48 protein-coding genes and 1 pseudogene (2 of these 49 only partly in view) are annotated in these 56,690 nt (G+C 64.7%); 23 read left to right on the top strand and 26 right to left on the bottom strand.

The genetic code is table 11. The annotated features are described in order from the left end of the window. A protein-coding gene (locus BRAGE_RS0126850) for a glycosyltransferase (RefSeq protein ID WP_027564358.1) crosses the window boundary here: on the top strand, positions 1-1,106 show its 3' portion. 193 nt of this gene lie to the left of the window's left edge; 1,106 of the gene's 1,299 nt are visible here — the last part of the coding sequence; its start codon lies beyond the left edge, outside the window; the stop codon is at positions 1,104-1,106. A gap of 602 nt (positions 1,107-1,708) precedes the next feature. Here BRAGE_RS0126850 and BRAGE_RS0126845 read toward each other — a convergent pair. Further along, on the bottom strand, positions 1,709-2,773 hold the full coding sequence (locus tag BRAGE_RS0126845; protein WP_028146371.1) for an IS110 family transposase: 1,065 nt from the start codon (positions 2,771-2,773) through the stop codon (positions 1,709-1,711). A gap of 172 nt (positions 2,774-2,945) precedes the next feature. Here BRAGE_RS0126845 and BRAGE_RS0126840 point away from each other — a divergent pair, with 172 nt between their 5' ends. The 3 genes and pseudogenes from BRAGE_RS0126840 to BRAGE_RS56920 all read left to right on the top strand — a co-directional run bounded on the left by BRAGE_RS0126840 (position 2,946) and on the right by BRAGE_RS56920 (position 8,192). Further along, the gene (locus BRAGE_RS0126840) at positions 2,946-4,025 is read left to right on the top strand and encodes a calcium:proton antiporter (protein ID WP_092217868.1); all 1,080 of its coding nucleotides are present in this window, start codon (positions 2,946-2,948) and stop codon (positions 4,023-4,025) included. 13 nt (positions 4,026-4,038) lie between these two features. Then, positions 4,039-5,145 (top strand): efflux RND transporter periplasmic adaptor subunit, encoded by a 1,107-nt coding sequence (locus BRAGE_RS0126835; protein ID WP_084334200.1) that lies wholly within the window; start codon positions 4,039-4,041, stop codon positions 5,143-5,145. Between the two features lie 5 nt (positions 5,146-5,150). Further along, positions 5,151-8,192 (top strand): annotated as a pseudogene (locus BRAGE_RS56920) (efflux RND transporter permease subunit). A gap of 137 nt (positions 8,193-8,329) precedes the next feature. On the opposite strand, the gene BRAGE_RS0126825 reads toward BRAGE_RS56920, so the two are convergent. From BRAGE_RS0126825 to BRAGE_RS0126795, 7 genes are all read right to left on the bottom strand, one after another. Continuing rightward, positions 8,330-8,557 carry a YodC family protein gene (locus BRAGE_RS0126825; protein ID WP_027558123.1) on the bottom strand — a complete coding sequence of 76 codons (228 nt, stop codon included), beginning with the start codon at positions 8,555-8,557 and terminating at the stop codon, positions 8,330-8,332. 130 nt (positions 8,558-8,687) lie between these two features. Next, the gene (locus tag BRAGE_RS0126820; protein WP_141262945.1) at positions 8,688-9,749 is read right to left on the bottom strand and encodes a hypothetical protein; all 1,062 of its coding nucleotides are present in this window, start codon (positions 9,747-9,749) and stop codon (positions 8,688-8,690) included. Between the two features lie 298 nt (positions 9,750-10,047). Beyond that, positions 10,048-10,794: an HAD family hydrolase gene (locus tag BRAGE_RS0126815; RefSeq protein ID WP_027558125.1), complete on the bottom strand. Its 747-nt coding sequence runs from the start codon at positions 10,792-10,794 to the stop codon at positions 10,048-10,050. Beyond that, the gene (gene hemF / locus BRAGE_RS0126810) at positions 10,785-11,672 is read right to left on the bottom strand and encodes an oxygen-dependent coproporphyrinogen oxidase (protein WP_027558126.1); all 888 of its coding nucleotides are present in this window, start codon (positions 11,670-11,672) and stop codon (positions 10,785-10,787) included. The genes BRAGE_RS0126815 and hemF overlap by 10 nt, the downstream gene beginning before the upstream one ends. Before the next feature lie 123 nt (positions 11,673-11,795). After that, complete coding sequence (locus tag BRAGE_RS0126805; RefSeq protein ID WP_027558127.1) at positions 11,796-12,161, bottom strand: 6-pyruvoyl trahydropterin synthase family protein; 366 nt, start codon at positions 12,159-12,161, stop codon at positions 11,796-11,798. A gap of 17 nt (positions 12,162-12,178) precedes the next feature. After that, on the bottom strand, positions 12,179-12,811 hold the full coding sequence (queE, locus tag BRAGE_RS0126800; RefSeq protein WP_027558128.1) for a 7-carboxy-7-deazaguanine synthase: 633 nt from the start codon (positions 12,809-12,811) through the stop codon (positions 12,179-12,181). Positions 12,812-12,830: 19 nt separating this feature from the next. Then, entirely contained in the window at positions 12,831-13,289 is a 459-nt protein-coding gene (locus tag BRAGE_RS0126795) for a tRNA (cytidine(34)-2'-O)-methyltransferase (RefSeq protein ID WP_027558129.1), read from the bottom strand. A gap of 279 nt (positions 13,290-13,568) precedes the next feature. On the opposite strand from BRAGE_RS0126795, the gene petA reads away from it, so the two are divergent. From petA to BRAGE_RS0126770, 5 genes are all read left to right on the top strand, one after another. Next, on the top strand, positions 13,569-14,099 hold the full coding sequence (gene petA / locus BRAGE_RS0126790) for a ubiquinol-cytochrome c reductase iron-sulfur subunit (protein ID WP_027558130.1): 531 nt from the start codon (positions 13,569-13,571) through the stop codon (positions 14,097-14,099). Between the two features lie 62 nt (positions 14,100-14,161). Further along, positions 14,162-16,225, top strand: a complete 2,064-nt coding sequence (fbcH, locus tag BRAGE_RS0126785) for a cytochrome b/c1 (RefSeq protein ID WP_027558131.1) — start codon at positions 14,162-14,164, stop codon at positions 16,223-16,225. 213 nt (positions 16,226-16,438) lie between these two features. Beyond that, positions 16,439-17,113, top strand: coding sequence for a dienelactone hydrolase family protein (locus BRAGE_RS0126780; RefSeq protein ID WP_027558132.1), 675 nt, complete (start codon positions 16,439-16,441; stop codon positions 17,111-17,113). A 297-nt stretch (positions 17,114-17,410) separates the two neighbouring features. Then, positions 17,411-19,576 carry an anthranilate synthase component I gene (locus BRAGE_RS0126775; RefSeq protein WP_027558133.1) on the top strand — a complete coding sequence of 722 codons (2,166 nt, stop codon included), beginning with the start codon at positions 17,411-17,413 and terminating at the stop codon, positions 19,574-19,576. A gap of 137 nt (positions 19,577-19,713) precedes the next feature. After that, entirely contained in the window at positions 19,714-20,253 is a 540-nt protein-coding gene (locus tag BRAGE_RS0126770) for an adenine phosphoribosyltransferase (protein WP_027558134.1), read from the top strand. A gap of 19 nt (positions 20,254-20,272) precedes the next feature. Here BRAGE_RS0126770 and BRAGE_RS0126765 read toward each other — a convergent pair whose 3' ends face one another. The 8 genes from BRAGE_RS0126765 to BRAGE_RS0126730 form a co-directional block, all read right to left on the bottom strand. Continuing rightward, a complete protein-coding gene (locus tag BRAGE_RS0126765) occupies positions 20,273-20,941 on the bottom strand; it encodes a hypothetical protein (protein WP_027558135.1) in 669 nt (222 codons plus the stop codon). 62 nt (positions 20,942-21,003) lie between these two features. Next, positions 21,004-21,756, bottom strand: coding sequence for a hypothetical protein (locus BRAGE_RS0126760; RefSeq protein WP_027558136.1), 753 nt, complete (start codon positions 21,754-21,756; stop codon positions 21,004-21,006). 188 nt (positions 21,757-21,944) lie between these two features. Further along, on the bottom strand, positions 21,945-23,150 hold the full coding sequence (locus BRAGE_RS0126755; protein WP_027558137.1) for a M48 family metallopeptidase: 1,206 nt from the start codon (positions 23,148-23,150) through the stop codon (positions 21,945-21,947). Between the two features lie 150 nt (positions 23,151-23,300). Beyond that, on the bottom strand, positions 23,301-23,861 hold the full coding sequence (locus BRAGE_RS0126750; protein ID WP_027558138.1) for a LemA family protein: 561 nt from the start codon (positions 23,859-23,861) through the stop codon (positions 23,301-23,303). A gap of 138 nt (positions 23,862-23,999) precedes the next feature. Further along, positions 24,000-24,977, bottom strand: coding sequence for a small ribosomal subunit Rsm22 family protein (locus tag BRAGE_RS0126745; RefSeq protein ID WP_027558139.1), 978 nt, complete (start codon positions 24,975-24,977; stop codon positions 24,000-24,002). Positions 24,978-25,107: 130 nt separating this feature from the next. Continuing rightward, positions 25,108-28,572: a chromosome segregation protein SMC gene (gene smc, locus BRAGE_RS0126740; protein ID WP_028146370.1), complete on the bottom strand. Its 3,465-nt coding sequence runs from the start codon at positions 28,570-28,572 to the stop codon at positions 25,108-25,110. A 217-nt stretch (positions 28,573-28,789) separates the two neighbouring features. Next, entirely contained in the window at positions 28,790-29,461 is a 672-nt protein-coding gene (locus BRAGE_RS0126735) for a DsbA family protein (protein ID WP_027558141.1), read from the bottom strand. 127 nt (positions 29,462-29,588) lie between these two features. Further along, a complete protein-coding gene (locus BRAGE_RS0126730; RefSeq protein ID WP_027558142.1) occupies positions 29,589-30,086 on the bottom strand; it encodes a DUF721 domain-containing protein in 498 nt (165 codons plus the stop codon). 160 nt (positions 30,087-30,246) lie between these two features. On the opposite strand from BRAGE_RS0126730, the gene mutY reads away from it, so the two are divergent. Continuing rightward, on the top strand, positions 30,247-31,344 hold the full coding sequence (gene mutY, locus BRAGE_RS0126725) for an A/G-specific adenine glycosylase (protein WP_027558143.1): 1,098 nt from the start codon (positions 30,247-30,249) through the stop codon (positions 31,342-31,344). 6 nt (positions 31,345-31,350) lie between these two features. Here mutY and BRAGE_RS0126720 read toward each other — a convergent pair whose 3' ends face one another. After that, positions 31,351-33,096 (bottom strand): sensor domain-containing diguanylate cyclase, encoded by a 1,746-nt coding sequence (locus BRAGE_RS0126720; protein WP_027558144.1) that lies wholly within the window; start codon positions 33,094-33,096, stop codon positions 31,351-31,353. Positions 33,097-33,350: 254 nt separating this feature from the next. Here BRAGE_RS0126720 and BRAGE_RS0126715 point away from each other — a divergent pair, with 254 nt between their 5' ends. Next, complete coding sequence (locus BRAGE_RS0126715) at positions 33,351-33,770, top strand: PaaI family thioesterase (RefSeq protein WP_027558145.1); 420 nt, start codon at positions 33,351-33,353, stop codon at positions 33,768-33,770. A gap of 187 nt (positions 33,771-33,957) precedes the next feature. On the opposite strand, the gene BRAGE_RS0126710 is transcribed toward BRAGE_RS0126715, so the two are convergent. Beyond that, positions 33,958-35,232, bottom strand: a complete 1,275-nt coding sequence (locus BRAGE_RS0126710; protein ID WP_027558146.1) for a flavin-dependent oxidoreductase — start codon at positions 35,230-35,232, stop codon at positions 33,958-33,960. Positions 35,233-35,361: 129 nt separating this feature from the next. Between BRAGE_RS0126710 and BRAGE_RS0126705 the strand changes: the two genes are divergently transcribed. After that, the gene (locus BRAGE_RS0126705; protein ID WP_027558147.1) at positions 35,362-35,982 is read left to right on the top strand and encodes a glutathione S-transferase family protein; all 621 of its coding nucleotides are present in this window, start codon (positions 35,362-35,364) and stop codon (positions 35,980-35,982) included. Between the two features lie 302 nt (positions 35,983-36,284). Here BRAGE_RS0126705 and BRAGE_RS0126700 read toward each other — a convergent pair whose 3' ends face one another. Beyond that, positions 36,285-37,208 (bottom strand): LysR family transcriptional regulator, encoded by a 924-nt coding sequence (locus BRAGE_RS0126700; RefSeq protein ID WP_027558148.1) that lies wholly within the window; start codon positions 37,206-37,208, stop codon positions 36,285-36,287. Between the two features lie 91 nt (positions 37,209-37,299). On the opposite strand from BRAGE_RS0126700, the gene BRAGE_RS0126695 reads away from it, so the two are divergent. The 5 genes from BRAGE_RS0126695 to BRAGE_RS0126675 all read left to right on the top strand — a co-directional run bounded on the left by BRAGE_RS0126695 (position 37,300) and on the right by BRAGE_RS0126675 (position 43,498). Next, positions 37,300-37,743, top strand: a complete 444-nt coding sequence (locus BRAGE_RS0126695; RefSeq protein WP_027558149.1) for a nuclear transport factor 2 family protein — start codon at positions 37,300-37,302, stop codon at positions 37,741-37,743. A 5-nt stretch (positions 37,744-37,748) separates the two neighbouring features. Then, the gene (locus BRAGE_RS49255; protein WP_035730085.1) at positions 37,749-37,964 is read left to right on the top strand and encodes a DUF1127 domain-containing protein; all 216 of its coding nucleotides are present in this window, start codon (positions 37,749-37,751) and stop codon (positions 37,962-37,964) included. 200 nt (positions 37,965-38,164) lie between these two features. Continuing rightward, on the top strand, positions 38,165-38,683 hold the full coding sequence (locus tag BRAGE_RS0126685) for a biliverdin-producing heme oxygenase (protein ID WP_231164293.1): 519 nt from the start codon (positions 38,165-38,167) through the stop codon (positions 38,681-38,683). Then, on the top strand, positions 38,680-41,223 hold the full coding sequence (locus BRAGE_RS0126680; protein ID WP_027558151.1) for an HWE histidine kinase domain-containing protein: 2,544 nt from the start codon (positions 38,680-38,682) through the stop codon (positions 41,221-41,223). The genes BRAGE_RS0126685 and BRAGE_RS0126680 overlap by 4 nt, the downstream gene beginning before the upstream one ends. A gap of 265 nt (positions 41,224-41,488) precedes the next feature. Next, entirely contained in the window at positions 41,489-43,498 is a 2,010-nt protein-coding gene (locus BRAGE_RS0126675; protein WP_027558152.1) for a HAMP domain-containing methyl-accepting chemotaxis protein, read from the top strand. 59 nt (positions 43,499-43,557) lie between these two features. On the opposite strand, the gene BRAGE_RS0126670 is transcribed toward BRAGE_RS0126675, so the two are convergent. From BRAGE_RS0126670 to BRAGE_RS0126660, 3 genes are all read right to left on the bottom strand, one after another. Then, positions 43,558-44,238: a glutathione S-transferase family protein gene (locus BRAGE_RS0126670; protein WP_027558153.1), complete on the bottom strand. Its 681-nt coding sequence runs from the start codon at positions 44,236-44,238 to the stop codon at positions 43,558-43,560. A 115-nt stretch (positions 44,239-44,353) separates the two neighbouring features. Continuing rightward, complete coding sequence (locus BRAGE_RS0126665) at positions 44,354-44,680, bottom strand: hypothetical protein (RefSeq protein WP_027558154.1); 327 nt, start codon at positions 44,678-44,680, stop codon at positions 44,354-44,356. A gap of 190 nt (positions 44,681-44,870) precedes the next feature. Beyond that, a complete protein-coding gene (locus BRAGE_RS0126660) occupies positions 44,871-46,001 on the bottom strand; it encodes a site-specific DNA-methyltransferase (protein ID WP_027558155.1) in 1,131 nt (376 codons plus the stop codon). A 143-nt stretch (positions 46,002-46,144) separates the two neighbouring features. Between BRAGE_RS0126660 and BRAGE_RS54795 the strand changes: the two genes are divergently transcribed. The 3 genes from BRAGE_RS54795 to moaB all read left to right on the top strand — a co-directional run bounded on the left by BRAGE_RS54795 (position 46,145) and on the right by moaB (position 48,082). Further along, on the top strand, positions 46,145-46,285 hold the full coding sequence (locus tag BRAGE_RS54795; RefSeq protein WP_156950876.1) for a hypothetical protein: 141 nt from the start codon (positions 46,145-46,147) through the stop codon (positions 46,283-46,285). Between the two features lie 137 nt (positions 46,286-46,422). Further along, positions 46,423-47,361, top strand: coding sequence for a KPN_02809 family neutral zinc metallopeptidase (gene ypfJ, locus BRAGE_RS0126655; RefSeq protein ID WP_027558156.1), 939 nt, complete (start codon positions 46,423-46,425; stop codon positions 47,359-47,361). Positions 47,362-47,518: 157 nt separating this feature from the next. Further along, entirely contained in the window at positions 47,519-48,082 is a 564-nt protein-coding gene (moaB, locus tag BRAGE_RS0126650) for a molybdenum cofactor biosynthesis protein B (RefSeq protein WP_027558157.1), read from the top strand. 285 nt (positions 48,083-48,367) lie between these two features. Here the strand turns inward: moaB and BRAGE_RS0126645 are convergent, their stop codons facing one another. Both BRAGE_RS0126645 and BRAGE_RS0126640 read right to left on the bottom strand, forming a co-directional pair. Then, the gene (locus BRAGE_RS0126645; protein WP_027558158.1) at positions 48,368-49,297 is read right to left on the bottom strand and encodes a bifunctional helix-turn-helix transcriptional regulator/GNAT family N-acetyltransferase; all 930 of its coding nucleotides are present in this window, start codon (positions 49,295-49,297) and stop codon (positions 48,368-48,370) included. Between the two features lie 63 nt (positions 49,298-49,360). After that, complete coding sequence (locus BRAGE_RS0126640; RefSeq protein WP_027558159.1) at positions 49,361-49,936, bottom strand: glycosyltransferase; 576 nt, start codon at positions 49,934-49,936, stop codon at positions 49,361-49,363. 334 nt (positions 49,937-50,270) lie between these two features. On the opposite strand from BRAGE_RS0126640, the gene BRAGE_RS0126635 reads away from it, so the two are divergent. After that, the gene (locus BRAGE_RS0126635) at positions 50,271-51,110 is read left to right on the top strand and encodes an RMD1 family protein (RefSeq protein ID WP_027558160.1); all 840 of its coding nucleotides are present in this window, start codon (positions 50,271-50,273) and stop codon (positions 51,108-51,110) included. Between the two features lie 132 nt (positions 51,111-51,242). Here the strand turns inward: BRAGE_RS0126635 and BRAGE_RS0126630 are convergent, their stop codons facing one another. Together BRAGE_RS0126630 and BRAGE_RS0126625 are read right to left on the bottom strand one after the other, a co-directional pair. Further along, positions 51,243-52,436, bottom strand: coding sequence for an acetate/propionate family kinase (locus tag BRAGE_RS0126630; protein WP_027558161.1), 1,194 nt, complete (start codon positions 52,434-52,436; stop codon positions 51,243-51,245). Between the two features lie 8 nt (positions 52,437-52,444). Further along, complete coding sequence (locus BRAGE_RS0126625; RefSeq protein ID WP_028146369.1) at positions 52,445-54,859, bottom strand: phosphoketolase family protein; 2,415 nt, start codon at positions 54,857-54,859, stop codon at positions 52,445-52,447. Positions 54,860-55,070: 211 nt separating this feature from the next. Here BRAGE_RS0126625 and BRAGE_RS0126620 point away from each other — a divergent pair, with 211 nt between their 5' ends. Beyond that, complete coding sequence (locus BRAGE_RS0126620; protein WP_027558163.1) at positions 55,071-56,237, top strand: PA0069 family radical SAM protein; 1,167 nt, start codon at positions 55,071-55,073, stop codon at positions 56,235-56,237. A gap of 23 nt (positions 56,238-56,260) precedes the next feature. Next, positions 56,261-56,690, top strand: partial view of a VOC family protein gene (locus tag BRAGE_RS0126615; RefSeq protein ID WP_027558164.1) — the 5' portion only. 26 nt of this gene lie beyond the right edge of the window; 430 of the gene's 456 nt are visible here — the first part of the coding sequence; it begins with the start codon at positions 56,261-56,263; its stop codon lies off the right edge, out of view.

The following is a 56,690-nucleotide window of genomic DNA, read 5'->3' as shown; positions in this document are numbered from 1 at the left end:
ATCCGGTCGATGTCTCGGACATAAACGACTTTTTCCGCCGGGCCATCTTCGATCCGGCCGTGCTCTATGCGGCCGATCTTCGCGATGAGATCGGCCGCGTACCGACGGATGCCGTTCTCGTGCTTGACGTGCTGTTTGGCGGCGCGCTGGGGGCGGAGGCATCCGGCCTGCCGTTCGCTCTGCTGTCGCCTCATGTCAGCCTTCGGCCCCTGCCGGGAGTGCCGCCGGCCACCAGCGGATTGACCCAACCGAAGACGCCGGAACAGCGCGCCGAGGTCGACGTGGCCAATGTCAGGCAGGCCGAAACGATCAATGCATTTCTGCCCGATCTCAATCGCGCACGCGCCGATCTCGGTCTATTTCCGCTGAGAGATGTCTTCGACCTGTTCGATCGCGCCAGCCGGCTGTTGCTTGCGACCAGCCGGGCGTTCGACTTCCAGGCCGACACGCTGCCCGACAATCTCCGCTATGTCGGACCGCTGCTCGATGTCCCGAACTGGTCCAAGTCTCTGGAGACGGAGGCGTGGCGAGCGCCATGGTCGGCCCGGTCGGGTCGTCCTCCCGCGCTGATCGCATGCAGCACCGGCGCGCAAGGTCAGCGCGACATGTTTCAGCGCATTCTCGACGCGATGGAAGCGGTCGAGGTCGATGCCCTAGCAACGGCCGGTCCCAATCTGGACGTCGCCGATCTCAGGGCTCCGAAGAACGTGCATCTGGTCCGGGGCGCTCCTCACGACCTGGTGATGAAGGATGTGTCCGTGGTGATATCGCAAGGCGGCCACGGAACGACCACGCGCTCACTCATCAACGGACTGCCGCAGCTCATTCTGCCGATGGGGCGGGACCAGGCCGCCAACGCCGCGCGCATCGAGGCGAAGGGGGCAGGGCTTCAATTGCCGCCAACCGCCTCCGTAGCGGACATTGCCGCGGCGGTGAACCGATTGATCGCAGAGCCGCGATTCAGGATGGCAGCCGGTCTCCTCGGCGAAGCCATGAAGGCCGATATCGATCGGTCCAGCCTGGTCGAGGAGATGGAGGCGATCGCCGCCACCGGCCGTGCGGCGAGACAGCAACCGAACAGGCTGCCGCTTCGCAAATCTGCCTGACGGTTCGGTGCCGACGGATTTTGTACCCGACACCATTGCTCCGCCAAGCTGACAGACAAGATTGCGATCCGTGTCGGAAAGCCATGAATTTGTGGGCAACAGCAGCCTAGCGGGTCTGCGATCCGGCCCCGGCCCGATTGGCGTTTGCATCCGGATCGCGGATTGAGCCTCGTGCTCGTTGACGTCGGCTTCTGAGCGCAGGCCGGGAGTCGCCTCGTATGGCCGTCATCGGCGGTTCATGACCCAAATGTATGGTCCGGCCGTGCGGTGCAAGAAGATTTCGACGATGCGGTAGATACGGTCTTGCATCAATGTATCCGGCCTCTGCTTGGAGCGGAGTGCTCCGGGCCATCATGGATATCAGCGCGCATGTGATCTGGTTAGCGGACAGGCCTCGACCGGGCCATTTGGGTCACCAGGGTTCGCATGCGTCGGGAAGACCGATTCTCCATCGTCGTGTCATCCTCTCGCAGACCTCGGCAGGTAAGGGTATTGTTACGTCATCGATAGCTCCTCACTTCGCGCTGTTCCTTTGTTCGTGCCTGGCGGTCGTTCCTTCGTCCCGGCCTGCGCGCGCAGACGCGCCGCGCACGGCGCGAGGATCAAGCAGATCCAGACGCCGTCTCCTCCGTCTTGACGCACGTGAAGGCGCGTCCCTTATTGAGGACCGCCCAGGCGATCCGGGCGAGCTTGTTAGCGAGCGCAATCGCCAGCACGTTGTGATGCAATCGTTTCTTGGCGGCTTCGATCCAGGAGTTGAGGCCATAGCGCTCCCAACACCTGACCTTGACCAGCACAACCCACGCGGCTTGCACGAACAGCGCGCGCAGGTAGCGATTGCCGCGCCTTGAGATACTGCCGAGGATCGTGCGGTCGCCGGTCGATATCTGCTTCGGCACCAGTCCTAGCCAGGCGCCGAAGTCGCGGCCTTTCGAGAACACGTCTCCCGTGCCGATCGCGGCCACCATTGCGCTCGAGATGATCGGGCCAATGCCAGGCACCGTCATCAGTCGCTGGCAGGCCTGATCTTGACGGGCCAGTGTTTCGATCTCGTTCGATAGCCCCTCGATACGCTCATCCAGCCGGCGCCAGTCTTCCGCCAGACCCTCGATGATGCGCAACATGCGAGGCGAGAGCACATCGGCGCGTGTCGCCAAGATACCCGGCAACTCGAACCGCAGGGCATGCAGGCCCTGCCGCACGGCGATGCCCCGCTCCAGCAGGAACGCACGGATCTGATTGATGGCGCCGGTACGCTGACCGACCAATCGATCGCGGACGCGGTGCAGCGCCTGAAGGTCGAGCTGATCGGCGGTCTTGGTTGCGACGAACTTCATGGTCGGGCGTTGCACCGCCTCGGCGATGGCTTCCGCATCTCGGAAGTCATTCTTCTGTCCCTTCGAATACGGGCGCACGTATTTCGCCGGCATCAGGCGGGCGTCGTGGCCAAGCATGTGGAGTTTGCGGCTGAGATGATGGGCGCCAACGCAGGCCTCCATACCGATCACGCACGGCGGCAGGTTGGCGAGCCGCGTTTCCAGCTGGCCGCGTGACCACTTCTGCCGCAGCACGATGGCACCGCGGTGATCATGACCCACGATGTGGAACGAGTTCTTGCCGATATCGATGCCGATCACGGCGATCGCTGCGTTGAGTTTCCGAGACATGGCGTGCTCCTTGTCTTGAGCGCCCCTTGCCAGCTTCTCGTGCTGGCAGGGCCGGAGCACGGCCGGACCATCCCATTAGCGGACTTCCGCGCTGCATTGACTTAGATCAAGCGGTTCCAACGATATCGTTCAGCATTATCCTCGGCGGGCAAAGCTGGGCACGAGGGTGCGGATGAGTGCAGCACGGACTAGCTGGTGGACGTGGGCGTGGCCGGTCGCCTCATGGCTCGTACTTCTACTCGCGCTCGTACTCGGTGCCGGCGGATTGGTCTCCGCGCTCGCAGGCATTGCGCTGTTCGGTGCCGTGTTCGCGGCCGTGTACCATGCGGAGGTGATCGCTCACCGTGTCGGCGAGCCGTTCGGGACTCTGGTCCTGGCTCTGGCCGTCACGACAATTGAGACCGCGCTGATCGTTTCGGTGATGATCGCGGCTCCGGCTGAAAAGGCAGGTTTGGCACGCGATACGGTCTTCGCTGCGGTGATGATTGTGTGCAATGGCATTGTCGGCCTGTCCCTGCTCATGGGGGGCGCCCGGCATCGCGAGCAGGGATTTCAGATCCAGGGGGCAAGCGCGGCGCTCGTCGTGCTGGCGGCCCTCACCTTTCTTGCCCTGATCCTTCCCAACTATGCGGCAGCGGAACTCGGGCCGGCCTATACGACGCCGCAACTGGTTTTCGCGGGCTTCGTGTCGTTGGTGTTGTACGGCGCTTTCGTTTTCGTTCAGACAGTGCGGCATCGCGACTTTTTTCTTCCGGTCAAGACCGACGATGAGGAGATACATGAGCATCCGCCGTCTGTGCAGACGACGCTGCTCAGCGCGGGCCTCCTGATGGTCTCTCTGGTCGGCATCGTCGGGCTCGCGAAGGCTCTCACCCCCACGGTTGAATTGACCATCACTCGCCTCGATGTGCCGAAGGCCGTCGTCGGGGTCGTCATTGCAGCGCTTGTGTTGCTGCCCGAGGCCCTGGCGGCATTGAGAGCCGCGCAAATGAATCGGTTGCAAACAAGCCTCAACCTTGCCCTGGGATCGGCCCTGGCGACGATCGGCCTGACCATTCCGGCCGTTGCCGCGGTCTCGATTGTGCTCGGACAGCGCCTGCAGCTCGGTTTGGATTCCAAAGATCAATCCCTGCTGGCCATAACTTTGTTCATCAGCGTGATTACGTTCGGCACCGGCAGAACCACGGTGCTTCAAGGCATCGTCCATTTGATGATTTTCGCCGCGTTCATGTTCTTTGCTGTCGCGCCATGAACGGAGCAGAGCCATGCGTCGACCGTCTTCTCGACTCGTCATCTGCGCTTTCGTCGTCTTTGGTTTGCAGGGCTGTAGCGAGAAGCAGCAGGCCGCCACCGACCAGCCCTTGCGCGGACTTCGCGCCTACAAGGTCTCGACGACAGCCGGGAGCCGTGTTCGCCGCTTTCCCACCGTCCTGCAGCCGGCGGACGTCAGCAGCCTGTCGTTCGAGATCGCTGGCCAACTGAGAGCGGTCACCCTCATCGTCGGCCAGAAGGTGTCTTTGGGCGATGTGTTGGCTGAGATCGATCCCCGCTCACTGCAGACGCAGGTCGAGCAGGCGGGCGCCGGCGTGCAGCAGGCGCAGGCACAGCTCGACAACGCAGAGGCGGATTTCCAGCGCAAGGAGGACCTGCTCAAAAAAGGGGTTACGACCCAGGCCATATTCGACCAATCGCGAGCGGCGCTGCTGACCTCCCGGGCGCAGGTGGACCAAGCGAAGCGGCAGCTTGATCTCGCGAGTCACAATCTCGACCGCAGCAAGCTTCTCGCACCGTTCTCGGGCACGGTCGCGCGCGTGGACACGAAGTCATTCGCGCAGGTTGCGGCCGGACAGCCGATCCTCACTCTGTACAGCGATGACCGCTTCGAGATGTCCTTCCTGGTGCCGGCACCGACCTTTCAGAATCTGAAAGTCGGTCAGCATGTCGGCGTCAAGGTCGCGGACCTGCCCGACGTTTCCGTGACCGGGGAGATCAGAGAGCTCGGATCCAAAGCGGAGCAGGTGTCGGCCTTTCCAGCCGTCGTCCGGCTCGACAACAACGTTACCGGATTGAATGCCGGAATGTCGGTCGAAGTCACGATCGAGGATCCCTTGAGCGGTGGGCCAAGCGGCTTTCTGGTGCCTATCAGCGTGCTGGCGCCGGAGGGCGGCAAGGAACTCAAGGGACCTGCGACGGTGTTTGTCTATGACGGCCAGAGCTCCACGGTGCTCAAGCGCAAGGTCGTCGTCGGAGGCGTTCGCGACAATCGCCTGATCGTCACCGAAGGTCTGAGCGAGGGAGACATCGTTGCGTCTGCCGGCGTCTCCTATCTGTTTGACGGGCAAAAAGTGAAGCTTCTTCCCGTGCAGGAGTAAGCAACGTGAACTTCCTCACGCGATTTAGTCTCGCCCGGTCACGATTCACCATTGCAGTCATGATCGTACTGCTTGCTGCGGGCGTGGCGCTCTACCCGAGTTTTCCCAAGCGTGAAGATCCGGTCGTCGTGATCCGGACCGCGGTGGTATCGGCGCTGTCGCCGGGAATGGCACCGGAGCGCGTTGAAAACCTGATTGCGATTCCGATCGAGCGCAAGATCCGCGAGTTGGCCGAAGTCAAGGATATCAGAACGCTTGCCAGCGAAGGATCGCTCATCATTTACGTCGATCTCAAGGATGAGATTGGCAACGTCAATGCGACCTGGCAACGTCTGCGTGACAAGATGGGCGACGTGAAGGTCGAGCTGCCCGCCGGCGTCGCCGGCCCCTTCGTCAACAGCGACTTCGGTGACGTCGCAATCGCGACGATCGCGATCACCGGCGAGGGCTTTTCACAGCGAGAATTGAAGGACGTCGGGGAAGACTTTCGCAAGAAGCTCTATGATCTGCCCGGGACCGCCAAGATCGACCTTCTCGGCGTTCAGGACGAACGGGTTTGGCTTGAGCTCGATGTGCGCAAACTCGGCTCCGTCGGCGTCCAGGTCAACGCGCTGGTAAAAGATCTGCAGGCGCAGAACGTTGTGGTTCCATCTGGGTCCATGAACGTGGACGGCACCCGACTGCTGTTGGAAACATCCGGCGATTTTCCGAACGTGCGTGCGATCGAGACCATGCTGACCCGCGTGGGCGTGACGGACAGCCTGGTGCGGCTCGCCGATCTTGTGACCGTTCACCGCGGATACGTCTCTCCCAAGACCAAGCCCGTCTATTTCAACGGGCGAGCCGCAGTCGTGCTCAGCGTAATCATGCAGCCTGACCAGGATGTGACGCAACTCGGACGGAGGCTGCGCGCCGAGGCGGAGGCCTATGAGCGACAACTTCCGATCGGGTACGCGATCAGCTTTGCGAGCTTCCAGGCCGATCAGGTCCGCGCTTCCGTCAATTCCGCGCTGTCGAGCGTGGCGCAAACCTTCGTGGTCGTGGCTGCGCTGGTCGTGCTGTTTCTCGGCCTGCGTGCGGGGTTGATCGCGGCGATGATCGTTCCGTTTGCCATCATGTTTGCGCTGATCGGCATGCGTTAGCTCGGCATTGCGCTCGAGCAGGTCTCGATCGCGGCCATCATCATTGCCCTTGGCCTTCTCGTGGACAATGGCGTGGTGATCGTCGAGGATATCGTCAGTCGCATCGGTCGCGGCACGCCGGCCCAGGCTGCGGGTCTTGCCTCCGGAGAGCAATATGCCTTTCCGCTGCTGATATCCTCGGTTACCACGGTCGCGGCCTTCTTGCCCCTGTTTCTGTTGCCGGGATCGTCGGGCGAATACGGTTACTCACTCGCCGCAGTCGTCGCCCTGACGTTGGCCGGTTCTTGGCTCGCCGCCCTCTACATCCTACCGGCACTGACCGTCTGGCTGTTCGGCCGCGTCGAGATCAGCGAAAACCGGCCCGCGTCTCCGTCACCGCTGCAACGGATTTACGGCACGGCCCTGCAGGCCGGGCTCCGGTTCGCTCCTCTCGTGCTGGCTGCGTGCATCGGCCTGATCGTGCTTTCTGTTGCGTTGTTCGGCCGCGTGCCGAGACAGATGTTTCCGCTAAGCGAGCGCAACCAATTTCTGATCTACATGAACATGCCCGATGGCACGGATATTTCCCGCACCGAGACGCAGGCTCTGGCGATTTCCAGATGGCTCGGCGACAAAACGCAAAATCCCGAGGTCGCTAGCAACATCGTCTATATCGGAGACGGCGGTCCGCGCTTCTATCTGACGTTGACCCCTGTGGCGCCCGATCCCGCGTCGGCCTTCTTCCTTGTCGATGCCAACGATTACCCCGGCGCGGTGCGGGCAGCGGATCGTGCCTGGAAGTACCTCTACACCAATCACCCCGAGGGGCGCTTCAAGATCAAGCGTCTTGCAATGGGGGCCGTGGAATCGGGGATCGTCGACGTTGAGATCTCCGGACCCGATGCCGATCGCCTCTTGAAGCTGAGCGAACACGTGCAATCGCTGCTTCGCGCCGTAGCGGGCGTCCGGGAAAATGAGGACGATTGGGGCAACAAGCTCATCAAAGTGGTCGTCGAGATAGATCAGGACCGCGCGCGCCAGCTTGGAATAACCACGGAAGACATCGCCCAGCTCCTCAACACCTATTTCAGCGGCGACGCGGTGTCGACCTATCGCGAAGGCGACAATCTCATTCCGATCGTGCTCCGCGCCGGAGCCTACACGTCGGAAAACCTGGAAGGTCTCACCAGTGCGACCTTTGCGAAGAACGGCGGTCTGATTCCGCTGGCGCAGTTCGCGAGGCTGCGGCCCGAATTCGATCTTGCGCGCATCCGCCGGAAGAATCAGGAGCGAACGATCACGGTGTCTGCGCGGGGTGCATCCATGACGGCTGGTCAGCTTCTCGAGTCCATTCGCCCGGGTCTGCAGACTCTCAACCTTGCAGGCGGCTATCATGTCGCGATCGGAGGTGAGATCGAACAGAGTGCGGAGACAAACCAGAAGCTCGTCGCTGGATTTCCCCTTGCCCTGGGGGTCATGGTGCTTGCGATCATTCTGCAATTCAACTCGTTCCGCCGCACGCTCCTGACGTTCATCACCGTTCCGCTGATCCTGATCGGCATCCCCTATGGCCTGCTGCTGACCGGGCAACCGCTTTCCTTCTTCGGAACGCTCGGCATCATTAGCCTGTCGGGAATCATCATCAATAACGCGATCGTATTGATTGATCAGATCGACATCGAACGAAGGGAGCTGAGTTTACGGGACGCGATCGTTTCGGCCGCCGAAAAGCGGCTACGGCCGATCCTCTTGACTTCGGCGACTACCGTTCTCGGACTGGCGCCGATGGCGATCGCGGGTGGCGCGCTGTGGCAGCCAATGGCGATACTCATGATGTCCGGGCTCGCCATCGCCTCGTTGCTGACATTGTTTTTCGTTCCGGCGGGCTATTTTTTGCTCTTCCGGTTCGGCGGGAGTCACCATTGAAGCCATCGCATTGTCAGTTCTGGCCCATCCGCGCCATCCAGCGATGTCCGCCATTGCAGCGTTATCGGCAGAGAGGCGGACATCAGAGCGCCGGAGCGGAACGCTCCGGCCTGATGAGGATGCGGTCTTAGGCGCGCCTACTCCTCGTCTTCGTCGTCCTCGTCTTCATCCTCATCTTCGTCGTCCTCTTCCTCGTCGGGGTCTTCCTCCACCTGCACGAGCGTGGCCAGCGGCAGCGTCTCGCGGAACAGGTCGCCTTCCATGCCCATCCAGAGGCAGAGCACGTCGTCTTCTTTCACTTCCGCGACGGTCAGCGGCTGGCCGCCGGATTTCAGCATCACGACATCGCCGGCTTTCAAGTCCATGGATTGTCCCTTTCGAGTTGATCGACGCGGCGGCGAAGTTAGCAGGCGGTCATGACAGGGCGATCACCGGCGGCCGGGTTTCAGCCGGTGATGCGGACGCCTCCGCGCCGCCCGAAATTTCGGTGCGATATCAACGCCTGGTGACGATGATCGGCGTCGTTTTGATCGGCGTGCAGGAATCGTTGAAGAAGCCCACCACGGACGTCACGATCGGGACACGGCAGGCAAAGCTGTCCGGACGATAGCTCTCCCGGATGCCGTCCATGTCGAAGGTCGCAAGGTTCATGAAGGCGTTGAGCCGCTTGGCCTGAAGGTCGATCGCCAATTGGATGTTGTCCCGATCGACCGGCGGTGAAGCCTCGCTCGCGGCCGCCTTCGCTTCGGGTCGCGAAGCCCAGTGGCGCACCGGCGCCAATCTCTCGTGCAGATTGCGCAGGCAATAGTGCATCACCAGCACCTGGTGCTTGGCGCTGTACCAATGAATCGTCACGGACTCGTTCGAGCCGGCCTTCTCGCGGTTCTTGGGACAGATATCGACGTAGGAATAGGCCGGGTCCCAATTATGCTTGGCATCGATCGTGCACGCATTCTCGGCAGAGACGCGCGGGGCGGCGACCGTGCTGCCGTTCGCGGGCATGAATTGCGGCAGGTTGTGGTCGCAATCGAAGTCATACGCGCGCAGCAGGGTCTGGTCGAGGGGATCGCTGGTCGGGGCAGATTGTTCCGTCGGATCGCGCCTGAAGTTCGTCGCCCAGTCGATGTACATCTGGGCGTTGCGCGCCATCAACTCGCCGGTTTCGAACAGGGCGAGCTGGGCGTCTTCGTAAACCTTCAGAATCTCCTGGGCGCTCTTGACGGCAAGAGCCTGCTCGCTGGCGTCGGCGCGATCGTCGAGTGCGGTCGCGTAGTCGGAGAACAGCTGCTGTTGCAGCGCCTGTACCTGGGAAAACTTCGTCGAGATGTCGTCGAACGTCTTCGCCGCGGCTTGCATGTTTTCCTTGGCCTGAGCGCTCACCTTGTCCTGATAGGATCCCAGGTACTGAAAGGATCCGACAAAGAGGCTGCTCAGCACCGTCACGACCGAGAGGCCTTTGACGAGGGTGAAACGGCGATCGAACTTGGCGAGCCAACCCAGCGGTTCCTCGGCGGGAGGCTGCTTCTGCGCTGCGTCCTTCTCCTTCTCCTGCTCCATGATCGCCTCCAACTCACTCCACGCCCCATGGCGCAAAAGTAGCGCAATCGCGGATTGCGAACTGTGAGGTATTTCACTTCAAGTGGGGCAGGGGCGCTGTCGGATGTCGGGAGGCAGCGGCTCGATGGGCGAGCGGATGATGCGGGCCCGCCTGTCCATCGGACATCGCGACGATGACATCATGCCCCTGTTTTGCCCGACGCGTCAACGACTATTCTGAAAATCAGCAATCTCTTGAATTTGCAACACCCCGCTACTGTGCATGGGGTTGTTTTCGATTTTTGGTGGCGTGCCCCGATCAAGCCCGGTCCGGCACGAGCTCGGTCAGCGAGCGGATGATGCGGTCGGGCCTGACGGTCGAGCCTGCGGGCAGGCCGTCGCCATGCACGTCGATCCAGATCGCATAGATGCCGAGCCGCTGCGGCGTCACGACTTCCCATTCCAGATTGTCGCCGATCATCCAGGTGTCTTTCGCGCTGACGCCGAGCGCCTCCATCGCGTGCAGATAGGCGCGCTCCTCGGGCTTGCCGAAACCGTGCTCGCCTTCGATCTGGATGTGGTGGAAGCGGTGCGCGAGCTCGAAGCGCTCGACCTTGGCGCGCTGGGTATCGGCGGCGCCGTTGGTCACCAGCGCGAGCTTGACCCCGAGCGCCTTCAACTGGTCGATCGCCTCATGCGCGCCGGGGAAGACGAACATCTCCTCCTCGCGATAGGCGGTGAAGCGGTCGGCGATGCGGATGGCGAGCTCGTCGGGGAGCGCGCGGTGGCCGGCGGCGGCGAGCGCGGCGAAGCCGCCCTTCACCGTCAGATGACGGGCTTCGGCGAGCCTGAGCCGCCACGAGGCGTCCGCATTGGTCCAGAAGTTTCGCGCGAAGGCCAGCACCGCCGTTGCGACCTCCCGCGGCGGCAGCGGGGCAAGCTCTGCGGCGAATTCGTTGGCGATGGTGTTCCAGGCGATCTCGGGCCGGCCATAGGCCGACAGGATGGTGTCGTCCATGTCGATCAACATGGCGCGCGGCAGTGGCCTCAAAGCGCTCATGGCCATTTCACCTCCGGCGGCAGCGACGACAGGATGGAGTCCACATTGCCGCCGGTCTTGAGCCCGAAGATGGTGCCGCGGTCGTAGAGCAGGTTGAATTCGACATAGCGCCCGCGCCGGATCAGTTGCTCCTCGCGATCATCGGCCGTCCAGGCGCTCGCGAAATTACGCCTGACGATCTCGGGGTAGATCTTCAGGAAGGTGCGGCCGACATCCCGCGTGAAGGCGAGGTCGGCGTCCCAATCGCCGCTGTCGTGCCAGTCGTAGAAGATGCCGCCGATGCCGCGCGCCTCTTTCCGGTGCGGCAGGTAGAAATACTCGTCGCACCACTTCTTGTACTTGTCGTAGTCGGCAACGCCGTTCGGCTGGTCGCACGCCTCTTTCATCGCGGCATGGAAAGCGAGCGTGTCGGCATCCTCCTGCGTGCGCCGGCGGTCGAGCACCGGCGTCAGGTCCGCGCCGCCGCCGAACCAGGCTTTGGTGGTGACGACGAAGCGCGTGTTCATGTGCACGGCGGGCACATGCGGATTGCGCATATGTGCGATCAGCGAGATGCCGGAGGCCCAGAATTTCGGGTCCTCCGCCGCGCCCGGAATCTGCGCGCGAAACTCGGGTGCGAATTCGCCATGCACGGTCGAGCAATGCACGCCGACCTTCTCGAACAGGCGCCCATGCATCATCGACATCATGCCGCCGCCGCCCGCCGCGCCAGAGTGGTCGGTGCGCTGCCAGGGCGTGCGTTCGAAGCGGCCGGCCTCGCCCGGATAGAGGCTCTGCGGCGCGTCGTCCTCGAGCCGCTCGAAGCTTGCGCAGATGTCATCGCGCAGGGCTTCGAACCAGGCGCGGGCGCGGCTCTTGCGGTCTTCGATTGTCGATGCGTCCATCATCTATTCCCGAGCGAAGCTGCCGTAGGGTGGGCAAAGGCGTCCTCGCGCCGTGCCCACCATCTTTCACCGTCGTCTTGATTGGTGGGCACGCTCCGCTTTGCCCACCCTACGAGATCGTGACTATTCTTGCGGACCGTAATAGGTGCAGCTCTCGTTGCAACTGTCGCGGTGGATGCTGACGCGGGTCAGCTTGCCGATATGCGCCAGCCGCTCCCAGACGAAGCGCGAGAGGTTTTCCAGCGTCGGCGTGCCCAGTGCCTCGATCTTGTTGAGGTACTTGTGGTCGAGCGTGAGCCTGACGTCCTCGATGGCGCGCTGCACGAGGCCGAGGTCGACCACCATGCCCGTCTTGGGATCGGGCGTGCCGCGCAGCGTCACCTCGGCGCGGAAGGAGTGGCCGTGGATCTCTTCGCTCGCTGCACCGAAGGTCGTGCCCGATAGTGAGTGCGCCGCTTCGAAGCGGAACGATTTGGTCAATTCCCACATCTGTCCGAAAACCAATCCTATCTGATGCCGAGCGATTTATGCGTCTGCACGCTCAGCCGCCACTGCGGGTGGCGCAGGCAATAGTCGATCGCGCGCGCGGTGTTCTCCGTGACCTCGGGCCCGTCCATCGGCTGGAGCGAGAAGCGCTCGAAGGCGAGGCCCTCGAAGGTCTCGGGGGCGGCGAGGGCCTGCGGATAGACCAGCTTCAGCTCATGCCCGCGCGTCTGCACGAGCTCGCTGCCGCCCTTGGGGCTGACGCAGATCCAGTCGAGGCCGTCAGGCGCTGCAATCGTGCCGTTGGTCTCGACGCCGATCTCGAAGCCGCGGGCATGGAGCGCATCGATCAGGTCGGCGTCGACCTGGAGCAGCGGCTCGCCGCCGGTAAGCACCACATAGCGGTTGTCGTTGGAGGCGGTCCACTGCGCGGCGATGGTGTCGGCGAGATCCGCAGCCGAGGCGTAACGGCCGCCGAGCGTGCCGTCGGTGCCGACGAAGTCCGTGTCACAGAACTTGCACACGGCGTCCGTGCGGTCGGCCTCGCGGCCGCTCCAGAGGTTGCAGCCGGCAAAACGGCAGAACACCGACGCGCGCCCGGCATGGGCGCCTTCGCCTTGCAGGGTCAGGAAGATCTCCTTGACCGCGTAACTCACTGGTCTCTCCTCAATGGTCTCAAACTTGCGGGTTCCGGAGCTGCCGCAGCGCTTCGCCTGCGGCCATCGCCGCGCTCATGGCGACATTGAGCGACCGCAGCCCCGGATTGATCGGGATCACCAGCCGCGCATCCGCGGCCTCGACCACCGCGTCGGTGACCCCGGCGCTCTCGCGCCCGAATAGCAGGATGTCCGCCGTCTCGTAACGGAAATCGCGGTAGTCGGTGGCACCCTTGGTGGTGAACAGGAGCAGGCGGTAGCCCTGTGCCGCGCGCCACTCCTCGAACTTCGCCCAGGAGTCGTGTCTGACGATGCTGACATGGTCAAGATAATCCATTCCCGCCCGGCGGAAATGGCGGTCGGAGACCGGGAACCCTGCCGGCTCGATGATATGGGCAGTCATACCCAGGCAGGCGCAGAGGCGGAGAATCGTGCCGGTGTTCTGGGGGATGTCAGGCTGGAAAAGCGCTATCTGCATGGCTTGATGTCGGGTTGGGCCGGGACCGAATTGTCTCAATAAAACATCGCTGGCGCGGGAATTCGTGCATTGCACGCTCCCGCGCCGTTAGCGGGCTTGCGCTCGCCCGGCAAGGGTGCCAATAGAACGATTCTGGACTGCTGTTTTCGCCCTTGTTTTGGTGGGGACAAGTGAAGTTCTGCCGCCGCGGGGGGCCGCGGGCGCCGGCAGGCTGTTCTGGGGACCTTGGGGGCTCCCGGAGCGGTTCCGCCGGCAGCATAAGAAGAAAGGGTTGGAATCGTGACGACAGCGTCTTCGGCGGACCATCCGACACGCCGTGATTTCTTATTCGTTGCAACAGGGGCAGCTGCAGCAGTAGGGGGCGCAGCCGCGCTCTGGCCCTTCATCTCCCAAATGAATCCCGATGCGTCGACCATCGCCGCCGGTGCGCCGATCGAGGTCGATCTCAGCCCGGTCGCCGAGGGCCAGGACATCAAGGTGTTCTGGCGCGGCAAGCCGATCTACATCAGCCACCGCACCAAGAAGCAGATCGACGAGGCGCGCGCCGTCAACGTGGCGAGCCTGCCCGATCCGCAGACCGACGAGGCCCGCGTCAAGTCCGGCCATGAGCAGTGGCTGGTCGTGATCGGCATCTGCACCCATCTCGGCTGCATCCCGATCGCCCATGAGGGCAATTACGACGGCTTCTTCTGCCCCTGCCATGGGTCGCAGTACGACTCGTCCGGCCGCATCCGCCAGGGACCCGCGCCCGCGAACCTGGCCGTGCCGCCGTACCAGTTCGTTTCCGACACCAAAATCCAGATCGGCTGAGCTGCGGACCTGCGTCCGAAGCTTCGCGCCGTCTCGTCGTTATATTTCCTCAGGATCGCATCATGAGCGGACCATCCGACTACCAGCCGAGCAATCCGGCCCTGCAATGGATCGAGCGGCGTCTGCCGATCCTCGGCCTCATGCACTCTTCCTTCGTCGTCTATCCCACCCCGCGCAACCTGAACTACTGGTGGACCTTCGGCGCCATCCTCTCCTTCATGCTGGGGATGCAGATCCTCACCGGCGTCATCCTGGCGATGCACTACACGCCGCATGCCGATCTCGCCTTCAAGTCGGTCGAGCTGATCGTCCGTGACGTCAATTACGGCTGGCTGCTGCGCAACATGCACGCCTGCGGCGCGTCGATGTTCTTCTTCGCGGTCTATGTCCACATGCTGCGCGGCCTCTATTACGGCTCCTACAAGGAGCCGCGCGAGGTGCTGTGGATCCTCGGCGTCATCATCTACCTCCTGATGATGGCGACGGGCTTCATGGGCTACGTGCTGCCGTGGGGCCAGATGAGCTTCTGGGGCGCCACCGTCATCACCAACCTGTTCTCCGCCATTCCCTATGTCGGCGAGAGCATCGTGACGCTGCTGTGGGGCGGCTATTCGGTCGGCAACCCGACGCTGAACCGCTTCTTCTCGCTGCACTATCTCTTGCCGTTCCTGATCGCAGGCGTCGTCGTGCTGCACGTCTGGGCGCTGCACGTCGCCGGCCAGAACAATCCCGACGGCGTCGAGCCGAAGACGGAAAAGGACACGGTGCCGTTCACGCCGCACGCGACCATCAAGGACATGTTCGGCGTGTCCTGCTTCCTGCTGCTCTACGCCTGGTTCATCTTCTATATGCCGAACTATCTGGGCGATGCCGACAACTACATTCCGGCGAACCCGGGCGTGACGCCGCCGCACATCGTGCCGGAATGGTATTACCTGCCGTTCTACGCGATCCTGCGCTCGATCCCGAACAAGCTCGCGGGCGTCATCGCGATGTTCTCGGCGATCATCATCCTGTGCTTCCTGCCCTGGCTGGACAGCGCCAGGACGCGGTCGTCGAAGTACCGTCCGCTGGCCAAGCAGTTCTTCTGGATCTTCGTCGCGGTCTGCATCCTGCTCGGCTATCTCGGCGCGCAGCCGCCGGAAGGCATCTACGTGGTTGCCGGCCGGGTCCTGACGGTGTGCTACTTCGCCTATTTCCTGATCGTGCTGCCGCTGCTCTCGCGCATCGAGACGCCGCGGCCGGTGCCGAACTCGATCTCGGAGGCGATCCTCGCCAAGGGCAGCAAGGCTGTGGCCTCCGTCGCGGTCGCGCTGGTCGCCGCCGGTGCGCTGTTCCTCGGCAGCCTCGGGGATGCCCGGGCCAGTGAAGGCAGCGACAAGCCGCCGGGCAACAAATGGTCGTTCTCAGGTCCGTTCGGCAAGTTCGACCGCGGCGCGCTCCAGCGCGGCCTGAAGGTCTACAAGGAGGTCTGCGCCAACTGCCACGGCCTGTCCTACGTCGCCTTCCGCAATCTCGGTGAACCCGGTGGCCCCGGCTATTCCGTGGCGCAGGTGGCAGCCTTCGCCTCCGACTACAAGATCAAGGATGGTCCGAACGACGCGGGCGACATGTTCGAGCGCCCTGGCCGGGCAGCCGACTACTTCCCCTCGCCGTTCCCGAACGAGCAGGCCGCCCGTGCGGCCAACGGCGGTGCGGCGCCGCCCGACCTGTCGCTGATCACCAAGGCGCGTTCCTACGGCCGCGGTTTCCCCTGGTTCATCTTCGACTTCTTCACCCAGTACCAGGAGCAGGGCCCGGACTATGTCGCGGCGGTGCTCCAGGGTTTTGAGGAGAAGGTGCCGGAGGGCGTGACGATCCCGGAGGGCTCCTACTTCAACAGGTACTTCCCGGGCCACGCCATCAAGATGCCGAAGCCGCTCAGCGACGGCCAGGTGACCTATGACGACGGCTCGCCGACCACGGTCGCGCAATACTCCAAGGACGTCACCACGTTCCTGATGTGGACCGCCGAACCGCACATGGAAGCGCGCAAGCGCCTCGGTTTCCAGGTGTTCGTGTTCCTGATCATCTTCGCGCTGCTGATGTACTTCACCAAGAAGAAGGTCTGGGCCGACTCCCACTGAGCGGCGCGCGACGAGAATAAAGAAGCCCCCGCAAGGGGGCTTTTTTGTTGTGCGGTCATTCCGGGGCGCGCGATAGCGCGAACCCGGAATCTCGGGATTCCGGGTTCGGTGCTGCGCACCGCCCCGGAATGACGAGAGTGTGGATTGCTTCACACGTCCTCACCCGCCAAAATGCCGTCAACCGCTCCCCCAAGAAACTCACCGGAGGACACCATGGGAACCACGATCACCTTCAAGCGCCCGGACGGCAAGGACGCCTCGGGCTATCTCGCCAATGCCGCGCGCGGCAATGCGCCGGGCGTGGTCGTGATCCAGGAATGGTGGGGCCTGTCGGACCAGATCAAGGGCCTGTGCGATCGCTTTGCGCTGGCCGGCTTCGATGCGCTGGCGCCCGATCTCTACAAGGGCAAGGTGGTGCCGTATCACGACACGGATTCCGCCAACAAGGAAATGAACTCGCTCGACTTCATGGATGCCACCACGCAGACCGTGCGCGGCGCCGCGCAATATCTGTCGCGCAACGGTGCCAAGGTCGGGCTGACAGGCTTCTGCCTCGGCGGTGCCGTCACCATCATCGGCGCGGTCCATGTGCCTGAGCTCGCCGCCGGCGTCGTGTTCTACGGCATCCCGCCGGAGCAGGCCGCCAAGCCCGCCGACGTCAAGATCCCGCTCCAGGCCCATTTCGCCAACAAGGACGACTGGTGCACGCCGGAGCTGGTCAGCGGCTTCGAGAAGGCCATGAAGGCCGCCGGCAAGTCGCTCGAGCTGTTCCGCTATGACGCCGAACACGCCTTCGTCAACGAGCAGCGCCAGGCCGTGCACGACCGCGAAGCCGCCGAACTCGCCTGGGGCAGGGCGACGGAGTTTTTCCGGAAGCATCTCGGGTGATCGCTCGTAGCCCGGATGGAGCCAACGGATCGGCGCGAAGCGTCGCCCCGTTCGCTCCATCCGGGCTACCGCCTTGCCGCCACCCTTGACGCCGCCCCCGGGCCATGGTGAGTATCCGCCCCATGAGCACCGCCGTCCGCCCAGCCCGTCTTTGGTGGCGCACCTCCTAAAGAGGTGGCCGGTGCGATTTTCCTTTCCCAAATCGTCTGAGGTCGCCAGCACAGCGCGGCGGCCTTCTCGTTTGTCCTGTGTGGCGTTCCCTCGGCAAGTCTCGTAAGAGGACCCCAAGAGGATCACATGAACAGGACAGTCTTTGCCCTCCCGGCCAGAAGCGATTACGTGACCCGAGGCGGTCTCGCGATCACGCGTGTCGCGGAGCAGTTCACCGGCGGCGCCAACCGGCTCGACGATCTCATCAACCTGCTCGACCGCCGCCGTGGCGTGGTGCTGTCCTCGGGCACCACCGTGCCCGGCCGCTACGAGAGCTTTGACCTCGGCTTCTCCGATCCGCCGCTCAAGCTCGAGACATCAGGCGTCGATTTCAAGCTGGAGGCGCTCAACGCGCGCGGCGAGGTGCTGATCGCCTTCCTCGCGGACGTCTTGCGCGAGCCCTGCGTCGTCATCTCCGAGAAGACCGCGACACGCCTTGCCGGCCACATCATCCGCGGCGATGCGCCGGTCGAGGAGGACCAGCGCACGCGGCGCGCCAGCGTGATGTCGCTGGTGCGCGACATCATTGCCGCTTTCTCCGCCAATGACGATGGGCTGCTCGGCCTGTTCGGCGCCTTCGCCTATGACCTCGTGTTCCAGATCGAGGACCTCGTGCAAAAACGCCCGCGCGAGGCCGACCAGCGCGACATCGTGCTGTACGTTCCCGATCGCCTGCTGGCCTATGACCGCGCCACCGGCCGCGGCGTGGTGCTCACCTACGATTTTGCCTGGAAGGGCAAATCCACCGAGGGCCTGCCGCGCGAGACCGCCGAGAGCCCGTATCTGAAGACGCCGCGCCAGGGCTTTGCCGATCACGCGCCCGGCGAGTATCAGGCGACCGTCGAGACCGCGCGCGCGGCGTTTGCCCGCGGCGATTTGTTCGAGGCCGTGCCCGGCCAGCTCTTCGCAGAACCATGCGATCGCTCGCCGGCCGAAGTGTTTCAGCGGCTCTGCGTCATCAACCCGTCGCCCTATGGCGCGCTGATGAATCTCGGCGAGGGCGAATTCCTCGTCTCTGCCTCGCCGGAAATGTTCGTGCGCTCGGACGGACGCCGCGTCGAGACCTGCCCGATCTCGGGCACGATCGCGCGCGGCACCGACGCGATCGGTGATGCCGAACAAATCCGCCAGCTGCTGAACTCGGAGAAGGACGAGTTCGAGCTCAACATGTGCACCGACGTCGATCGCAACGACAAGGCGCGCGTCTGCGTGCCCGGCACCATCAAGGTGCTGGCGAGGCGGCAGATCGAGACCTACTCAAAGCTGTTCCACACCGTCGATCACGTCGAGGGCATGCTGCGCCCCGGCTTCGACGCGCTCGACGCCTTCCTCACCCATGCCTGGGCGGTGACCGTAACCGGCGCGCCAAAGCTCTGGGCGATGCAGTTCGTCGAGGATCACGAACGCTCGCCCCGGCGCTGGTACGCCGGCGCCATCGGCGCGGTGAATTTTGACGGCAGCATCAACACCGGCCTCACCATCCGCACCATCCGCATGAAAGACGGCCTTGCCGAAGTGCGGGTCGGCGCGACTTGTCTGTTCGACTCCGATCCCGCCGCGGAAGACCGCGAGTGCCAGGTCAAGGCTGCCGCATTGTTCCAGGCGCTGCGCGGCGATCCGCCAAAGCCGCTCTCCACTTTCGCGCCCGATGCCACAGGCTCGGGCAAGCAGGTGCTGCTGATCGACCACGACGACAGCTTTGTGCATATGCTCGCCGACTATTTCCGCCAGGTCGGCGCCGAGGTCACCGTGGTCCGCTATGTGCATGCGCTCGACATGCTCAAGCGCAAGAGGTGGGATTTGCTCGTGCTGTCGCCTGGCCCTGGGCGCCCCGAAGATTTCGGGATCAAAAAGACGATCGATGCGGCGCTGGAGAAGCAGCTGCCGGTGTTCGGCGTCTGCCTCGGCGTGCAGGCCATCGGCGAATATTTCGGCGGCGAGCTCGGCCAGCTCACCCATCCCGCCCACGGCCGGCCGTCGCGGGTGCAGGTGCGCGGCGGACGCTTGATGCGCAATCTGCCGAACGAGATTGTCATCGGCCGCTATCATTCGCTGTTCGTCGAGCGCGACAGCATGCCGGAGGTGCTAAGCGTCACCGCCAGCACCGAGGACGGCGTCGCCATGGCGCTGGAGCACAAGACCCTGCCGGTCGCCGGCGTGCAATTCCACCCGGAATCGCTGATGTCGCTCGGCAACGAGGTGGGCTTGAAGATTGTCGAGAATGCGTTCCGGCTGGATGCCGGGACGAATTGAGTGCATGTTTCATGCTCGTCATTCCGGGATGGTGCGCAAGCACCAGACCCGGAATCTCGAGATTCTCAGGTGCGCAATTGCGCACCAGAGTTCGGCTCTTCGAGCCGCTCCGGAATGACAGCTAACATGGGATACAAATGACCTTTGACCACGACCTGAAGGCGAGCGTCCGCACCATCCCCGACTATCCCAAGCCGGGGGTCATGTTCCGCGATATCACGACCTTGCTCGCCGATGCGCGCGCCTTCCGCCGCGCCGTGGACGAGCTCGTCAATCCCTGGGCCGGCAACAAGATCGACAAGGTCGCCGGCATGGAAGCGCGCGGCTTCATCATCGGCGGGGCGGTGGCGCATCAGCTCTCGGCCGGCTTCGTGCCGATCCGCAAGAAGGGCAAGCTGCCGCACACCACCGTGCGCATCGCCTACTCGCTCGAATACGGCATCGACGAGATGGAGATGCATGTGGATGCGGTCCAGCCCGGTGAACGCGTCATTCTCGTCGACGATCTCATCGCCACCGGCGGCACCGCGGAGGGCGCTGTAAAACTGCTGCGCCAGATCGGCGCCAACGTGATCGCTGCCTGCTTCATCGTCGACCTGCCCGAGCTCGGCGGCGCCGCCAAGCTGCGCGCCATGGACCTGCCGGTACGCACGCTGATGACGTTCGAGGGGCACTGAGCGCCCGGGTCGTTTCGGGTCACGACCTCTGCAGGATCAGGTTGAGCTCCAGCTCGCGGAAGGCGAGGTAATTCCTCCGGGTCCACTGGTGGAGCTCGGTCGAAGAGTCCTTCTCCTGGCGCAGATAGCCGGTGAAGGAGAAGTTCAGCCGGTCGATATAGGTTTTCAGGAAGCCGGGCAGCGCGGGCAGGCGGAACAGCCGGCCGCCTTCCATCGCGGCCGGTAGCTCGCCGCGCACGACATATTCATTGTCAACCGTGATCAAGCTCATCCGGGGGATCTGTCCGCGCAGCATCTCGTGGGCGCGCGCCGAGACGCGGTCGGTGTCGGCGACGAACATGATCTGCGGTGCGACATGCCGGCGTGCCGCTTCCTTGAGCAGGCCGATCTCCTCGGTCATCTTGAAGAACTCGTCGAAGGCGTGGAAGCCGAGGTCGATGACCTTGGCGAGGCCGTCATCGACGATGACGCGGTCCATCAGCTGCATCTTGCCGTAGGTGTCGATCACGTCGGCGGTCTCGGTGATGCCAGGCAGATAGTCCAGCAGCGACGGCTCCTTCAGATTGACGTCGAAGGCCGCCACGTTGCCGTTCTTGAGCAGCAGGAATTCGCTCAGAAGCCGCGCCAGCAGGGTCTTGCCGACCTGCGGGCGGGGCGAGCAGATGATGTAGACGGGTGTCGCGGACATTGCGGGTTATTATTTGAGCGAACTTGCCGCCCAATCCAGCCGTATCCGCCCGGGGTCCGCAACTATTTTTCGCTGTTGCGGGTCACCGGCTTCGAACCGACGATGTCCGTCAGGCGAATGCGGTCGAACTCGCTCCAGACATTGGCCAGCCAGTGCCGGACATAGCCGCGTAGCACGAAGGAATAGTTCGCGGCCTCGTCGCTGATGCCCTTGTTGGCGACGAATTTCAGGAACGGAACGGACGACACCTCGACCTGCTCATAGGCCATCTCGTTGAGCTTGGGGATGGTCAGCTCGGTGGCGTCCTTGATGCGGTGGAAATAGGAATTATAGGTCGCCTGATCCCACTGGAAGAACTGGGTATCGTTGATGAAATTCTTGACCAGGAAGTATTTCGCGCCGGTCATGAAGCCGGCGGTCTCGGCGATTTCCTCCAGCGAGGCGATCGAGGGGCCGAGGATATGGAACACCGCGAAGGTGATCTGGCCGGCCTTGGCGGCGTCGAGGAAGCCGATGTCGCGGAGCGAGGCCAGCGCGGGCGAGAGCAGACCGGCGCGGACGTCGATGACGGTGACCGACGGGCTGACCGCGTTGAGCGTGTCGAAAATTTTCATCTGGTCGGCCGTCGTCGTCATGTCGACGATCTCGGTGATATCAGGGTGGAAGCGCTTCAGGGTTCCGCGCGGCGACTCCGTGTCGAAGGCACGAGTCGGCACGTTGTTGGCTGAGAAATAATCGAGCAGGGTGCGCGATACCGTGGTCTTGCCGACCCCGCCCTTGTCCGCGCCCACCACAACCACTGCCGGCTTTGCCATTGCTGTCCCCTAACGCGCGCCCCCGATCGCGAGGTCGCAATCGGCCGGGCCCGAGACCGATGTCCCGAGTCTGCTGTTGGGCGCGAACATGGCAGAAACAAGGGAGAATTCAAATCCTCGGCACGCCGATGCAGCTATTCCGGCGGTTTTTCCTGATCGTTGCGAAACCGCCGCACGCGGTGCCTGCTTCAATGGCGGCCCCAGGGACCCATCGGATTGCCAGCCGCGGTTCCGGAGGGGCTGGGCGCGGGGATCGGCGGCGGACTGGCCGGACCGGCTGCATCGCCCCACGGTCCCTGCGATAGCGGCGGCGGGGTGGTTTGCGAGTCAGCCTGCGCTTCGGGCTGATCCGTCGCTGCAGTCGGGTCGGGCAGCGGGCCGGGATCGTGGCCGCCGGCAAACTTGACCAGTGCATCGACCCGGGACTGCACCGAGGGATGGGTGGCGAACAAATCGGCAAAGCCCTCGCGCGGATTGTCGACGCAGAGCTCCATCACCGCCGAGGTCGCGCCCGGTAGCTCGCCGCGGCCCTCGATCTTGCGCAGCGCCGAGATCATGGCATCGGGATCTTTGGTCAGCTCGACCGAGCCGGCATCGGCGAGATATTCGCGCGAGCGCGACAGCGCCAGCTTCACCACCTGCGACATCAGCCAGGCCACCACGATCAGCACGACCGCGATGATGATGACGATCACCGCGCCGCCGCCGGAGCTCTTGCTGTCGCTCGACGAGGACGAGCGCGACGAGGAGGAGGAGCCTGACGACCACGAGCCGCCACTGGTGTTCCAGCTGAAATTGGTGAACAGGCGGAAGAACAATTCGCCGAAGAAGCCGACCACGCCGGCGATGATGACGGCAACCACCATCAGCTGCACGTCGCCGTTCTTGATGTGGGTCAGCTCATGCCCCAGCACCGCCTCGATCTCCTTGTCGTTCAGCGCGCTGAGGAGACCGGTCGTGACGGTGACCGAGTATTGCCGCGGGTTGAGGCCGGTCGCGAACGCGTTCAACGCCGGGCTTTCCATGATCTTCAGCTTCGGCATGGTGATGCCGCGCGAGATGCAGAGGTTTTCGAGCAGATTGTAGAGCCGCGGCTCCTCCTGCCGGGTGACATCGTGGCCGCCGGTCACGGCGTCGATCATCGACTGGTGGAAGAAATAGGCGATCACGACCCAGGCCACTGTGACGACCGTCGCAATGGGCGCGGCGACGATCAGATCATGGAAGGCGTGGCTCAGGTAGAAGGCGGCGGTCCGATTGCTGTCGATCAGAACTTCAGCGACCAGCGCGCCGGCATAGACCAGCACATAGACCAGCGCGAACAGGCCGGCGAGCAGCAGCATCGAACGAAACTTGTTCGAGGCGATATGCGTGTAGAGTCCATACGCGGCCATGGCGGGCCTTCGTCAATGTCCGTCGTTCCGGGGCGCGCCGAAGGCGCGAACCCGGAACCTCGAGATTCCCTGGTGCGCAACTGCGCACCATAGTTCGTCGCTTCGTGACGCCCCAGAATGACGGAGAAAAACAATGGACATGCTAGGCAATCAGAACTTCACCTGAGGCGTGGCTTCGACCTCGGTGCGGCTGGCGCCGAGATCGAAGAAGTCCTTCCTGGTGAAGCCGAACATGCCGGCGAACAGCGCGGCGGGCATCTGCTGGATGCCGGTGTTGTATTCCTGGACCGCGTTGTTGAAGAAGCGGCGGCTCGCCGCGATCTTGTTCTCGAGGTCGGAGAGCTCGGATGCGAGTTGCTGGAAGTTGGCATTGGCCTTGAGGTCCGGATAGGCCTCCGACAGCGCGATCAGCCGGCCGAGCGCACCGGAGAGCTGGTTCTCGGCGGCGGATACCTGCGCCGGGCCCTGCGCCGACATCGCCGAATTGCGCGCCTTGATGACGTCGTCGAGCGTGCCGCGCTCATGCGAGGCATAGCCCTTCACGGTCTCGACCAGGTTCGGAATGAGATCGTGACGCTGCTTGAGCTGCACGTCGATATCGGCAAAGGCCTGGCCGACGCGCTGGCCCAGCGCGACCAGGCGGTTGTAGGCGCTGAAGGCCAAGAACACGAGAACGACGATGACGCCGAGAACGATCCAGCCGGTCGACATGGAGGACTCCTGAAGGGGATTGAGGCGGGCGCTAGGGTAGACCAAATTGGCGCAGGACGAGAGCCCCGGCGCAGAGGGCAGGTAAGACTTGGTCGAACCGGGAACCATCCAAGTTCAAGGCGAAAGCCTTGAATGAGGTTAACTTTCGGCAATAACGGCATCGCCCCAGCGCCAGCGCCGGGCAGCCGCATAGGCGGCCTTGTCGCGGCGGGCGACCTTGGCGAGTTCGACGCCGCTCTCGGTGCAGAGCTTGGCCGTGATCTCGGCCTTGCCGACATCCGGCGGTGCCAGCACGCGTGACGCACGCGTTGGCGGCGTACGGGTCAGGGCGACGTAGATGAAGCGCTCGTCCTCGAACGGCACCTCGGCACCCTTGATCTGGCGGTGCGCCTGCGAGCGCGGCAGGCGCTGGCTGAAATGGCACCAGTCGGGCGCTACGAGCGGGCAGGGCTTTTCGTGCGGGCAGGGCGCGGCGACGTAGGCGCCAGCTGCGATCAGCTGCTGGCGCAGCGCGAGGATGCGGGCGTAGCCGGCGGGCGTGCCCGGCTCGATCACGACCAGCGCGTGGCGCGCCTTGGCCCACATCGCTTCCGTCAGCTTGCGCTGGTCGCCTTCATTGAGCTCGCCGATGATGTAGCTGGCGACGACGAGATCGGCTTGCGAGACTTCAGTGAGGTTGCCGCCGGCGTCGCCCGGCAGATAGCGGCACTCCGAAAGGCGCGAGCTGTCGCGCGCCAGCTCGAGCGCGAGCCGGCTCAGCGTGGGGTTGGCGTCGAGCAGGGTGAAATCCTGCAGCGATGGAAACGCCTCCGCGGCGGCCCAGCTCGCAGTGCCCGGGCCTGCGCCGACGTCGAGCAGCGTTTCAGGCGCAAGGCTTGGCGCGATCTCGGTCAGCGCATTCAGGCTCGCGGCCACGGCCGCGTAGGTCGCCGGCATGCGCGCCAGCGCGTAAGCCAGCGCATCGGCCTCCGACTTGATCGTGCCCGAGCCGCCGCCGGCGCGATAGGTGGTGGAGATTTTCTGCGAGCGTTGTGCGGCGTCGGTACGAGAGAAGCCCTGCAGCTTGCCGTCGAGGGCGGCTTTCAATTCGGCGGGGAGGGTGGGGGCTATCATCATCCGCAGTCATGCCCCGCGCAGGCGGGGCATCCAGTACTCCGAGACAGTGCCGTCAATCGAGAAGTCACGGCGTACTGAATCATCCGCCTTCGCGGATGATGACGTCAATGGGTGTGGCGCGACCGCAGCGTCACGCCACGTTCTGGTCGAGAATGTCCACGGCCTCGGCGAGGCTCACCGACACCAGTTGCGAGACGCCACGCTCGGCCATGGTGACGCCGAACAGCCGGTTCATCCGCGCCATGGTGATCGGGTTGTGCGTGATGATGATGAAGCGCGTGTCGGTCGAGCCGGTCATCTCGTGCAAGAGGTTGCAGTACCGTTCGACGTTGTGGTCGTCGAGCGGCGCGTCGACTTCGTCCAGCACGCAGATCGGCGAGGGGTTGGTCAAGAACACCGCGAAGATCAGCGCCATCGCGGTCAATGCCTGCTCACCGCCCGAGAGCAGCGACAGCGTCTGCGGCTTCTTGCCCGGGGGCTTGGCGATGATCTCGAGACCGGCTTCGAGCGGGTCGTCGCTCTCGATCAGGTGCAGCGCGGCCTCGCCGCCGCCGAACAGCTCGACGAACAGGCGCTTGAAGTGGTTGTTGACGACCTCGAACGAGGTCAGGAGGCGCTCGCGCGCTTCCTTGTTGAGGCTCTGGATGCCCTGGCGCAGCCGCTTGATGGCTTCGACGAGGTCGTCGCGCTCGGTGACGAGGCCGGTGTGCTGGGTCTCGACCTCGCGCAGCTCTTCCTCGGCGCGCAAATTGACTGCGCCGAGGCGCTCGCGGTCGCGGCGCATCTTTTCGAGGTCTTCCTCGATGTCGTGCAGCGGCGGCAGCTCCGCGCCGGGCTCGATCTCGGCGAGGCCGGCAACCGCCTGCGGCTCGACCTCGAGCATGTCGCGGATCTCGCGCTCGATGTCCTCGAGCCGGCGCCGCGCGCCTTCCATGCGTTCTTCGGCACGCGCGGCGGCCTCGCGCGAGCTGGAGAGAGCTTCGAGCGTCAGCTTGGCGACGCGGTCGGTCTCGGCCATCGCGGTCTCGGCGGTGGCGAGCGCGTCGGCGGCCATGCGGCGGTCGTTCTCGGCGTATTCGATCTCGGTGATCAGCGCGCTGCGCTTCTCGGCGAACACGGCCGGCGCGTTTTCGAGCTCGCTGCGCTCGATCGTGAGTTCGGCGATACGTGCCTGGATGGTGTCGATATGGGAGGCCGCGCTCTCCTTGCGGTTCGCCCACTCGGTGCGCTCGGCGAGGATCGCCTGCACGCGGCGGTCGGCCAGTTCAGCCTCGCGCGCCAGCGCCTGCGCCTCAGCGCGGACCTGGGCGGCCATGCGGCGATGAGCCTCGATGTCGCTGCGGACGGCGGCGAGGCGGGTCTCGGTGTCCTCGCTCGACGGCAGCTCGGTGATGCCGGCGGCGGCGTATTCATGCGCGGCTTCGGCTTCGGCGCGGTCGGCGGCGAGACGGCTATGCGCTTCCGACAGCGTCGCCTTGCGTGCGGCGTGGCGGCTGATCTCGCGCTCGGCGCTCGCATGACGTTCGCGTGCGGTGTTGAGCTCGCGCTGCGCGGCGCGCCAGGCTTCGCGGCTGGCACCTTCCGTGCTGGCCGCCATCTGCAATTCGGACTCGGCATTCTCAAGCGCCTGGCGCTTGATCTGCGCGTCGATGCGGGCCTGCTCGAGCTCGTTCTCGATGTCGACGAGACGGGCGCGCTCGGCAAGACGCCGCGCGGCGCCGGTCGGGGCGTGAGCGGCGGCGACGAAGCCGTCCCAGCGCCAGACGTCGCCCTCGGGCGAGACCAGCCGCTGGCCGGTCTTGAGCTGCGAGACGAGCTCGGCGCCGCGCTCGCGCGGCACCACGCCGATCTGCGCCAGACGACGCGCCAGCTCGGCCGGCGCCTGCACATGGTTGGCGAGCGGGGTGACGCCTTCGGGCAGCTCCGGATCGCCCTCGGTGACGCCGGCATTGGTCCAGCGCATCGGCGCTGACGGGTCGACCGGCGCGTCGAGATCGTCGCCGAGCGCGGCGCCGATCGCCTTTTCAAAACCCTTGTCGACGGTGATGCCGTCGATGATCGGCGGCCACAGATTCTTGGTCTCGCCGTTGACGATCTTGGAGATCGTGCGTGCTTCGGTCTCGAGGCGCTGCACGCGCTTGTCGGCCTCGTTCAGCGGTGAGCGCGAGGATTCCAGCGTCTGGCGCGCCGCGACGTGCGCGGCTTCGCTCGCCTGCGCCGCGGCTTCGGAAGCTGCCAGCGTCTGCTCCGCGGTCTCAACCGTCGCGGTCAGCTCGTCGAGATCGCCGAAGCCGCCGGTATCCGCGGCGAGCTTCTGCTCTTCGGCGGTGACGTTCGCGATTTCCTGGTCGAGCCGGGCGAGCTTGTCGCGATGGGTGCGGACGTTGGCTTCGAGTTGGTTGCGCTTGGCGGTGAGGTCGGCGAGCGCGGTGGTGAGCTCGGCGAACTGCTGCTCGGTCTCGGTCAGCACCGCCTCGGCTTCGCCGACGCGCTCGTCGACGCCGGAGCGCTTCTCGACGCGCGACTTGATCTCTTCCTTCAGCTCGGCGTCTTCGGCGTCGAGCCGCTGCAGCGCGACGTCGGCGTCCATCGTTTGTTGCTGAGCACGCGAAATGTCGCCTTCGAACTGCGCAAGGCGGCGCTCGAGCTCGGCGACGCGCTCCTTGGCGCGCTCTTCCTCGCGGTCGAGCAATTCGCGGGCATTGGTGAGGCGCTGCAGCCCGGCCGCGGCGCGCGCTTCGGCATCGCGCAGCGCCGGCATTTCGGCGGCGCGGATCGCCTGGATGCGGGCGGCTTCGGCCTGGTGCTGGGTGCGCTCGGCCATCTCGCGCACGGCGAGATCGTGGGTCTGGCCGGATTCGTTGACGTCGGCATGAGCGCCGATCCAGCGCAGGTGGAACAGCGTGGCTTCGGCCTTGCGGACCTTGGCCGCGACCTCGCGATAGCGCACGGCCTGGCGGGCCTGCTTCTTCAGGCCTTCCATCTGGCCGGAGAGCTGGCCGATCACGTCCTCGACGCGGGTGAGGTTGGTTTCGGCGGCCTTCAGGCGCAGCTCGGCTTCGTGGCGGCGGGCGTGCAGGCCGGCGACGCCGGCGGCGTCTTCCAGCACGCGGCGGCGCTGCTCGGGCTTGGCCTGGATGATCTCGCCGATCTTGCCCTGGTGGACGAGGGCGGGCGAACGCGCACCGGTGGCGGCATCCGCGAACAGGATCTGCACGTCGCGGGCGCGCACGTCGCGGCCGTTGATGCGATAGACCGAGCCGGCTTCGCGCTCGATGCGGCGGGAGATTTCGAGAAGCTGGCTGTCGTTCATCGCCGCCGGCGCGGTGCGATCGGCATTGTCGATCGTCATCGTCACTTCGGCGTGGTTGCGCGCGGGACGGTTGCCGGAGCCGGCGAAGATCACCGCGTCCATGTCGGCGGCGCGCAAGCTCTTGTACGAGGTTTCACCCATCGCCCAGCGCAGCGCCTCGACGAGATTCGACTTGCCGCAGCCGTTGGGGCCGACCACGCCGGTCAGGCCGGGCTCGATGACGAAATCCGTGGGCTCAACGAAAGACTTGAAGCCGTGAAGGCGCAGGCGGGTGATTTTCATAAGCACGCATCTCTGTTGGCAGGCGCGAATCCCCCTGCCGGGACACTACCATGGAAGGCAATGTCGCTATCCGGGCGAGTCGCGCGAGGCGCCTCATGCGGCTGGACAATGGCCGCGGTGCGCCGCGAGGGCAACCGGCGAAAGCCGCTTTTCCCAAGGGATTTATGACGGGAACGATACGGCTTTCGAGATGCGAATCAGGATCTTGACGAGCGAATCAGCTCTTGAGCAGCGGGTTGATCTTCTTGGCGAACTCCTCGAACGAGGCCTCGCCCTTGATCTTCTCGCCGTTGATGAAGAAGGTCGGCGTCGAATCCACCTTCAGGATGTCGCTGGCATATTTCTGGTCGGCGGCGATCTTGTCGAGCAGCGCCTGGTCCTTCAGGCAGGCTTCGACCTGCTGCTGGGTGAGGCCGGCCTGCTTGCCGATCCGCGTCAGGGTCTCGGTGGTGTTCTTCATCACCCAGTCGCTCTGCTGGCGGAACAGCATGTCGGTGACCGCGAAGTATTTCGTCGCGTCGCCATTGGCAATGCAGCGCGACAGCATCGAGCCGGCGGCAGCTTTGATGTCGAGCGGGAACTCGCGGAAGATGTAACGGATCTTGCCGGTGTCGATGTATTCCGACTTGATCTTGGGGAACACTTGCTCGTTGAAGGCCGCGCAATGCGGGCAGGTCATCGAGGCGAATTCGGTGATGGTGACGGGGGCGTCCTTCGGGCCGAGCGCCATGTCGGGCAGCGACACCGGCTTGGCGACGTCGGCGGCGGTCTGCGCCTTTGCTTCAGGGATCATCGCCTCGGAGATGATCCGCAGTGGTGAGAGCCCGGCGACCGCGGCAAGCCCGGTCAGCGACAGCATCGTGGTGAAGGCGCGGCGGGTGATGATCAAGGTCGGCTCCCGAATTGGCAAGGTGTCGCCCGAGGTTCCCGTTCGGGCGGCCTGTCGCTAGCTTGAAACCTCGTTCGAGGCAATGGCGAGGGACAAAGACAGGTCCAGATTAGCCGGGGAATGAGGCTCAATTTCGCTTGATGGCGGCCCCGAGCCGCGCCAGCGCTGTCTTCAAGTCTTCATCTTCGATGTCCGCGAGGCTCTCGGCCACCTTGGCGACGCTCTTGGGGTCCGGCGGGCCGGGTCGCTTCCGGATCCGAGGGCGCGACAGGGGGGCCTGGCGGAAGGCCAGCTTGCCGACCGCGCTCCAGCCGAAGAAGCGGTTGACCCGCTCCAGGATGACGTCGGCGGAGTGCTGGATCTCCAGCGCCATCGGCCCCTCGACCCGCAGCACCAGCGTCGCCGGCTCCTGCGGCTGGCCCTCCACGGGGCGCGGCCATTGCATCTTCAGCGGCTCGGCATGGGCCGCGATCTCGGGCCCGGCAATCTGCGCCCACCGCGTCACCAGCTCGCGCGCCGCAAAACCCTGCTTGGCATAGGCCTCGGCAAAGACGTCGTCGAGCAGGATCCCGAGCGGTTTTGCGCTGATGGGACCGGGTTTGAAGATCGGGCCGGATTTGGACATGGCGGCGTTATAGCACTCCGTGAGGCGGGCCATAGGCTCAATGCCGTCATGGCCGGGCTTGTCCCGGCCATCCACGTATCCTGCGAAGAAAGACGTGGATGCCCGCGACAAGCGCGGGCATGACGTAGAGAGGCCGGTGCCTTTGCCGTTACAGTGAGGCATGAGCTCCAGATCCGCCCGCAAGCCGAAGCCGGAACCTTCCCCGCCGGAGACCACATCGCGTCCGCTCGCGCTCCTCCAATGGTACGATCGCCATCGCCGCCGGCTGCCCTGGCGCGCCCCGCCCGGCGAGGCATCGGAGCCCTACCGCGTCTGGCTGTCGGAGATCATGTTGCAGCAGACCACGGTGAAGGCGGTCGGGCCTTACTTCGAAAAATTCGTCGCGCGCTGGCCTGACGTCACGGCGCTGGGGAGCGCTTCGCAGGACGACGTGCTGCGGATGTGGGCCGGGCTCGGTTACTACTCGCGGGCGCGCAATCTCTATGCCTGCGCAGTCGCTGTGACGCGCGAGCATGGTGGTGTCTTCCCCGACACCGAGGAAGGCCTGCGGGCACTGCCGGGGATCGGGCCCTATACAGCGGCGGCGATTGCCGCGATCGCCTTCGACCGCCGTACCATGCCGGTCGACGGCAATATCGAGCGCGTGGTGTCGCGGCTCTTTGCGGTTGAAGAAGAGCTCCCGCAGGCAAAGCCCCTGATCCAGCAGTTGGCGGCGACGCTGCTGGCCGACACCCGCGCCGGCGACAGCGCGCAGGCGCTGATGGATCTCGGCGCATCGATCTGCACGCCGAAGAAGCCGGCCTGCTCGCTGTGTCCGCTGAATGACGACTGCACCGCGCGTGCGCAGGGCACGCAGGAAACGTTCCCGCGCAAGGCGCCGAAGAAGAGTGGGACGTTACGGCGTGGCGCAGCCTTCGTCGTCACGCGCGGCGACGAGCTGCTTGTCCGCTCGAGGCCCGAAAAGGGCCTGCTCGGCGGCATGACGGAAGTGCCGGGCTCGGACTGGCTGGCCGGCCAGGAGGATGCGACGGCGAAGCAGCAGGCGCCCGAATTGAAGGGGCTGTCGCGCTGGCAGCGCAAGGTGGGCGTCGTCACCCACGTCTTCACGCATTTTCCGCTGGAGCTGGTGGTCTACACGGCGAAGGCGGAGGCGCGCACGCGCGCGCCCGAGGGCATGCGCTGGGTGCCGATCGCAACCCTTGCCGGCGAGGCGCTGCCCAATGTCATGCGCAAGGTGATCGCGCACGCGCTCGACTGAAAATCGTCAGGCCGCGCGTGCCGCGCGCTCGTCTTCGGCCGGCATCAAGAAGGTGCGGTTGCGCCCGGTCTTCTTGGCGACATAGAGGCCCTGGTCGGCGCGCTCGATCACGTCCTGCACGTCGCGGTCGCTGTCGTCGAACAGCGCGAGGCCGACCGAGACGGTGATGGGAATGACGGTGTCGCCGTGGCGCACCGTGGCGCTCTCGATCGATGTCCTGATGCGATCGGCGAGCAGGATGGCGGTCTCCTGGTCGATCTCGCGCAGCAGCACCACGAACTCCTCGCCGCCGAAGCGGGCGGCCTTGTCGGTGGTGCGGATCGACTGGCTGACGATCTCGGCGACGCGCTTGATGGCGTCGTCGCCGGCAGCGTGACCGTGGGTATCGTTGATCTTCTTGAAATGATCGATGTCGATCATCAGCGTCGCCATGTTGCGCTTGTAGCGGCGGCAGAACGCGACGGCATCGTCGGCGACGGCGAGGAAGGAGCGGCGGTTCATCAGGCCGGTCATGAAATCGGTGTCGGCGAGCTGGCGCAGCTTCAGCATGTCCTCCTGAAGCTGCATCGCGTTCTCCGTGGCGCGCAACTCGGCTTCCTTGGTGCGCTCCTCGGCGAGGCCGATGCGGCGGATCAGCGAGCGCAGCGCGCGAGAGAGCTGCACGACTTCGGCCGAGCCGCTCTGTCGCGCCAGCATGGTCGGGCCATGGGCGCGCCCGATACGGTCGGCTTCCTGCGTGATGGCGATGATCGGGCCTGCGATCCGGCGTGCGACCAGCACGGCCAGCGACAACGCGATGAGGGCGGTGACGCCGCCGATCGCCAGAATCGCCTGCGCCGACGAGATCGCGGCGGCCAGTGCCACGCTCGCCGGCTGGCTTGCGGTGACGATCCAGTTCAGGCCCTGATAGTCGCGATAGCCGCGGCCGACGTGGAACGCGGTCAGCATCTGCCGCCCGTCAGTCGTTTCGCGGAAGGTGCCGTCGCGGGCATTCAGGATGCCGGCGAGTTCGTCGCCGGCATAACGCGTCGTTTCCTTCTGCGGTCCGATCAGGACGACGCCACCCTTGCTCAGGATCGAAAGCTGCGTGTCGGTGTTGCCGTCATTGGCTTCGACGTCCTTGATCAGGTTGGAAGCCCAATTCCAGTCCAGATGACCGCCGAGCACGCCAAGCAGCTTGCCGGAGGCGTCGCGGACGGGGACGGCGATGTCGACGAAGCGATAGGGCTCGTTATTGGCGCGCTGCGTCAGCAGTGAGGCCAGCAGCATGGCCTCGTGCACGTCGCCGACGGCGACCCGTTCGAGGCCCTGCTTGAACCAGGGCCGCGAGGCGACGGACTGGCCTCGCAGCAGGCTACCGGTCGAGGCGACGACGTTGCCGTCGACGTCGGCGAAGCCGATCCAGGTGAAATCGAACGAATGCTGCAGCGCCTCGAGCGCGCTGCGCAGTTCATCGGGGTTGCCCTGCCACAGCCGCTGCATCGGCTGGAGCTCCGCGAACAGCTTCATCTCCTGCTGCCGCGTCGCCATGAAGCGATCGAGCCTGGCCGAGGTGCTGGATGCGATCCCGGCGAGGCTGCTCTCGATCAGGGCGGCTGTATTTCGGTAGCTGATGAGGGCTGCGCCGGCTGCCAGCGTGCCCACCAGCACGATGGACATCGCGGCGACGGCCGCGGCGATCTGCGTCCGTACCGTCAGTCGATCTTCGATCGCATGCAGGCGGCTGGCTGCCTGCTGCAAGAGGGCTCGCATGGAAAGGCTCCGGTGTGACCGTCGCTCATGCCATGTCGTAGCTTCCAATCGCTTACCGGCGGATTGCCCAATTGGATCGTATTGAATCGGTCGTGAAATCGGTTGGTTGAGGTGGGCTTAATGCCGTGCGGACTGTCCTCGATCTGCACAATTTTCCGTATTTTCCCAGGGCCTGCCGCGCTGCGGCGTGTCGTCTGCTGCCACCAGGGTGTCAGCAGGGCTAGGTTATCTGTCGGCAGTAACGGAGGTGCCACATGGTCAAGACCGCGCTCGACAACTTTCCAAGGCCGCCCTGCGCCGAGCTGTTGGGATGGCATCTGCTCGACGCCCGCCCCGAGGAGGGCTGGATCAAGCTCGCCTTCGACGGGAAGCCGGAGTTCTGCAATCCCGCGGGCTTCATCCAGGGCGGCATGCTCTCGGCCATGCTCGACGACACCATGGGCCCGGCGGTGCTGGTGATGAGCGAGGGGCGGCTCTACACCACGACCATCAGCATGACAGTGAACTTCTTGGCGCCGGCAAAGCCCGGGCCGATCATTGGTGAAGCCAAGGTGACGCAGCTCGGGAAGACCATTGCGTTCGTCGAGGGCAAGCTGACGGCGGCGGACGGCACCGTGCTGGCGACGGCGAGCGCGAGCGAGCGGTTGCTGGAAGCGGCGAGGGTGGTGAAGTAAGGCGGGCACCGCTCTCTCACTCCCTCGCCCCGTTCTTACGGGGAGAGGGTGGGGTGAGGGGCTTCTCTCCGCGTATGCGATTGTCGTGAGACCTGTACCCCCTCACCCGGATTGCATCTGCGATGCAATCCAACCTCTCCCCGCAAGCGGGGCGAGGTAAAGAAGGAGCCCGCGGCTCGCTGATCTGCTAACCCGCGCGCGCGTCCTTGCTCACGATCGGCGGCTTCGCATTCAGCGCCTCGACCTGGAATCCCGCGACGGCTTTGTAGTTGGCGGCGATGTCTTCCAGCTCCTTTTGCGACAGCACGTCGGTGACCACCTTGTAACCGTCCGGCGCGCGCTCCTCGACGAGCTGCATCACCTGCTCGGGACCGTTCTTGCGGTTGAGCAGGACGAGGTCGGTGGTTGCGGGTCTCCGCTCGGCCTCATAGGCGAGCAGCGCCGCTTGCGTCGGGCCGTGCGCCAAGATCTCGCGGGTGATGACGCGGGCGTCGAGGATCGCCTGCGAGGCGCCGTTCGAGCCGATCGGATACATCGGGTGTGCGGCATCGCCCATCAGCGTGACCTTGCCGAAGGTCCATTGCGACACCGGATCGCGGTCCACCAGCGGATATTCATAGGCGTGCGGGCAGTTCCTGATCAGGCCGGGCACGTCGAGCCAGTCGAACTGCCAGCTCTCGAACCAGGGCAGGAATTCTTCGAGCCGCGCAGTGCGGTTATAGTCCTCGCGCCGCCATTGATAGGTCGGCGGCATGTGGCGCTCGGCCACCCAGTTGATCAGATGGTTGCCGGATGCGTCCGGCTCTTTCGAAATGGGATAGCAGACGAATTTCAGGATTTCGTGGCCGGCCATGATCATGGTACGACCGGTGAGGAACGCTTTTGATGGCGTGACGCCGCGCCAGAGAATGCGGCCGTTCCAGATCGGCGGGCCTTCGTTCGGATAGAGCTTTTCTCGCGCGGCGGAATGGATGCCGTCGGCGGCGATCATGATCGCGCCATCGTAACTGCCAGCGGCCTTGCCGGTCGCCCGGTCGATGAAGTCGGCGCGCACGCCGCTCGCCGTTTCGCGCCAGCCGGTCAGATGATGGCTGGTCAAAATGTTGTCGCGGCCGAGCCGCTCGACCGCCGTGTCGAGCAGGAGCTGCTGCAGCGTGCCGCGATGGATCGAGAATTGCGGCCATTTGTAGCCGGCTTCCAGCCCGCGCGGCTCGCTCCAGATCGGCTTGCCGTGCTTGGAGAAATAGGCGAGTTCGCGGGTCCGCACGCCGCTGGCATCCAGCTTGTCCATCAGCCCGAGCTCGATCAGCTCGCGGACCGCATGCGGCAGCACGTTGATGCCGACGCCGAGCGGCTTCAGTTCCGCGACGCTCTCGAACACTCTTACGGGAATGCCGATCTGATGCAGGCTGAGCGCCAGCGTCAGCCCGCCGATGCCGCCACCGGCGATGAGTACCGTCATGACAAATCCCCCTCCGATCATCGGCGTCTTGGCACAGGCGGACGGCGGTGGGCAACTGCGAAGAGGATGTCTTGCTATGGACCTCCGGGGCAACAGTCGTTAATTTCCAATTTTCCCATGAGGTCCGACATGCTCAAGCTCTACTACGCCACCGGCACCTGCGCGCTCGCCACCTATATGACCCTGGAGGAGGCCGGCGCCGACTACACGGCTGAACGGCTGAGCTTCAAGGACAACCAGCAGAACAGCCCGGACTATCTCGCGATCAATCCGAAGGGCCGCGTGCCGGCGCTGGTGACCGATCGCGGCGTCCTCACCGAGACGCCGGCGATGCTGGCCTATATCGCGCAAACCTTCCCCAAGGCGAAGCTCGCGCCGCTCGACGATCCCTTCGACTTCGCGCAGGTGCAGTCGTTCAACTCCTATCTCTGCTCGACCGTGCACATCAACCATGCCCACAAGATGCGCGGCGCGCGCTGGGCGACCGAGGAGACCTCGTTTGCGGACATGAAGGCGAAGGTCCCGCAGACCATGGGCGCCTGCTTCAAGCTGATCGAAGACAAGATGTTCAGGGGGCCCTGGGTGATGGGTGATCAGTTCACGATCTGCGATCCCTATCTCCACACGCTCTCGCACTGGCTCGAAGGCGACAGCGTCGACATCAGCGCGACGCCGAAGATCGCGGATCATTTCAAGCGCATGTCCGATCGCCCGGCGATCCGCAAGGTGATGGACGCGCAGAAGGCGTAGGAGCACTGCTCCCGTAGGGTGGGCAAAGGCGCAACGCGCCGTGCCCACGATCTTTCTCCGGCGGCGGCAGATGGTGGGCACGCTTCGCTTTGCCCACCCTACGGCAGTTTGCACCTCGCTTGTCCGGGACGACACCGCGTTTGTTGAGAGAACATTCTACCCAGCGTGCCGTCTCGTAGGGTGGGCAAAGGCGCAACGCGCCGTGCCCACGATCTTTCTCCGGTGGCGACAGATGGTGGGTACGCTTCCGCGTTCGCTCTTCGAGCTACGGCGGACAAGCCGCTTTGCCCACCCTACGGCAGCTACGACAGCTTGCGCTTGGCTTGCTCCAGCTCCCGTCCCGTCTCCAGCATCAGCCGCCGCAGCCAGATCGAGCCCGGATCCATCTGCGCGCGGGTCGGATAGAACATGAACTGCTCGTCGATCCCAGGGTCGAACGGCGGCGTCACCGCGACGAGGCCGAGCTGCTTGGACAGCGCCGCGATCAGCCGGCGCGGCACGAAGGCAACGAGGTCGGTTCGCGCCGCGACGTGCAGCGCTTCGAGATAGCCCGACACCACCAGCGAGATATGCCGCTCGATGCCTTTGCTGTGCAGCCAGGTGTCGATGAGATCCTCTGCATTGCCGCGAATGATCACGCCGACATGGCGCGCGGCCAGGAATGCCTCACGCCGCTTCAGCTTCGCAGCCATCGGATGGCCGCGCCGCACCGCCAGGGCGTCGCTATCGGTGTAGAGCAGCTGGCGGTGAAACCCCTTGAAGGCGTTGCCGATCGAGATCACGAGGTCGATGGTGCGGGCAAACTCGGCGTGGAAGATCGCCGGCCCCCGCCACGGCACGACGTCGATGCGGACGTTGGGCGCAAGGCGCGTCACCTTCTCCATCAAAGGCGGCATCAGCAGCTCGACCGCCAGATCCGGCATCATCAGGCGGAATTGCCGCTCACTGCGCGCGGCATCAAAGTCCTCCGGCAGGAACAGGCCGCGGACCTGGTCGAGCGCCTGCGCCAGTGGCGCGCGGAGCGCCTGTGCCCGCGGCGTCAGCTCCATCCGCGCGCCGGTCCGCACCAGCAGCGGATCGCCGAAGATGTCGCGCAGGCGCTGCAGTGCGTGGCTCGCCGCCGGCTGCGACAGGCCCATCCTCATCGCGGCGCGGCTGACATTGGCCTCGCGCAGCAGCGCGTCGAGCGCGGTCAGGAGATTGAGGTCAAGCGAATTCAAATTCATGAGGCGAATAGATATCATATTCGCTATCGATTTGAAGAATTTCGATCGGCGAACGATGATCTCCGTGGTTCTTACCAAAGGAGATGCCGCCATGAGCGCGAGCGCCAACAAGAAACTGATGCAGGATATTTTCGCCGCCGCCGCCAATCCCGATCCGGCCGTGCGCGATCGCGCCCTGTTCACCGCAAGCCTTGCCGACGATGCCAGATGGGTCGTGACCGGCCAGTATTCCTGGTCGCGCACCTTCACCGGCAAGGAGGCGATCCTCAACGATCTGCACGGCTATGTGCGCACCCGCCTGCGCGATCGCACGCGCACCGTCGCACATCGCTTCATCGCCGACGGCGACGTCGTCGTGGTCGAAGCCAAGGGCGACAACGTCACGCCCGAGGGCGTGCGCTACGACAACGACTATTGTCTCGTGTTTCAGTTCGAGGAGGGCAAGATCAAGGAGATCCGGGAATACTGCGACTCCGTCCTGACCGAGAAGGCGCTGGGTCCTTTTCCGCAGACGGGTGCGAGGGCCGCGAGCTGAGCGGATTGAACGACGTCGCGTCCGCCAGCCGGTTCCATCCGTCACAGCCGTCGATTGTCGTGCGAGCATGGCGGATGCTGGTGGACATCATGCGTATCAGGCGGGAGCGGTCCCGGGCCTGGTATCAGCTCGCTGCCATGACCGAACGGGAGCTTCAGGACTGCGGCATGACCCGGTCGGAGATTGCCTATGAGCTGAAGAAGCCCGTTCGGCGGAAATAGAGCATCAGTGCGGGGCAGGGACATGACGTCTGCCCCGCTCATCAAGACCCCGGAGGGAACTTTTGAATTCCGCCGACGTTCCCTCGGTTTCCGGGGGTACTTGCGCGCCCGGCAACATGGGTCGTGGGAATTTCATGCTGGCTGGGGCTTCGGACGTTTCATCACATGTGGGCCGCAGCTTCTCCGGACTCCGCGAACGATTGAGGGACTCAACCGCGTCGGCGCATCGGGAGCTCGATGCGCAGCTGTCTGCGTTCGACCTCACCGTGTTTTCCGGCTACCGCCGCTTTCTGCAAGCGAGCGCCGCCGCCCTGCTGCCGCTCGAAACCGCGCTGGTCGAGGCCGGCGTCGCAAGACTATTTCCGGACTGGCCGGAGCGGTCGCGCAGTGCCGCGATTGTCGCCGACCTCGGCCGCCTCGGCAGCGCCGTGCCGTTCACTGTCTGCGTGCCGGCGCTGACGCGCAGCGGCATGCTCGGCACGATGTATGTGCTCGAAGGCTCCCGGCTCGGCTCGAAATTCCTGCTCAAGACGGTCGCGGACGCGGCCGATCCGCGCCTCGGTGAGGCGGCCGCCTATCTCAATCATGGCACGGGCAAGCGGCTTTGGCAGAGCTTTCTGGCGAAGCTCGCGAGCGAGGAGGGTTGCGAGGAGGACGAGGCGATCGATTTCGCCCGCATCGCCTTCGCCGCGTTCGAGCGAGCGGCGGACCGCGCATGAACGAGGCCGTCAATCTCACCAATTGCGATCGCGAGCCGATCCACATTCCCGGCAGCGTGCAGCCCTACGGCTTCCTGCTTACGGTGCTCTCCGATTTCACGATCTGCATGGCCTCGGAGAATGTGGGCGGCTTTCTCGGGATTGACGTCGCCGACCTGCTCCGGCAGCCGCTGTCGAGCATCTTCACGCAAGGCGCGGTCGACACCATCCGCAGCCGGGTCGATCATCTGAGCGGTCCCGATGCGACGGAGCGTCTGTTCGGCCTCGAGCTCCAGGCCGGCAAGCCGCCTTATGACGTCTCCATTCACTTCTCCGCCGCCTATCTCGTGATCGAGGCGGAGCCGAGTGTGAATGAGCCCGGTGTCAATTCCGGCGAACTCGTCCGCCTGATGCTGGAGCGCATCCGCAAGACGCGCAGCATGAGCGAGCTCGCCCGCGAGGCGGCGCGCCAGCTCAAGGTGCTGACCGGCTTCGACCGCGTCATGGTCTACCAGTTCCACCCGGATGGATCGGGCGAGGTCATCGCCGAGACCGCGGAGACCGGCCTCGAATCCTTCCTCGGCCTGCATTATCCGGCGTCCGACATCCCCAAGCAGGCCCGCATCCTCTATCAGCGCAACTGGCTGCGCATCATTGCGGACATCGATACGAGGCCCGCCGCGCTGGTCTCGACCGCTACGCACAATGCCGGGCTGCTCGATCTCTCCATGAGCGTGCTGCGCTCGGTGTCGCCGATCCACATCGAGTATCTGCGCAACATGGGCGTCGCGGCCTCGATGTCGGTGTCGATCCTGCGCGACGGCAAGCTATGGGGCCTGTTCGCCTGCCACCATTATGCGCCGCGCTACATCTCGTTCGAGAAGCGCACCGCGGCCGAGCTGTTCGGCCAGATGTTCTCCTGGATCGTCGAGGGCCGCGAGCGCGAGGGCGACGTTGCCTACGAGACCCGCGCCCACCAGGTCCAGGAGCGGCTGATCGAGACCGCGGCCTCGCACGAGCATAGCCGCCGTGCGATCTTCGATTTCGTCGGCGACTACCGGCAAATGATCGACTGCGACGGCGTTGCGGTCTGGTCCGACAACAAGATCGCGCTCCAGGGCGAGGGGCCGACCGAGGACGAGGTGAAGGACCTCGTCGCCTTCATCAACCGGACCTCGCCGGGGCGGATTTTCGCCAGCGCCGAGATCGCCAAGGTCTACGCCGCCGGCCAGGCCTTCCGGGACCGTGCGGCAGGCTTTCTCGCCATCCCGATCTCGCGCACCCCGCGCGATTGCCTGATCTTCTTCCGCCGCGAGGTCACGCGGTCCGTGAACTGGGCCGGCGCAGCCGACAAGGTCTACGATGAGGGGCCGAATGGGCCGCGCCTGACGCCGCGCAAGAGCTTCGAGCTCTGGCAGGAGACGGTGGCGGGGCAGTCGAAGCCGTGGTCGGCGGCCGATATCCGCATCGCCGAGAGCCTGCGCGTGACGCTGCTCGAGGTGATCCTGCAACTGTCCGACCTTGCCGCCCGCGAGCGCCGCGGCGCCCAGGAGCGGCAGGAACTGATGATCGCCGAGCTCAATCACCGCGTCCGCAACATTCTCAGTCTGGTTCGCGCCCTGGTCGCCCAGAGCAAGGACACGGCCACCAATGTCGAGGAATTCGCCGGCGTGCTCGGCGGCCGCATCCAGGCGCTGGCGCGCGCCCATGACCAGATCACCAATCTGAACTGGGCGCCGGTCGCGCTCCGCACCCTGGTCGAATCCGAGGCTGGCGCCTATCTCGGCGCGCGCGCCGGGCGCGTGAAGATGGGTGGCCCGGACGTGGCGCTCGATCCCAAGGCGTTCGCAACGCTGGCGCTTGTCGTGCACGAGATGATGACCAATTCCGCCAAATACGGTGCGCTGGCCGATTCCACCGGCAGCGTCGAGGTGGTCTGGCGCCTCGATCCATCCTCCAGCCTCGTGATCGAATGGAAGGAGAGCGGCGGGCCGCCGGTGCAGCCGCCGTCGCGGCGCGGCTTCGGGACCACCATCATCGAACGGTCGGTGCCGTTCGATCTCAAGGGCGATGCCGAGATTCGCTTCGACCTGCTGGGCGTGCAGGCGAAGTTCGTCATTCCCCCCAATTTCGTCCAACTCGTACCGTCCATCGCGGGAGCCGCCATGCGCATCGAAGAGCAGCAATCCACCCGCCCCAGGATTTCCGACACGGCGCTGATCGTCGAAGACAATCTGATCATCGCCATGGCCGCCGAGGTCATCCTGCTCGATCTCGGCGCCCGCCACGTCGACACCGCCGCGACTGTCGACCAGGCGCTGCGCTCGATCGAGCGCACCCGGCCGAGCTTTGCCCTGCTCGATCTCAATCTCGGCAACGAGACCAGCATCAAGGTGGCGCAGAAGCTGAAGGAGATCGGCGTGCCCTTCATTTTTGCGACGGGATACGGCGAACGCGCGCCGATCCCGGAGCAGCTGGCATCGGCGCCGGTGGTTCAGAAGCCCTACACGCTGGAAGTTGTCGAGCACGCGCTCGGCAAATTGCAGCAGGCGAACGCCTGACGAGCGGTCATCGCCGAAACACGCGCGGTCCACCGCGGCCGGACGCCAAATCCTTGCGCGGCTGGCTACAAAATCAGCAGGCGTCGCGCGCTTCGCCGCAGGTTTGCGCGAAATATTGGAAGGTTCAATTAACGAGTGTCCCCCATTGTGTCGCAGTGCAGCGTGAGTCGCCTCAAGCGCGACGTGCGGCTGCCAGGGTGGCCGTGACGATTGCCGGATTCGTTCGGTCCGCTCGAATTCACATGCATCTGGGTGGACAGTGGGAATGCCGAAGTTTCGTTTGCGGATCAGGGGACGCCTGTACGCAGGCTTCATGGCCCTGGTGGCGGTCGGTCTCGTGATGGCGGTGGTTGCCGTCTGGAACTTGAGGTCGGTGCAGGAGCAGGTCGCGAAGGCCTCGGCATTTTCGGACAGCACGGCGCGGGTGCTGGAGATCTCGACCCATCTTCAGGCGATCCAGCGGGCCAATCTGCGCTACATCTACGACGCCAATGAATCCGCGATGAGGGAGGCCGCAGAGCGCGAGACCGCGGCGACCGAGCTGTTGCAGGTCGGCGCGAAGGGGACGGCCTCGGAGGAGCGGCGCAAGCTCTACAACGATCTGATCGCCGATATCGCCAGGATGCGAAGCCTGCGTGACAATCTCGGCGATGCCGTCAACGAGGCGCGGACGGGCAAGGCGACGCTGCTGCCGAGCGGCGACGAGCTGACCGTCAAGATGGGCAAGCTGGTCGACGTCGCCCGTGCGGCCGTCGACGAAGACACCGCGGCGCTGGTTGCGGATCTCGAATCCAGGTTGCTGGTCGTGCAGATCGCCAACTGGCGTTTCCTGGCCCTGCGCGACACCAAGGGGCCGGCCAACTTCCGGACCAATGTGGACCGGGCGATGCAGCGGCTTTCGGCGCTCGAAAAGAGCCCGCAGGCGAGCGAGCTGCGCACCACGCTGGCTCCGGTGAAGACCTCGCTCGGAATCTACAAATCCGCGTTCGAGACCACGTCGGCGGCAATGCTCCAGGCTGACGAGATCTATCACAAGAATCTCGCGCCGCTGATCGTCGACAGCATCGCCAAGCTCAAGGTGGCGGAAGCCGCCCTGAAGAAGGACTACAAGGAATCCCGCAGCCAGGCCGAAGCCGTCATCGACGGCACGACGACCGTGCAGGAGATTGCAGGCGGCATCGCCGTCCTGTTCGGCCTGATCGTCGCCTTCCTGACCGCCCGCAGCCTCGTTGGTCCCCTGACCTCAATGACGCGTGCGATGGGGCTATTGGCCGGCGGCAATCTCGAGATCGAGATCCCCGGTCGCGGCAAGGCCGACGAGATCGGCGACATGGCCAAGGCGATCCAGGTGTTCAAGGACAACATGGTCGAAACCGAGCGCCTTCGCGCCGAGCAGGTCGAGGTCGAGGCGCGGCAGGCCGAAAGCCGCAAGAAAGACATGGTCCGGCTGGCCGATCAGTTCGAGCAGGCGGTCGGCGAGATCGTCGACACGGTGTCGTCGGCATCGAGCGAGCTGGAAGCCTCGGCCGGCACGCTCACCGCGACCGCCTCGCGTGCCCAGGACCGGTCGACCGAAGTGGCCTCCGCCTCGCAGGAGGCCACGGCCAACGTGCAGGCGGTCGCGTCGGCGACGGAGGAGCTGTCCTCCTCGGTGAGCGAGATCGCCCGCCAGGTGCAGGAATCCGCCCGCATCGCCACCGAGGCCGTCGGCCAGGCGAGCCGGACCAATGCGCGCGTCGGCGAGCTGTCCAAGGCCGCCGCCCGCATCGGCGACGTGGTCGAGCTGATCACCACCATCGCCGGCCAGACCAATCTCCTTGCGCTCAATGCCACGATCGAGGCGGCGCGCGCCGGCGATGCCGGCCGCGGCTTTGCCGTGGTCGCCTCCGAGGTCAAGGCGCTCGCCCAACAGACCGCGAAGGCGACCGACGAGATCGCCCAGCAGGTCTCCGGCATCCAGGCCGCCACGGAAGAGTCGGTCGGCTCCATCAGGGAGATCAGCGGCACCATCGAGCGGCTGTCGGAGATTTCCTCGACAGTTGCGGCGGCCGTTGAACAGCAGGGCGCGGCGACGCGGGAAATTTCCCGCAACGTCCAGCAGGCGGCGCACGGCACCCAGCGCGTCTCGACCAATATCGGCGACGTGCAGCGCGGCGCGTCCGAGACCGGCTCGGCCTCATCGCAAGTGCTGTCGGCGGCACGCTCGCTGTCGGCCGACAGCAACCGGCTGAAGCAGGAAGTCGCCAAATTCCTGAACTCGGTCCACGCCGCCTGAACCCTAGAAGCAAAAGGCCACGCGCATGCGCGTGGCCTTTAAACTGCGGCAGGACGCGATCAGGCGACCTTGGTCATCATGTGCTTGAACATGTTGCGACGGGCCTCGTCGTCCATCTCGGCCTTGAAGGTGAACTTGTCCTTCAGCGCGATTGCGCGTGCCGCGGCGGGACGCGCCGAGATCTCGTCGACAAGCCGCTTCACGTTCGGGTAGCGCGCAAAGGCGCCGTCACCGAGCTTGAACGGCACCATCCGCGCCCAGCCCCACAGCGCCATGTCGACGATCGAATAGGCATCGCCGACCATGTAGCTGCGGCCTTTGAGGTGACCGTCGAGGATCGTGTAGTGGCGGTCGGTCTCGTACTGGTAGCGGTTATGGGCGTAGTCGTGGTTCTGGTCCTTCGGCGCGAAATGCTTGAAGTGCACGGCCTGACCCGAATACGGGCCGACGCCGGTCGCCACGAACATCAGCCATGACAGCAATTCGGCGCGATTGGCGGGCAGGAACTTATCGGTCTTCTCGGCGAGATAGAGCAGGATGGCGTTGGAATCGAACACGATCGTGCCATTGTCGTCGATCGCCGGCACTTTGGCGTTCGGATTGATCTTCAGATAGTCCGGCGTGAACTGATCGCCCTTGCGGGTGTCGACCGCAACGGGCTCGAACGGCAGTCCGGACTCCTCGAGGAACAGCGCGACCTTGGTCGGGTTCGGCGATCCGTTGAAATAGAATTTGAGCATTGAGCATCTCCCCAGTGTGTTGCCGAGAGCGAACGCGTGGCGCCCTCTCTTGCCAAACTCGGGACCAGACGCGCAACCGCCGAGTTTGCCGGGCGGTATCTGCGCGCCACGCAGATCAGCCGGCGTAACAAAGCCCGATCGCCGCCGTAACGATCATCGCCGCGCCGACCGCTTCCAGCCTCAGCCCGAGCTTGGCGGCGAGATGCATGTCGGACGCCCGCGCCGCGCGCTCGGTTTCGCGGGCATAGCCGTGCACGATGACGTCGTGATTGAAATTGTCGTGCGCCTCGTTGCTGCTGGCAAGGCCAACGCAGATCACGAGCACGCCGAACAGAGCGAGGCCAAAGAAGCCGAGCAGGGCGATCAGGAACATCGGAAACATGCCGAGCAGGAAGATCGGCAGCAGCGGCACCAACAGCAAAGTCTCGGACTGTCGTCGCATGGGGGCCACCCGTCGGGACGGGGCTGATCGGGCAAATGTAGTCCCGGCTGTCGCGCCATTCAAGGAGCCGTAGGGTGGGCAAAGGCGCGAAGCGCCGTGCCCACGGACTCTGCATGCTCCGGAAAGATGCCGTAGGCACGGCGCAAGAGCGCCTTTGCCCACCCTACACGGTCGCGACGTGCGGCAGCAGCTACTCTGCCGCCATGCCCGCACGGATCTCGGCGCGGAGCTCGTCGATCAGCTTGAGGCCCTTCTTGGTCTCGACGTGCCAGAAGGTCCAGCCGTTGCAGGCCTGCGCGCCTTGCGCCACCGCGCCGATGCGGTGGATCGAGCCGACCTTGTCGCCGAGCATGATGGCGCCGTCGGCGCGGACGAGGGCGCCGAGCTTCTTCTTGGCGTCGAACAGTTTGGTGCCGGGCATGATCATGCCGCGCTCGATCAGCTCGGAGAACGCGACACGTGGGGCTTCGCGCGCGGTCATGAACGGGGCGAGGCTCTCTTCCGGCAGCGGCTCGACCTTGGCGATGCGCGCTTCGGCGGCTTTCGCATAGGTCTTGTCGCGCTCGAAGCCGATATAGGAGCGGCCGAGGCGCTTGGCGACGGCGCCGGTCGTGCCGGTGCCGTTGAAGGGATCGATCACGAGATCGCCGGGCTTCGACGACGACAGCAGCACGCGCGCGAGCAGGCCTTCCGGCTTCTGCGTCGGATGCACTTTCTTGCCGTCCGCGCCCTTGAGGCGCTCCTCGCCGGTGCAGAGCGGGATCAGCCAGTCCGAACGTGCCTGCACGTCCTCGTTGGCGGCCTTCAGCGTTTCGTAGTTGAACGTGTAGCCCTTGGCTTTTTCGTCACGCGCGGCCCAGATCATCGTTTCGTGCGCGTTGGTGAAGCGGCGGCCGCGGAAATTCGGCATCGGATTGGTCTTGCGCCAGACGATGTCGTTCAGGAGCCAGAAGCCGAGGTCCTGCATGATCGCGCCGACGCGGAAGATGTTGTGATAGGAGCCGATCACCCAGATCGTCGCCGACGGCTTCATCGCGCGGCGCGCGGCAAGCAGCCAGGCGCGGGTGAAATCGTCGTAGGCGGAAAACGAATCGAACTTGTCCCAGTCGTCGTTGACGGCATCGACATGGGATTCGTCGGGACGCTTGAGATCGCCCTTGAGCTGGAGATTGTACGGCGGATCTGCGAACACCAGATCGACGCTGCCAGCCTGAAGCTTCGACATCTCGGCGACGCAATCGCCGACGATGATGCGATGCGAGGCGGACTCAAAATTTGTGCGGGGCGCCCTTGCAGACGCCCCGCGACGCGACTCTACCATGACTCAAGAACTCTGACTCAGGCGACGCTGTCGGCGACGCGGGACCAAACAACCGACTGGCCGTTACATTGCAGCGGCAAAGTAAAAAACGACTTAACCCGCTGCTTTTCTGAGCAGGCGCCGCATCGCCCGCGACATGCCGCATGATGCGCGCAATCGCTGTGTTTTACGGTATATTTCGCATTCATCTGCGGCGCGGCGGCTGTCGCGGCCGCAAATTTCTCTCGGAAAAAATTGCACGCGGATCGGAAAAAATTGCTGGTGCGGGCGTGCTGTCGCACTAGGCAATTTTTGCCGACCGGGATATTGATTAACGCAATGGAAATTTTACCTGTGTGGCGCGTTGAGCTTTTGCGTATTTGCGCACCGCCGAAACTGAATCAGGGACCCGCAAATCTGGGACCCCCAAGGGAAGACCGCCATGCGTTACGATGACTTCCGCCGCAGCGACGACGTCGAGGATCGTCGCGACGAAGGTGGTGGCTTTGGCGGCGGTGGAGGCGGCGGGTTCGGCCTGCCGATGGGCGGCGGCGGGCTCGGCATCGGTACCATCATCGTGCTCGGCCTGATCGGCTATGCCTTCGGCATCGATCCGCGCATCCTGATCGGCGGCGCCGAGATCCTCGGCGGCGGCGGCCAGGCGCCGAGCTACCAGACCGATCGGCAGTCGACCTCGGCCAAGCGCGGCGCGCCGACCGACGAGGTCGGCAGCATGATATCAGGCATCCTCGGCGAGATCGACGATCGCTGGAGCGAGATCTTCCAGGCCAGCGGTCAGTCCTATACCGGTCCGAAGGTCGTGCTGTTCCGCAACGCCACCAATGGCGGCCGCTGCGGCATGGCGCAGTCGGCGATGGGGCCGTTCTACTGCCCGCCGGACCGCACCATCTTCCTCGACACCAGCTTCTTCCGCGAGGTCGAGACGCGCTTCCGCGGCTGCTCCGGCAAGTCGGCGTGCAACTTCACCACCGCCTACATCATCGCGCATGAAGCCGGCCACCACATCCAGAACCTGCTCGGCATCATCCCGCGCGTGACGCGGCTGCAGCAGCAGGCCGGCAGCAAGGCCGAGGCCAACGCGCTCCAGGTCAAGGTGGAGCTGCAGGCGGATTGTCTCTCCGGCGTCTGGGTCAACCGCGAGGCCAAGAAGCGTCCGAACTTCCTCGAGCCCGGCGACATCGACGCCGCGCTGACCACGGCGAGCGCGATCGGCGACGACACGCTGCAGCGCCAGGCGACGGGCCGCGTCGTGCCTGATTCCTTCACCCACGGCTCGGCCGCGCAGCGCAAGCAATGGTTCATGACCGGCTATCAGCAAGGCACGGTCCAGGCCTGCAACACGTTCGGCGGCGGGCAGTAGCGACGGTCTCGTGCCCCGGACGCGGCGCAGCATGTAATGCTGCGCTGCTGAGCCGGGGCCCATATTGCCGGTCCTCACGTCCCTTAGAATGGGTCCCGGCTCTGCAGCGCACCGCTAACGCGCTGCATCGCGTCCGGGACACGAGAGGATAGGGCAAATGGCCTCGATCGACGAAACAAAACAGTTCATCCCGCTCAACATCGCGGTGCTCACCGTCTCCGACACGCGCGCGCTCGCCGACGACAAGTCGGGCCAGACGCTCGCCGATCGCCTGACCTTAGCCGGCCATCATCTCGCCGCGCGCGAGATCGTCACCGACGACGTCGAGGCGATCCGCGCCGTCATCCGCCGCTGGATCGCGGACGCCGGCATCGACGTCGTCATCACCACCGGCGGCACCGGCTTTACCGGGCGCGACGTCACGCCGGAGGCGATCGAGCCGCTGTTCGAGAAGCGCATGGACGGTTTCTCGATCGCCTTCCACATGTTGAGCCACGCCAAGATCGGCACGTCGACGATCCAGAGCCGCGCCACCGCCGGCGTTGCGGGCGCGACCTATATCTTCTGCCTGCCGGGCTCGCCCGGCGCCTGCCGCGACGGCTGGGACGGCATCCTCGCAAGCCAGCTCGACTACCGCACGCGCCCCTGCAATTTCGTCGAGATCATGCCGCGGCTGGATGAGCATCTGCGCAGGCCAAAGGCGCAGGGCGCGACGGTGTAGTCTGTTCTTTCTTCCCTTCCCCCTTGTGGGGGAAGGTGGTGCGAAGCGCCGGATGAGGGGTATGTCTCCGCGCTCACAGTCTCGTAGGGTGGGCAAAGCGAAGCGTGCCCACGACTTCGGTCAATGCGGCATCAGTGGTGGCACGGCGCAAGTGCGCCTTTGCCCACCCTACGAGTTCACGCTCGCGGGAAATACCCCTCACCCAAGTGAGGTTGTGTCCGCCAGCGTCGCTGCCCTCTCCCGCAAGGGGAGAGGGCACATTCATGCGCATCGCTGTGTGCGCAGCTAGAGATCCCGCTCCCACGTCTCGCCGACCAGATCGGCACCAAAACTGTGGTGCTTCTCTTCCTTCACGGGTTTGAATCCCGCACTCTGATAGATGCCGCGTGCGGCGACCAGGATGCTCTGGGTCCACAGCGTCATTCTGCTGTAGCCGCGCTCGCGCGCGCCCTGGATGCATTGCTCGACCAGCGCGCGGCCGACGCCGAGTCCGCGCGCCTTCTTCTCCACCTGCAACAGGCGCAGCTTGGCGATCTCGTCCGTGGCCTTGACCAGGAAGATCGAGCCGACCGGCTCGCCGCCGACCTCCGCGATCCAGCAGTGCTCGCGCGCGGGATCGTAATTCCTGATGAACTGCGCGCAGATCTCGGCGACCAGGGCCTCGTAGCTGATGTCCCAGCCATAGTCCGCGGCATAGGCGGCGCCTTGGCGAGAGACGACCCAGCCCATGTCGCCGACGCGATGGCTGCGCAGCATGAAAGAAGTGGGCTGGCTTCGGCGTTGCTCCAGCACGGCCTCGATGGTCGCCATGGCCTGGGTGAGCCGCACTGCATCGCCGGCCGACAGCTGCGCCAGCATGGCGGCAACCTCGTTTTGCGAGCCGAGGTTCAGCTTGGCGAAGGTCTGGCGGCCCTTGGCGGTGAGGTTGAGCTGATATTGCCTGCGATCTGCGGGCAGTGGCGTTCGCGTGATCAGACCCTTCTCGTCAAAGCTCTGCACGATGCGGCTGAGATAGCCGGGGTCGAGACCAAGCTCGTTCCCGATCTCCTTTGCCGAAAGCTCGTCGCGATGCGCGAGTTCGTACAGCACGCGGGCCTCGCTGAGCGAGAACGGGCTCTGTCCAAGGTGCTGGTCGAGCACGCCGAGTTTGCGGGTGTAGAAGCGGTTGAAGGCGCGGACTGCCGCGATCTGGTGGTCGGTACCGTTGAATGACATCGGGACACCTCAATAATTGCCACTGTCAAATAATTATTTGACTTTGGCAAGTATTAGGTGCCCTCAGCCGACCATGACGATCCGGCTGCGCAGCATGGTCCGGGACGAGCGGCCGAGGCGGCGGAGCAACCGTGCCTCGGAACGGCGGGCCTGGGGCGGATAGCCGCCAACCCGGTCGTAATGGTCACGCGCGATCAAAAGCCCCTGATCCCCCAGCGGGCCGACCAAGTTACGCGCTACGGCGCGGAACACGTCGCGCAGACCGGTATCTGCGTAAGGCGAGCGGGCATAACGGAAAACCGCTGCACGATCCCGTCCGCTGGCGGAGACGGCCTGGATGAACTGGGTGGTCTCCTCGATCCAGCCGGTTTCCAGCACGGCGCCGGCGGGCAAGAACATCAGCCAGGGCGAACGGGCCTGATGCGCACCGGCGGCGAGCGCCGCGCCATGGGAAGATCCCTCGAAGTCGATGAAACGGCAGCCTGCGACGTCGGCAACGCGCTCGATGACGCCGTTGCGGGTGCCGTCGACCAGCAGCACTTCGCGGATGATGCCTGCGGCCGCACCGGGTACCAGCGCGGCCAGAGTTGCGACCGCCGTCTGCTCGACACCTTCGGTCGGAATGATGACGCTCAGCATGATTGAGGCTTCGAGGTCCGCAATTCGGGAGAAGCGTAGCTTGTTATGGCTTTGTCATAAACACGCGGCGTCGCCGAGTGCAACTTTTTGGCGGCGTTCCGCCATGCGATGGTAAACCACGCCCGCCCATCGCTGCTAAATCTGTCCTGCGCGGGGTGGCAATATTGCCCAACGTTTTCGGCGAATTTCGGCTTCGTGAGCTTCAAACGGGGCTGTCTCCGCCGATATGATCGAGGTGAGGATGCTACCGGTCCGCAAGCCCGCATCGGCGGTCTGACATCGACCCTGCGACGGGAAAACCTGCAACCGCCGGCACTGAGAGTGAGATAGTCGAGTGAGCGCCGATCAACTTCCCGTTGGCACCACACCAGCATCGCCGAAGCCGGACGCCGCGCCGACCTTGCGGATCCGCGCCGTGATGCTCGGCGAACGCATCAATCCGTCTGGCCTCGAGCTTGGTGCGCCCGTCTCCTCGACGCCGGCCGCTTTCCGCGTCCATGCCGGCCTCGTCGTGATCTTCCGCTACGGCGTCGTGGTGCTGATCGGTCTGCTGCCGTCGGAAGAGAAGGTGCTGCTTGACAGCCTCAAGTCCCGCGTGATCGGCGAGCTCAGCCCCCATGAGGAGGAGACCGCGCAGGCCCAGCTCTGCAAGGATGAAAATGCCGAAGCGATCCAGCCGGGCGGCCCGATCAACCTCTCGAAATTTTCCGACGAACGGCTGCTGCTGATCGCGGACGCACTCGCCAAAAGCACGTCGCTTGCGCGCGACGAGCGGCGCGTCGCTGCGGTCTTCGATGTCATCGAGCCTTTTGCGCGGGAGCTCGCCGAGAAAGGCCGTACGTCGCGGCGACGCAGGGGCATCCTGCAGCTCATCGGCAACGCGCTGCTCGTCCAGCAGCGCGTCGCCGGCCGCGTCGCGGTTGCCGAGAAGCCCGACGCACTGTGGGAAAAACCGCAGCTCGACCGGCTCTATGCGCGTCTCGAAGATGAGTACGAATTGAAGGAGCGTCTCGACACGCTCGAGCGCAAGCTTACGGTCGTTGCTGAGACGGCCGATGCGCTGACCGACATCATCGACACCCAGCGGTCGCTGCGACTCGAGATTGCGGTCGTCGTGCTGATCCTGATCGAGGTTGCGATCGGGTGCATCCAGATCTTTGCCGGTCTTCACTGAGCGCTGAGCCTGGAAGTTGTTGTGCGCTATGTCTCCGCAAGTCCCGGTATCGTAGTATCGTAGGGTGGGCAAAGGCGCGCTTGCGCCGTGCCCACCACCTTGAATTGGTGGGTACGCTCCGCTTTGCCCACCCTACGATACTATCCCCGTAGCTTGCAGCACCGAGACGCAATGCCGTGCGATCGTCAGCTCTTCGTTAGTCGGAATGATGAAGACATCCACCGTCGAGGCGCCGGTATTGATCCGCTCACGTCCCTTGTCATTCGCCGCCGCATCGATGCGCACGCCGAGCCACGCAAGATGCTCGCCGATCGCGCTGCGGATCTCGCTCGCATGCTCGCCGATGCCGCCGGTGAAGACCAGACACGCAAGCCCGCCGAGTGTGGTCGCCATCATTGCGACCTGCTGCGCTGCACGAAGCGTGAAGAGATCGACCGCCTCCCGCGCGGCAGTCTCGCCGCTTGCGAGCAGCGTGCGCATGTCGGCGGAGATGCCGGAGACGCCGAGCAGGCCCGACTGGTGATAGAGCAGGTGCTGGACGTCTTCGGCAGACATCTTCTCGTGCTGTTGCAGGTAGAGCAGCACGCCGGGATCGATCGTGCCGCTTCGCGTGCCCATCACGAGGCCGTCGAGCGGCGTCAGCCCCATCGTGGTATCGACGCTGCGGCCATCGCGCAATGCGCAGAGGCTCGCGCCATTGCCGAGATGCGCGATGACGGTGCGCTTCGTCGCAAGCACTGGCGCGATTTCCGCGATGCGGCCCGCGACATATTCGAACGAGAGACCGTGAAAGCCGTAGCGGCGGATGCCGCGCGCCTCGAAGCGCCGCGGGATCGCAAAACGGCTCGCCGGCGGCGCCATGCTGTGATGGAAGGCAGTGTCGAAACAGGCGATCTGCGTGAGGTCAGGCTTGATCGCCGCTATGGTTCGGATCGGCTCCAGGCATCGTGGCTGATGCAGAGGCGCCAGCGGAGTCAGTTGCTCCAGCTTCGCGTAGACAACATCCGTCACTTCCACCGGGCCTGAATAGTCCGGCCCGCCGTGAACGATGCGGTGACCCACGGCGCGCAGGCGATGGTCGCCAAAACGATCATCGACGAAGCCGAGCACATCAGCGAACAGATCGCCGCTGTCCGCACCAGATGCTTGCCTGTGTGCTTCGAAAAGGTCTTCGCCGGCAGGGCTCTTCACGGCGAGCCGCGGCTTTGCCTCATGCTCGTCGAGCAGGCCCTTGCAGAGCAGGGTGGGCTCGGCCGCGGAGATATCGAACAGGCCGAACTTGACGCTCGACGAGCCCGAGTTGAGAACGAGGACCGCATCCGACATGGCGGGCGTCAATCGCCGGCTTCGGCCGGCGTGTTGCCGCCGGCGCTGTTTGGCCAGACCCAGTCGCGAACCTCAGGCATGTCCTCGCCGTGCTCGCGCACGTAACGCGAATGCTCGATCAGTCTGTCGCGGAACTGCTGCTTCACCTGCGCGGCCTTGGTCGATAGGCCCGGCACGCGTTCGATCGCCTCGATCGCGAGGTGATAGCGGTCGAGCCCGTTGAGCACGACCATGTCGAATGGTGTCGTCGTGGTGCCTTCCTCGGCAAAGCCGCGCACATGCATGCCGGCATGGTTGGTGCGGTTATAGGTGAGACGGTGGATCAGGTAGGGATAGCCGTGATAGGCGAAGATCACGGGCTTGTCGCGCGTGAACAGGCTGTCGAAGTCGCGGTCGGAGAGGCCGTGCGGGTGCTGCTCGCTCGGTTGCAGCGTCATCAAATCGACGACGTTGACGACGCGGATATTCAGGTCCGGCAGCGCCTTGCGCAGCAGGTCGACGGCGGCGAGCGTCTCCAGCGTCGGCACGTCGCCGGCGCAGGCCATCACCACGTCGGGCTCGCTGTCTGCATCCTCGTTGCCGGCCCAGGTCCAGATGCCGATGCCGGCATCGCAATGCGTCGCGGCCTCCTGCATCGACAGCCATTGCGGCGCCGGCTGCTTGCCGGCGACGATGACGTTGATGCGGTTATAGGTGCGCAGGCAGTGATCGGCGATCCACAGCAGCGTGTTGGCATCCGGCGGGAAATAGATGCGGACGATGTCGGCCTTCTTGTTGGCGACGAGATCGACGAAGCCCGGATCCTGATGGCTGAAGCCGTTATGGTCCTGACGCCAGACATGCGAGGTCAGGAGATAATTGAGCGAGGCGATCGGGCGCCGCCATGGCAGATGCCGCGTCACCTTCAGCCATTTGGCGTGCTGGTTGAACATGGAATCCACGATATGGATGAACGCCTCGTAGCAGGAGAAGAAGCCGTGGCGGCCGGTGAGGAGATAACCCTCGAGCCAGCCCTGGCAGAGATGCTCGCTCAGCACCTCCATCACGCGCCCGTCTTGCGCGAGATGCACATCGTAAGGTTCCGTTGGCTCCATCCAGACCCGCTCGGTCGCTTCGAACACTGCGTCGAGCCGATTTGACGCCGTCTCGTCCGGTCCCATGATGCGGAAGTTACGCGCGTCGGCATTGAGGCGAATGACGTCGCGCAGGAATTTGCCGAGCTCACGTGTCGCCTCCGCCACAACGCTGCCGGGCTGAGACACATCCACCGCAAAACTGCGGAAGTCCGGCAGCTTCAGCTCCTTCTTGAGCAGCCCGCCATTGGCATGCGGATTGGCGCCCATGCGCCTGGTACCGTCGGGGGCCAGCGCCTGAAGCTCGGGGATGAGCGCGCCGCTCTTGTCGAACAGCTTGTCCGGCTCATAGCTGCGCATCCAGTCTTCGAGAATCTTTAAGTGAGCCGGGTTCTCGCGGCAGCTCGCAACCGGCACCTGATGCGCGCGCCAGAAACCTTCGACCTTCTTGCCGTCGACTTCCTTCGGGCCGGTCCAGCCCTTCGGGCTGCGCAGCACGATCATCGGCCAGCGCGGCCGCTCGACCACCTTGCGTCCGTCGCGGGCGTGCTGCTGGATCGAGCGGATGCTGGCGAGCGCGACGTCGAGTGCGTCCGCCATGGCCTGGTGCATCAATTTGGGATCGTCGCCCTCGACGAACAGCGGCTCGTGGCCGAGCCCGCGGAAGAGGTCGCGGATCTCGCTGTCAGGCATCCGCCCGAGCACGGTCGGGTTGGCGATCTTGTAGCCGTTGAGATGCAGGATCGGCAGCACCGCGCCGTCGTGGGCGGGGTTCAGGAACTTGTTCGAATGCCAGGAGGCCGCGAGCGGGCCGGTCTCGGCCTCGCCGTCGCCGACGACGCAGGCGACGATCAAATCGGGATTGTCGAATGCCGCGCCATAGGCATGCACCAGCGCGTAGCCGAGCTCGCCGCCTTCGTGGATCGAGCCCGGCGTTTCCGGTGCCGCATGGCTCGGGATGCCGCCGGGGAAGGAGAACTGTCTGAAAAGTTTTCGCAATCCGTCCGCATCGCGCGCGATATCAGGATAGATCTCGCTGTAGCTGCCTTCGAGATAGGTGTTGGCGACCATGCCCGGGCCGCCATGGCCGGGCCCGCAGATATAGATCATGCTGAGATCAAGCGCGCGGATGACGCGGTTGAGATGGGCGTAGATGAAGTTCAGCCCGGGCGTCGTGCCCCAATGGCCAAGCAAACGCGGCTTGATGTGCTCGGGCCGCAGCGGCTCGCGCAGCAGCGGATTGTCCAGCAGGTAGATTTGCCCGACGGAGAGATAGTTGGCGGCGCGCCAATAGCGATCGAGCAGATCGAGGTCGCTGCTTGCGGCGGCCGATTGTTGTTGATTTGTCATTTTCATGCCGACCCTTCACCGGGGGATCGTCATCAACATTGTTCCAGCGTGATCGATCCCTGGGCCGCATCAAACTGGATCGTCCCGGCAAGCGTGTTGCGTGAGGTCAAAGCCGCGCGCCCGAAATTTGGGCGGCTACTGTGCATGGGGTTGTTTTCGAGTTTTTCGTTTGTGTTCTTGATTTGTTCCTATGCCGTGCTATCTTGGCTTCATGAGTCCAGCAGCATCCTCTCATGCTCTCAAGCACCCGCCGGTCACGGCGCCCTCCGAGCCGGCGGGTGCGGACTCTGATTTTCCCGAGCTCGGCGTCGCCATCGACCGCCAGCGCAGGCGAGGGCGGGGCGCCCAATCCAATGCCAGCGGCCGATATGAGGCCGAGGCCCGCGTCGCCTTCGACGATGGCTGGCAGAGCCTGGAAGATCTGCCGCCGTTCAAGACCATCGTCGGCGTCGACACCTCGCGCAAGGTGATCACCCGCAACGATTCCCCCGACATCGGTTTCGACCGGTCGATCAATCCCTATCGCGGCTGCGAGCATGGCTGCGTCTATTGCTTCGCGCGGCCGACGCATGCCTATCTCGGCCTGTCGCCGGGGCTCGACTTCGAGTCAAAACTGTTCGTGAAGCCCGAGGCGCCGTCGCTGCTCGAGAAGGAGCTTGCCGCGCCCGGCTACGAGCCGCGGATGATCGCGATCGGCACCAACACCGATCCCTATCAGCCGATCGAGCGCGAACGCAAAATCATGCGCGGCATTCTCGAGGTGCTGGAGCGCACCGGCCATCCCGTCGGCATCGTCACCAAATCGGCGCTGGTGGTGCGCGACATCGACATCCTCGCGCGGATGGCGAGGCGCAACCTCGCCAAGGTCGCGCTATCAGTCACCTCGCTCGATCCGAAGCTGGCGCGCACCATGGAACCGCGCGCCTCGACGCCGCCGAAGCGGCTGGAGGCGCTGAAGCAGCTCTCTGAGGCCGGCATTCCCACCACCGTGATGGTCGCGCCCGTGATCCCCGCGCTGAACGATTCCGAGATCGAGCGCATCCTCGATGCCGCCGCCCATGCCGGCGTCAAGGAAGCGTCGTACGTATTGCTGCGGCTGCCGCTGGAGGTGCGCGATCTCTTCCGCGAATGGCTGATGGCCAACTATCCGGACCGTTATCGTCACGTCTTCACGCTGATCCGCGACATGCGCGGCGGCCGCGATTACGACGCGAAATGGGGCGAGCGGATGAAGGGAACGGGACCGATGGCCTGGACCATCGGCCGCCGCTTCGAGATCGCCTGCGAGAGGCTTGGTCTCAACAAGCGGCGCTCGAAGCTGACGACTGATCACTTTGCCAAGCCGAAGCAGAACGGCGAGCAGCTCAGCCTGTTTTGATTGGGAAACGGAAGAGGCGTCGCATGAGCAAGGAACTCCCTCCGCCGGTACCGCGGCTTACTGTCATCACGCTCGGCGTCAGCGACATCCGCGCCAGCATCGCCTTTTACGACGCGCTCGGCTTTGCGCGCCGGCTGAAGGCGACCGGCGAGGCCGTCGCGTTCTACGACACCGGCGGCCCGGTGCTCGCGCTGTATCCCTGGGATCTGCTCGCGGCCGACGCCAAGTTGCCTGACGATCCGAGGCCATCGACCTTCCGCGGCACGACGCTCGCCTGGAACTGCCGGACACGCGAGGAGGTCGATGCGGTGCTAGCCTTCGCGCTTGGCAAGGGTGCTGCTCCGCTGAAGGCGGCGCATGAGACCGATTACGGCGGCTATTCCGGCTATTTTGCCGATCCCGACGGCCATACCTGGGAAGTGGTCGTCGCGCCCAGCATCGAGGTCGGCGAGG

Origin of the sequence: Bradyrhizobium genosp. SA-4 str. CB756, assembly GCF_000473125.1 — a bacterium.
GTDB classification, from domain to species: Bacteria; Pseudomonadota; Alphaproteobacteria; order Rhizobiales; family Xanthobacteraceae; genus Bradyrhizobium; species Bradyrhizobium arachidis.
The sequence above is the reverse complement of the archived record's forward strand: the minus strand, read 5'-3'. Positions and strand labels throughout refer to the sequence as shown.

Excerpts from the sequence above, each read along its gene's own strand:
- BRAGE_RS0126845 (WP_028146371.1), bottom strand. The coding sequence starts at position 2,773 with ATGTCTCGGAAACTCAACGCAGCGATCGCCGTGATCGGCATCGATATC.
- BRAGE_RS0126840 (WP_092217868.1), top strand. The coding sequence starts at position 2,946 with ATGAGTGCAGCACGGACTAGCTGGTGGACGTGGGCGTGGCCGGTCGCC.
- BRAGE_RS0126835 (WP_084334200.1), top strand. The coding sequence starts at position 4,039 with ATGCGTCGACCGTCTTCTCGACTCGTCATCTGCGCTTTCGTCGTCTTT.
- BRAGE_RS0126825 (WP_027558123.1), bottom strand. The coding sequence starts at position 8,557 with ATGGACTTGAAAGCCGGCGATGTCGTGATGCTGAAATCCGGCGGCCAG.
- BRAGE_RS0126820 (WP_141262945.1), bottom strand. The coding sequence starts at position 9,749 with ATGGAGCAGGAGAAGGAGAAGGACGCAGCGCAGAAGCAGCCTCCCGCC.
- BRAGE_RS0126815 (WP_027558125.1), bottom strand. The coding sequence starts at position 10,794 with ATGGCCATGAGCGCTTTGAGGCCACTGCCGCGCGCCATGTTGATCGAC.
- hemF (WP_027558126.1), bottom strand. The coding sequence starts at position 11,672 with ATGGACGCATCGACAATCGAAGACCGCAAGAGCCGCGCCCGCGCCTGG.
- BRAGE_RS0126805 (WP_027558127.1), bottom strand. The coding sequence starts at position 12,161 with ATGTGGGAATTGACCAAATCGTTCCGCTTCGAAGCGGCGCACTCACTA.
- BRAGE_RS0126795 (WP_027558129.1), bottom strand. The coding sequence starts at position 13,289 with ATGCAGATAGCGCTTTTCCAGCCTGACATCCCCCAGAACACCGGCACG.
- fbcH (WP_027558131.1), top strand. The coding sequence starts at position 14,162 with ATGAGCGGACCATCCGACTACCAGCCGAGCAATCCGGCCCTGCAATGG.
- BRAGE_RS0126780 (WP_027558132.1), top strand. The coding sequence starts at position 16,439 with ATGGGAACCACGATCACCTTCAAGCGCCCGGACGGCAAGGACGCCTCG.
- BRAGE_RS0126775 (WP_027558133.1), top strand. The coding sequence starts at position 17,411 with ATGAACAGGACAGTCTTTGCCCTCCCGGCCAGAAGCGATTACGTGACC.
- BRAGE_RS0126770 (WP_027558134.1), top strand. The coding sequence starts at position 19,714 with ATGACCTTTGACCACGACCTGAAGGCGAGCGTCCGCACCATCCCCGAC.
- BRAGE_RS0126765 (WP_027558135.1), bottom strand. The coding sequence starts at position 20,941 with ATGTCCGCGACACCCGTCTACATCATCTGCTCGCCCCGCCCGCAGGTC.
- BRAGE_RS0126760 (WP_027558136.1), bottom strand. The coding sequence starts at position 21,756 with ATGGCAAAGCCGGCAGTGGTTGTGGTGGGCGCGGACAAGGGCGGGGTC.
- BRAGE_RS0126755 (WP_027558137.1), bottom strand. The coding sequence starts at position 23,150 with ATGGCCGCGTATGGACTCTACACGCATATCGCCTCGAACAAGTTTCGT.
- BRAGE_RS0126750 (WP_027558138.1), bottom strand. The coding sequence starts at position 23,861 with ATGTCGACCGGCTGGATCGTTCTCGGCGTCATCGTCGTTCTCGTGTTC.
- BRAGE_RS0126745 (WP_027558139.1), bottom strand. The coding sequence starts at position 24,977 with ATGATGATAGCCCCCACCCTCCCCGCCGAATTGAAAGCCGCCCTCGAC.
- smc (WP_028146370.1), bottom strand. The coding sequence starts at position 28,572 with ATGAAAATCACCCGCCTGCGCCTTCACGGCTTCAAGTCTTTCGTTGAG.
- BRAGE_RS0126730 (WP_027558142.1), bottom strand. The coding sequence starts at position 30,086 with ATGTCCAAATCCGGCCCGATCTTCAAACCCGGTCCCATCAGCGCAAAA.
- mutY (WP_027558143.1), top strand. The coding sequence starts at position 30,247 with ATGAGCTCCAGATCCGCCCGCAAGCCGAAGCCGGAACCTTCCCCGCCG.
- BRAGE_RS0126720 (WP_027558144.1), bottom strand. The coding sequence starts at position 33,096 with ATGCGAGCCCTCTTGCAGCAGGCAGCCAGCCGCCTGCATGCGATCGAA.
- BRAGE_RS0126715 (WP_027558145.1), top strand. The coding sequence starts at position 33,351 with ATGGTCAAGACCGCGCTCGACAACTTTCCAAGGCCGCCCTGCGCCGAG.
- BRAGE_RS0126710 (WP_027558146.1), bottom strand. The coding sequence starts at position 35,232 with ATGACGGTACTCATCGCCGGTGGCGGCATCGGCGGGCTGACGCTGGCG.
- BRAGE_RS0126705 (WP_027558147.1), top strand. The coding sequence starts at position 35,362 with ATGCTCAAGCTCTACTACGCCACCGGCACCTGCGCGCTCGCCACCTAT.
- BRAGE_RS0126700 (WP_027558148.1), bottom strand. The coding sequence starts at position 37,208 with ATGAATTTGAATTCGCTTGACCTCAATCTCCTGACCGCGCTCGACGCG.
- BRAGE_RS0126695 (WP_027558149.1), top strand. The coding sequence starts at position 37,300 with ATGAGCGCGAGCGCCAACAAGAAACTGATGCAGGATATTTTCGCCGCC.
- BRAGE_RS0126680 (WP_027558151.1), top strand. The coding sequence starts at position 38,680 with ATGAACGAGGCCGTCAATCTCACCAATTGCGATCGCGAGCCGATCCAC.
- BRAGE_RS0126675 (WP_027558152.1), top strand. The coding sequence starts at position 41,489 with ATGCCGAAGTTTCGTTTGCGGATCAGGGGACGCCTGTACGCAGGCTTC.
- BRAGE_RS0126670 (WP_027558153.1), bottom strand. The coding sequence starts at position 44,238 with ATGCTCAAATTCTATTTCAACGGATCGCCGAACCCGACCAAGGTCGCG.
- BRAGE_RS0126665 (WP_027558154.1), bottom strand. The coding sequence starts at position 44,680 with ATGCGACGACAGTCCGAGACTTTGCTGTTGGTGCCGCTGCTGCCGATC.
- BRAGE_RS0126660 (WP_027558155.1), bottom strand. The coding sequence starts at position 46,001 with ATGGTAGAGTCGCGTCGCGGGGCGTCTGCAAGGGCGCCCCGCACAAAT.
- BRAGE_RS54795 (WP_156950876.1), top strand. The coding sequence starts at position 46,145 with ATGATGCGCGCAATCGCTGTGTTTTACGGTATATTTCGCATTCATCTG.
- ypfJ (WP_027558156.1), top strand. The coding sequence starts at position 46,423 with ATGCGTTACGATGACTTCCGCCGCAGCGACGACGTCGAGGATCGTCGC.
- moaB (WP_027558157.1), top strand. The coding sequence starts at position 47,519 with ATGGCCTCGATCGACGAAACAAAACAGTTCATCCCGCTCAACATCGCG.
- BRAGE_RS0126645 (WP_027558158.1), bottom strand. The coding sequence starts at position 49,297 with ATGTCATTCAACGGTACCGACCACCAGATCGCGGCAGTCCGCGCCTTC.
- BRAGE_RS0126640 (WP_027558159.1), bottom strand. The coding sequence starts at position 49,936 with ATGCTGAGCGTCATCATTCCGACCGAAGGTGTCGAGCAGACGGCGGTC.
- BRAGE_RS0126630 (WP_027558161.1), bottom strand. The coding sequence starts at position 52,436 with ATGTCGGATGCGGTCCTCGTTCTCAACTCGGGCTCGTCGAGCGTCAAG.
- BRAGE_RS0126625 (WP_028146369.1), bottom strand. The coding sequence starts at position 54,859 with ATGACAAATCAACAACAATCGGCCGCCGCAAGCAGCGACCTCGATCTG.
- BRAGE_RS0126620 (WP_027558163.1), top strand. The coding sequence starts at position 55,071 with ATGAGTCCAGCAGCATCCTCTCATGCTCTCAAGCACCCGCCGGTCACG.